The organism is Arthrobacter sp. ZGTC412, assembly GCF_002929215.1.
GTDB lineage: Bacteria > Actinomycetota > Actinomycetes > Actinomycetales > Micrococcaceae > Arthrobacter.
This window is the reverse complement of sequence record NZ_PJII01000001.1, coordinates 57,018-114,688: the sequence shown is the minus strand read 5'-3', so window position 1 is coordinate 114,688 and position 57,671 is coordinate 57,018. Positions and strand designations below refer to the sequence as shown.

Annotated in this window: 45 protein-coding genes and 3 tRNA genes; 31 read left to right on the top strand and 17 right to left on the bottom strand. The window is 65.4% G+C overall.

Annotated elements, in window-relative coordinates; all coding sequences use genetic code 11:
• Positions 1-94 precede the first annotated feature (94 nt).
• Entirely contained in the window at positions 95-1,108 is a 1,014-nt protein-coding gene (locus tag CXQ88_RS00520) for an exonuclease domain-containing protein (protein WP_104042239.1), read from the top strand.
• Between the two features lie 72 nt (positions 1,109-1,180).
• Positions 1,181-1,660: a DUF4395 domain-containing protein gene (locus CXQ88_RS00515; RefSeq protein ID WP_104042238.1), complete on the top strand. Its 480-nt coding sequence runs from the start codon at positions 1,181-1,183 to the stop codon at positions 1,658-1,660.
• Here the strand turns inward: CXQ88_RS00515 and CXQ88_RS00510 are convergent.
• Complete coding sequence (locus CXQ88_RS00510) at positions 1,641-2,741, bottom strand: ADP-ribosylglycohydrolase family protein (RefSeq protein WP_104042237.1); 1,101 nt, start codon at positions 2,739-2,741, stop codon at positions 1,641-1,643. The genes CXQ88_RS00515 and CXQ88_RS00510 overlap by 20 nt on opposite strands.
• A gap of 160 nt (positions 2,742-2,901) precedes the next feature.
• Between CXQ88_RS00510 and CXQ88_RS00505 the strand changes: the two genes are divergently transcribed.
• From CXQ88_RS00505 to CXQ88_RS00490, 4 genes are all read left to right on the top strand, one after another.
• Complete coding sequence (locus CXQ88_RS00505) at positions 2,902-3,888, top strand: aquaporin (RefSeq protein WP_104042236.1); 987 nt, start codon at positions 2,902-2,904, stop codon at positions 3,886-3,888.
• 56 nt (positions 3,889-3,944) lie between these two features.
• Complete coding sequence (locus CXQ88_RS00500; protein WP_104042235.1) at positions 3,945-5,135, top strand: exonuclease SbcCD subunit D; 1,191 nt, start codon at positions 3,945-3,947, stop codon at positions 5,133-5,135.
• Complete coding sequence (locus CXQ88_RS00495) at positions 5,132-8,206, top strand: AAA family ATPase (protein ID WP_104042234.1); 3,075 nt, start codon at positions 5,132-5,134, stop codon at positions 8,204-8,206. The genes CXQ88_RS00500 and CXQ88_RS00495 overlap by 4 nt, the downstream gene beginning before the upstream one ends.
• A gap of 90 nt (positions 8,207-8,296) precedes the next feature.
• Positions 8,297-9,634: an MFS transporter gene (locus CXQ88_RS00490; RefSeq protein WP_104042233.1), complete on the top strand. Its 1,338-nt coding sequence runs from the start codon at positions 8,297-8,299 to the stop codon at positions 9,632-9,634.
• Between the two features lie 25 nt (positions 9,635-9,659).
• Here the strand turns inward: CXQ88_RS00490 and CXQ88_RS00485 are convergent, their stop codons facing one another.
• Complete coding sequence (locus CXQ88_RS00485; protein ID WP_104042232.1) at positions 9,660-10,394, bottom strand: IclR family transcriptional regulator; 735 nt, start codon at positions 10,392-10,394, stop codon at positions 9,660-9,662.
• Between the two features lie 283 nt (positions 10,395-10,677).
• Here CXQ88_RS00485 and CXQ88_RS00480 point away from each other — a divergent pair, with 283 nt between their 5' ends.
• Positions 10,678-12,009 (top strand): MFS transporter, encoded by a 1,332-nt coding sequence (locus CXQ88_RS00480; RefSeq protein ID WP_104042231.1) that lies wholly within the window; start codon positions 10,678-10,680, stop codon positions 12,007-12,009.
• Between the two features lie 80 nt (positions 12,010-12,089).
• Here CXQ88_RS00480 and CXQ88_RS00475 read toward each other — a convergent pair whose 3' ends face one another.
• From CXQ88_RS00475 to CXQ88_RS00465, 3 genes are all read right to left on the bottom strand, one after another.
• Complete coding sequence (locus tag CXQ88_RS00475; protein WP_104042229.1) at positions 12,090-12,737, bottom strand: phosphoribosyltransferase; 648 nt, start codon at positions 12,735-12,737, stop codon at positions 12,090-12,092.
• A gap of 86 nt (positions 12,738-12,823) precedes the next feature.
• Entirely contained in the window at positions 12,824-13,651 is an 828-nt protein-coding gene (locus CXQ88_RS00470) for an alpha/beta fold hydrolase (RefSeq protein ID WP_104042228.1), read from the bottom strand.
• Positions 13,652-13,830: 179 nt separating this feature from the next.
• Complete coding sequence (locus tag CXQ88_RS00465) at positions 13,831-15,207, bottom strand: amino acid permease (RefSeq protein ID WP_104042226.1); 1,377 nt, start codon at positions 15,205-15,207, stop codon at positions 13,831-13,833.
• Positions 15,208-15,443: 236 nt separating this feature from the next.
• On the opposite strand from CXQ88_RS00465, the gene CXQ88_RS00460 reads away from it, so the two are divergent.
• The 5 genes from CXQ88_RS00460 to CXQ88_RS00440 are packed head-to-tail and all read left to right on the top strand — an operon-like array spanning position 15,444 to position 21,282.
• A complete protein-coding gene (locus tag CXQ88_RS00460; RefSeq protein ID WP_104042225.1) occupies positions 15,444-16,154 on the top strand; it encodes an NUDIX hydrolase in 711 nt (236 codons plus the stop codon).
• Entirely contained in the window at positions 16,151-17,455 is a 1,305-nt protein-coding gene (gene nadA / locus CXQ88_RS00455) for a quinolinate synthase NadA (RefSeq protein WP_104042223.1), read from the top strand. Before CXQ88_RS00460 ends, nadA begins: the two co-directional genes overlap by 4 nt.
• A complete protein-coding gene (nadB, locus tag CXQ88_RS00450) occupies positions 17,455-19,194 on the top strand; it encodes an L-aspartate oxidase (RefSeq protein WP_104042222.1) in 1,740 nt (579 codons plus the stop codon). Before nadA ends, nadB begins: the two co-directional genes overlap by 1 nt.
• The gene (gene nadC / locus CXQ88_RS00445; protein ID WP_104042220.1) at positions 19,187-20,104 is read left to right on the top strand and encodes a carboxylating nicotinate-nucleotide diphosphorylase; all 918 of its coding nucleotides are present in this window, start codon (positions 19,187-19,189) and stop codon (positions 20,102-20,104) included. The genes nadB and nadC overlap by 8 nt, the downstream gene beginning before the upstream one ends.
• Before the next feature lie 5 nt (positions 20,105-20,109).
• Positions 20,110-21,282, top strand: coding sequence for a cysteine desulfurase family protein (locus CXQ88_RS00440; protein WP_104042218.1), 1,173 nt, complete (start codon positions 20,110-20,112; stop codon positions 21,280-21,282).
• Between the two features lie 9 nt (positions 21,283-21,291).
• Here the strand turns inward: CXQ88_RS00440 and CXQ88_RS00435 are convergent, their stop codons facing one another.
• The gene (locus tag CXQ88_RS00435; RefSeq protein WP_104042217.1) at positions 21,292-21,951 is read right to left on the bottom strand and encodes a DUF1684 domain-containing protein; all 660 of its coding nucleotides are present in this window, start codon (positions 21,949-21,951) and stop codon (positions 21,292-21,294) included.
• A gap of 133 nt (positions 21,952-22,084) precedes the next feature.
• On the opposite strand from CXQ88_RS00435, the gene CXQ88_RS00430 reads away from it, so the two are divergent.
• Both CXQ88_RS00430 and CXQ88_RS00425 read left to right on the top strand, forming a co-directional pair.
• On the top strand, positions 22,085-22,891 hold the full coding sequence (locus CXQ88_RS00430; RefSeq protein ID WP_104042215.1) for a hypothetical protein: 807 nt from the start codon (positions 22,085-22,087) through the stop codon (positions 22,889-22,891).
• A gap of 74 nt (positions 22,892-22,965) precedes the next feature.
• Positions 22,966-23,772 carry a transglutaminase-like domain-containing protein gene (locus CXQ88_RS00425; protein ID WP_104042214.1) on the top strand — a complete coding sequence of 269 codons (807 nt, stop codon included), beginning with the start codon at positions 22,966-22,968 and terminating at the stop codon, positions 23,770-23,772.
• A gap of 75 nt (positions 23,773-23,847) precedes the next feature.
• Here CXQ88_RS00425 and CXQ88_RS00420 read toward each other — a convergent pair whose 3' ends face one another.
• From CXQ88_RS00420 to bcp, 8 genes are all read right to left on the bottom strand, one after another.
• Positions 23,848-24,318: a MarR family winged helix-turn-helix transcriptional regulator gene (locus CXQ88_RS00420; RefSeq protein ID WP_104042212.1), complete on the bottom strand. Its 471-nt coding sequence runs from the start codon at positions 24,316-24,318 to the stop codon at positions 23,848-23,850.
• On the bottom strand, positions 24,318-25,427 hold the full coding sequence (locus CXQ88_RS00415) for an LLM class flavin-dependent oxidoreductase (RefSeq protein WP_104042211.1): 1,110 nt from the start codon (positions 25,425-25,427) through the stop codon (positions 24,318-24,320). Before CXQ88_RS00415 ends, CXQ88_RS00420 begins: the two co-directional genes overlap by 1 nt.
• Positions 25,428-25,544: 117 nt before the next feature.
• Positions 25,545-28,763, bottom strand: a complete 3,219-nt coding sequence (locus CXQ88_RS00410; protein WP_104042209.1) for an efflux RND transporter permease subunit — start codon at positions 28,761-28,763, stop codon at positions 25,545-25,547.
• Between the two features lie 71 nt (positions 28,764-28,834).
• On the bottom strand, positions 28,835-30,337 hold the full coding sequence (locus CXQ88_RS00405; RefSeq protein WP_104042207.1) for a malate:quinone oxidoreductase: 1,503 nt from the start codon (positions 30,335-30,337) through the stop codon (positions 28,835-28,837).
• A 79-nt stretch (positions 30,338-30,416) separates the two neighbouring features.
• Positions 30,417-32,087: an ABC transporter substrate-binding protein gene (locus tag CXQ88_RS00400; RefSeq protein ID WP_181037363.1), complete on the bottom strand. Its 1,671-nt coding sequence runs from the start codon at positions 32,085-32,087 to the stop codon at positions 30,417-30,419.
• Between the two features lie 163 nt (positions 32,088-32,250).
• On the bottom strand, positions 32,251-32,925 hold the full coding sequence (locus tag CXQ88_RS00395) for a fasciclin domain-containing protein (protein WP_104042206.1): 675 nt from the start codon (positions 32,923-32,925) through the stop codon (positions 32,251-32,253).
• Positions 32,926-33,180: 255 nt separating this feature from the next.
• A tRNA-Leu gene (locus CXQ88_RS00390) sits at positions 33,181-33,262 on the bottom strand.
• A 116-nt stretch (positions 33,263-33,378) separates the two neighbouring features.
• Positions 33,379-33,852, bottom strand: coding sequence for a thioredoxin-dependent thiol peroxidase (bcp, locus tag CXQ88_RS00385; RefSeq protein ID WP_104042204.1), 474 nt, complete (start codon positions 33,850-33,852; stop codon positions 33,379-33,381).
• Positions 33,853-33,948: 96 nt separating this feature from the next.
• Between bcp and CXQ88_RS00380 the strand changes: the two genes are divergently transcribed.
• Positions 33,949-34,407 carry a MarR family winged helix-turn-helix transcriptional regulator gene (locus CXQ88_RS00380; RefSeq protein ID WP_104042687.1) on the top strand — a complete coding sequence of 153 codons (459 nt, stop codon included), beginning with the start codon at positions 33,949-33,951 and terminating at the stop codon, positions 34,405-34,407.
• 165 nt (positions 34,408-34,572) lie between these two features.
• Here the strand turns inward: CXQ88_RS00380 and CXQ88_RS00375 are convergent.
• Positions 34,573-34,648, bottom strand: a tRNA-Lys gene (locus CXQ88_RS00375).
• A 284-nt stretch (positions 34,649-34,932) separates the two neighbouring features.
• A complete protein-coding gene (locus CXQ88_RS00365; RefSeq protein WP_104042203.1) occupies positions 34,933-36,006 on the bottom strand; it encodes a sunset domain-containing protein in 1,074 nt (357 codons plus the stop codon).
• Positions 36,007-36,332: 326 nt separating this feature from the next.
• Between CXQ88_RS00365 and ilvD the strand changes: the two genes are divergently transcribed.
• The 11 genes from ilvD to CXQ88_RS00310 all read left to right on the top strand — a co-directional run bounded on the left by ilvD (position 36,333) and on the right by CXQ88_RS00310 (position 52,624).
• On the top strand, positions 36,333-38,054 hold the full coding sequence (gene ilvD, locus CXQ88_RS00360; protein WP_104042201.1) for a dihydroxy-acid dehydratase: 1,722 nt from the start codon (positions 36,333-36,335) through the stop codon (positions 38,052-38,054).
• A gap of 412 nt (positions 38,055-38,466) precedes the next feature.
• Positions 38,467-40,374: an acetolactate synthase large subunit gene (locus CXQ88_RS00355; RefSeq protein WP_104042199.1), complete on the top strand. Its 1,908-nt coding sequence runs from the start codon at positions 38,467-38,469 to the stop codon at positions 40,372-40,374.
• A 2-nt stretch (positions 40,375-40,376) separates the two neighbouring features.
• A complete protein-coding gene (gene ilvN / locus CXQ88_RS00350; protein ID WP_079597732.1) occupies positions 40,377-40,889 on the top strand; it encodes an acetolactate synthase small subunit in 513 nt (170 codons plus the stop codon).
• A gap of 94 nt (positions 40,890-40,983) precedes the next feature.
• Positions 40,984-42,009: a ketol-acid reductoisomerase gene (gene ilvC, locus CXQ88_RS00345; protein ID WP_104042198.1), complete on the top strand. Its 1,026-nt coding sequence runs from the start codon at positions 40,984-40,986 to the stop codon at positions 42,007-42,009.
• A gap of 128 nt (positions 42,010-42,137) precedes the next feature.
• Entirely contained in the window at positions 42,138-43,727 is a 1,590-nt protein-coding gene (gene serA / locus CXQ88_RS00340) for a phosphoglycerate dehydrogenase (RefSeq protein WP_104042196.1), read from the top strand.
• Between the two features lie 215 nt (positions 43,728-43,942).
• Positions 43,943-46,741: an ABC transporter permease gene (locus CXQ88_RS00335; RefSeq protein ID WP_104042194.1), complete on the top strand. Its 2,799-nt coding sequence runs from the start codon at positions 43,943-43,945 to the stop codon at positions 46,739-46,741.
• Complete coding sequence (locus CXQ88_RS00330) at positions 46,738-47,493, top strand: ABC transporter ATP-binding protein (protein WP_104042192.1); 756 nt, start codon at positions 46,738-46,740, stop codon at positions 47,491-47,493. Before CXQ88_RS00335 ends, CXQ88_RS00330 begins: the two co-directional genes overlap by 4 nt.
• 33 nt (positions 47,494-47,526) lie before the next feature.
• Positions 47,527-49,089, top strand: coding sequence for a methionine--tRNA ligase (gene metG / locus CXQ88_RS00325; protein ID WP_104042190.1), 1,563 nt, complete (start codon positions 47,527-47,529; stop codon positions 49,087-49,089).
• Positions 49,090-49,296: 207 nt separating this feature from the next.
• On the top strand, positions 49,297-50,157 hold the full coding sequence (locus tag CXQ88_RS21680; RefSeq protein ID WP_181037362.1) for a hypothetical protein: 861 nt from the start codon (positions 49,297-49,299) through the stop codon (positions 50,155-50,157).
• A 197-nt stretch (positions 50,158-50,354) separates the two neighbouring features.
• Positions 50,355-51,407, top strand: a complete 1,053-nt coding sequence (locus CXQ88_RS00315; RefSeq protein WP_104042186.1) for a 3-isopropylmalate dehydrogenase — start codon at positions 50,355-50,357, stop codon at positions 51,405-51,407.
• Between the two features lie 104 nt (positions 51,408-51,511).
• Complete coding sequence (locus tag CXQ88_RS00310) at positions 51,512-52,624, top strand: branched-chain amino acid aminotransferase (RefSeq protein WP_104042184.1); 1,113 nt, start codon at positions 51,512-51,514, stop codon at positions 52,622-52,624.
• 175 nt (positions 52,625-52,799) lie between these two features.
• On the opposite strand, the gene CXQ88_RS00305 is transcribed toward CXQ88_RS00310, so the two are convergent.
• Entirely contained in the window at positions 52,800-53,393 is a 594-nt protein-coding gene (locus CXQ88_RS00305; protein WP_104042182.1) for a hypothetical protein, read from the bottom strand.
• Positions 53,394-53,516: 123 nt separating this feature from the next.
• On the opposite strand from CXQ88_RS00305, the gene CXQ88_RS00300 reads away from it, so the two are divergent.
• The 5 genes from CXQ88_RS00300 (at position 53,517) to CXQ88_RS00280 (ending at position 57,667) form a co-directional block, all read left to right on the top strand.
• The gene (locus CXQ88_RS00300; protein ID WP_104042180.1) at positions 53,517-54,320 is read left to right on the top strand and encodes an MBL fold metallo-hydrolase; all 804 of its coding nucleotides are present in this window, start codon (positions 53,517-53,519) and stop codon (positions 54,318-54,320) included.
• 42 nt (positions 54,321-54,362) lie between these two features.
• Positions 54,363-55,139, top strand: a complete 777-nt coding sequence (locus tag CXQ88_RS00295; RefSeq protein WP_104042178.1) for a fumarylacetoacetate hydrolase family protein — start codon at positions 54,363-54,365, stop codon at positions 55,137-55,139.
• A 48-nt stretch (positions 55,140-55,187) separates the two neighbouring features.
• Positions 55,188-56,702, top strand: coding sequence for a glutamate--tRNA ligase (gltX, locus tag CXQ88_RS00290; RefSeq protein ID WP_104042176.1), 1,515 nt, complete (start codon positions 55,188-55,190; stop codon positions 56,700-56,702).
• Positions 56,702-57,436 (top strand): HAD family hydrolase, encoded by a 735-nt coding sequence (locus CXQ88_RS00285; RefSeq protein WP_104042174.1) that lies wholly within the window; start codon positions 56,702-56,704, stop codon positions 57,434-57,436. Before gltX ends, CXQ88_RS00285 begins: the two co-directional genes overlap by 1 nt.
• A 159-nt stretch (positions 57,437-57,595) precedes the next feature.
• Positions 57,596-57,667, top strand: a tRNA-Gln gene (locus CXQ88_RS00280).
• Positions 57,668-57,671: the final 4 nt, after the last annotated feature.

The following is a 57,671-nucleotide window of genomic DNA, read 5'->3' as shown; positions in this document are numbered from 1 at the left end:
AACTGGATACTCCCGAAAGGCCGTACTGGTGATATCCGTGACAGGGCCGCACGGCTGACGCGGGAAGATCAGCCGCCGGAGGTATTGTTGGCCCGTGGGTTTGGACTTTACGGCGATCGACTTCGAGACTGCGAACGGATTCCGGGGCTCGCCCTGTGCCGTAGGACTGACGAAAGTCCGGGGCGGACGGATCGTCGAGGAAGCGTCGTGGCTGATGCGCCCGCCAGCCAGTTACGACCATTTTGATTACCACAACGTCCGCATCCACGGCATCACCGCCCGGGACGTGGCGGGAATGCCGCGCTTTGGGGAGCTCTTCCCCGAAATCGGCGCCTTCATCGGCGATGACATCCTTGCCGCCCACAATGCTGCCTTTGACCTCGGAGTCATCCGGTCCGGCCTTGAGGTCTCCGGCCTCGCGGGCCCGGGATACGACTACGTCTGCACCGTGATGCTGTCCCGGCGGTGCTACTCACTGGTGTCCAACTCCCTGCCGTTCGCCGCCGAGGAAGCCGGCGTGCCCCTGGTTAATCACCACGACGCCGCCGAGGACGCGCGGGCGTGCGCAGGCATCCTCGTCGACATCGCCGGCCGCAACGGAGCCAACAGCATCGCCGAGCTCTACCTTTCCCTGGGGCTCGTGATGCCGCGCCAGGAGGCCTTCGACCCGGCCCGTGACGGGTTGTCGAAGCCGAGCCTGGCCGCGGTCTCCAGTGCAGCCGGCAGCGGAGCGGCGCTCGTCCGGCCGTTCCAGTCGGGCTGGCCTGAGGAGGGGGCCAACCCGGACCCCAACCCCGATGCCCACCCCGGCCATCCGCTCTACGGCCAGACGGTTGTTTTCACCGGACAGCTTTCCATGGGCCGGCCGGAAGCGAAGGTGCGCTCGGCAGAGCTTGGTGCCCGGCCCGAAAGCCGCGTCACAGGACGGACCACGGTCCTGGTGGTGGGGGACGGCTTTGTGGCTTCGGACCTCCGCTCCGGCAGGCTCACGGGCAAAGCCCGGCGCGTACTGGAGCTCCACGGGCGCGGTCAGGCCATCGAGGTCCTCTCCGAGGGGGAGTTCCTGCAGATGGTGGGCAGCTTCGCTGCCGCAGGCGTCAGCGCCTGAGGTCCAGGCCGTCCAGGTTCATGGGGCGCAACAAAGCTTCCACCCGGCGTCGGCCGCCCCTAGCCTTGGCTCATGCGCTCCCTGTTTGCCTTCCCCAATCCTGTCAACGAGTATGCCGCGCGCGTGACGGCCGGCCTTGTTGTGCTGCTGGCACTGGTGACCGCAGCCGCCGGGTCGGGATGGGGACTGCTGGCCATCGCCGTCGGATTCTGGCTGCGGCTGCTCTTCGGCCCCCGCATCTCGCCGCTGGCACTGCTCTCTGTCAAGGTCATCACGCCCCGGCTGGGCCGGGTCAAGCTGGTTCCGGGGCCACCCAAACGCTTCGCCCAAGGCATGGGAGCTGTCGTTTCCACCGTGGCGCTCCTCCTGTTCGCCGCCGGCGCCGCACCTGCGGCCTGGACGGTGCTGGGGATCCTTATCGTCGCGGCGTCGCTTGAGGCGTTCGCCGGATTTTGCCTTGGCTGCGTGATCTTCGGGTTCCTGCAGCGGCGCGGCCTGATTCCGGAAGACGTCTGCGAAGCCTGCAACAACGTCAGCCTTCGCCGGTTGTGACCTTCACCAGCTGGTTTGCCATGCCGCGGATGACGTCCGGCGCCTCCAGGGCATCCAGCCAGTCGCGGGGCAGGCAATCCTCGCCGTAAAAGGCGCCAAGGATGTTTCCGGCAATTGAACCGGTTGAATCGCTGTCGCCGCTGTGGTTGACGGCCAGGGCTACCGCGCTGCGGAAGTGCTGCGCCTGGTCCGCGGTTGCGCCGGGTGCCGCCCCGCCGTCGTCAGGGAGGGTGGCCAGGACGGCGTAAAGTGCAACGGCGAATGCTTCCTCAGCCACCCAGCCCTCGCCGAGTGCCTGGACCATTTCCTCCGGCGTCACGATTCCCTTGCCGGCCAGCCGGAGTGCGCCCTCCAGCCGGTCAGGCAGCTCGGGGGCCACACCTTCAAATCCGGCGGCGTGCGCAACTGCTGCCGCCGCAGCTTCCCGCAGCCCGTCACCGGCCACGAGGCGGTGGATGAGAAGGCTGAACGTTCCGGCGCTCTGGCGCGCTGACGGGTGGCCGTGCGTCAGGGAGGCGGCATCGGAACTCAACTTATAGACGGCGTCGGGCGTTATGTGCGGGATCAGTCCGAACGGGGCGGACCGCATCACTGTCCCGCAACCCTTGGACTCGCGGTTGACGGGCCTGATGGAGGTGCCCATTTCACCCGTTGCGAGGCCGGAGATGCAGGCCTTGCCGGGGTGCCGCCGCTGATGCAGCACCCGCTGTTCGTCGATCCAGCGGGACGGGGCCACGGGAGCCGATGCCGGGGCCGCTTCCCCCTGCGTTGTGAGCCAGCGCAGGTAGGCGAGCCACAGGCAGGCGTTAACGTCCGCGCCCACCCCGGAGTTCGCCCATTCCAGCGCCTCCACCAGGCCGTCCACGGTGTAGAGCGTCATTTGGGTGTCGTCGGAGAAGTGGCTGCTTCCCGCGAGGGCTTCGAAGCCCGTCAGCCCGGAGGTGCCAAAGCGGCCCCGAATCTGGTCAATCGAGTCGAACTCCACTGCGTAGCCCAAGGAGTCGCCCAGTGCACCGCCCAGGAGACAGCCATGGATGCGGGACTTGAGGGAGGGCGTGGACGTGTCCGGCTCGATGCTCATGCAGTAAATTTACCGTGGTGCGCCGTGGCTGCCCGACGCGTGCCGACGCCGGCCGGCACCGCGCCGGCCGCTCCCTGCCCAGCGAACGCACAGCCGTCGCTGGAATAATGCCGGGGTTGCCCGAAGGCAAACCCCGTCCGCCTACCTGAAGGTCGCCACCATGAGTACGCCTGTCCCGGCCCGTCACGACGCACTGCAGCCGTCCCGATCTGAAGCTGCCCGGCCAGGGCTTCTGCCACGGTTGACCGCCGAGGCGTTCGGCAGCTTCTTCCTGGTCCTCGCGGGACTCGGCGTACCGCTGTTCAGCCTTCCGCAATCCAGCCCCTTGCCTGCCGCCCTTGCCGCAGGCCTTGCCGTTACTGCCGCCATGCTGGCCTTTGGGCACATTTCGGGCGGTCACTTCAACCCTGCCATCACGGCCGGCCACCTCCTCGCCGGCCAAATCCGTGCCGGCGCAGCCGCAGCATATGCCGGCGCGCAGCTGGCCGGAGGAATGGTGGCGACACTGGCCCTTTACGGGATCCTGCGCACGCTGCCCGGCATCGCGGACACCCGGACAGCCTTTGATACCGTCACGGCCGGCTTCGGTGAGCACTCCATCATCCAGGCGCCGCTGGCGGCAGTGCTGCTTCTGGAAATGATCGGAGCCGCAATCATCGTGGCCGTTTTCCTCGGGACGGCCGGCCGGGACAACAGCGGCAGATCGGCGGCACCGGTCGCTGTAGGCCTGTCCTTCGCCGTCCTCCTGCAGCTGGGCCTGTCCGTTGGAAACCTGCCGTTCAATCCCGCCCGGGCCGTTGCCTCGGCCGTGTTCAGCTCGGGCTGGGCTGTAGAACAGGTCTGGGTGTTTGTTGCAGCTCCGCTCGTGGGCGCTGCCGTGGCCGGGCTGGCGTTTAGGAGTTTCGGCAGTGCTCACACGTCCGGTCCCGCCGGGCAATCTCCGCTGGCCGCAGGGGGAGTGGACAACACAGCCGGTGGGCTTGAGGCCGACAGGCTCGAAACCGACGGCTTTGAGGCGGTTGACGCGCGCCAGGCCGGCAGCGGGAACGAGGCGGGGAAAGCGGCCGGGACGGACGCAACCACCGGGAAGGACACAAGCAGCGAGGCCAGCGAAGCCCAGAAGTTCTTTGACGGCAAGCAGGGCTGATTGTGGCACCTGCGGCGGTTGCCGGAACTGTCAGTGGCAGCCGATAGCTTAGGAACATGAGGTTACTTCACACATCGGACTGGCATTTGGGCCGGTCCTTCCACGGCGTCGGCATGCTGGATGCGCAGCGGGCGTTTGTCGACCAACTGGTGGACACCGTCAACCGGCATGCCGTGGACGTTGTGTTGATCGCCGGGGACGTCTACGACCGCGCCCTCCCGGGCGTGGATGTGGTCCACCTGCTGGACGACGCTCTGGTCAGGCTGACCTCGGCGGGGGCCCAGGTGGTTCTCACCAGCGGCAACCATGACTCCGCCATCAGGCTGGGGTTCGCCTCCCGTTTGCTGGAGCGCGGCGGAGTGCACCTGCGGACCAGGCTGGAGAGCCTGGACCAGCCACTGCTGCTGCCTGCAGGTGCAGCTGCCGAAGAGGGAGCGTCTGCTGGCGAAGCCCTGGTGGCCATCTACGGAATACCCTGGCTCGAACCTCGGCTTGTGGCCGAACAATTGGGTGTCGAGACTGCCAGCCACTTCGAGGTCACCCGCGCGGCAGCAGAACTGATCCGGCAGGACATCAAACGCCGCTCAGCGTCGGCAACAGTGCACTCGGTGGTTCTCGCCCATACGTTTGCCAGCGGGGGAATAAGCTCTGACAGCGAACGTGACCTCAGCATCGGCGGGGTAGGTGCGGTCCCGCTCGACCTCTTTGACGGCTTCAGCTACACCGCCCTGGGCCACCTGCATGGGCGGCAGTCCCTCTCGCCCCAGGTCCGGTACTCAGGCTCCCCGCTTGCATACTCCTTTTCCGAGGCCTCCCACCGCAAGGGCGCCTGGCTGATAGACATTGATGCCAACGGGGTCACCGGTGTCGAGGAACTCCTGTGGGATGCCCCGCGTACCCTGGCCGTGCTGCGCGGTCCTCTGGCCGATCTGCTCGAGTCGCCCGAACACACATGGGCTGAAACCGCCTACTGCCAGGTGACCCTGACAGACGCCCAGCGTCCTGCCCGGGCCATGGACCGCCTTCGCGCGCGCTTCCCTGACACCCTGGTGCTCGGGTTTGACCCCGAGGGTGGACCGGCCACCGCCGCCTCGACGTACAGCAGCAGGCTTGCCGAAGCACCTGATGACCTTGCCGTATGCTGCGGTTTCCTGGAGCACGTGCGCGGCCGCATCCCGGACGATGCAGAGAAGGCCGCGCTCGCCGGCGCGCTGGAGAACGTCCGCCTCCACGAGGTTTCCCGATGAGGATCCACCACCTCCGCATCTCCGCATTCGGCCCCTTTGCCGGCACCGAGGACATCGATTTCGACCGGCTCAGCGCGCATGGCCTTTTCCTGCTCAATGGCCCCACCGGCGCGGGAAAAACGAGTGTGCTGGACGCCATCTGCTTCGCCTTGTACGGCTCGGTTCCCGGAGCACGCCAGGATGGCAAACGCCTGCGCAGCGACCACGCCGGGCCGGGCCAGGAACCCGCTGTCAGCTGTGAATTTTCCGCCCAGGGCCGCCGCTTCGAGGTCACACGTTCGCCTGCCTGGGAAAAGCCCAGCGCCAGGGGAAGGAACGGGTTCACCACCCAGCAGGCCAAGACTCTCCTGCGGGAACGCGTGGACGGGGCATGGGTTGAAAAGTCGGCCCGCAATGATGAGGCCGGCGCGGAAATACTCGCCCTGCTCGGAATGGACCGTGAGCAATTTACCCGGGTGGTGATGCTGCCGCAGGGTGATTTTGCAGCCTTCCTGCGGTCGAAGGCCACCGACCGGCTTGAGCTTTTGCAGAAACTTTTTGGCACGCAACGGTTCGAAGCAGTTGAACAGGAGCTGTCCCGCCAGGCGCAGGAAGCGAAAGAAGAAGTGTCGGTCCTTGCCGGCCAGCTTGAGCTTTTGGCGGCCCGGGCTGAGTCGGAATCCGCAACCCTGCAGCTTGACGAGGCCGGCGGCCCGTCCCTGGACAACACTGCTGCACGGCTCGATTGGCTGAAGGATGCTGCCGGCGAACGCCTGCGCGAATTGGCGGACCAGGCGAAGACCGCGGAAGCGGCAAGCCGGGAACGTGCCAACCGCGTCGAAGCGGAGACCGCACGCCGGGACCGGCACCGCAGGCTGGAGGAAGCCACCATGAGGCAGGCCGCCGCGCAGGAAGCCCTGCCGCGGCTGGAAGGTGTCACCCTCCGGCTTGGCCGGCACCGCCAGGCAGAGGTACTCGCCGGACAACTGCGGAGTGTCGATGCCGGAGCGGTTAAAGTCCGGCGCGCAGCTGCCGCGATGGAATCGGCTTTCACCTTGCTTCGCCTCGCTGCCGATGAAGACCCCGAACTGGCCCAGCTGGACCTCGGCTTCCCGGCAGACGACGCGCTGGACCTGGCCGGGCCCGCGGCAGTTCCCGGTGCAGCGGACGAGCTGAACCGGATTCGGTCGCTGCTGGCCGTGGTGGAAGCGAGGCTTCCTGACGAAGACCGTTTCAAGGCGCTCCGGGCAAAGCACAAGCAGCTGCTGACCAAACAGGAGGACCTCACAGGGGCCGGTGCCGCGCTGGCCAGCCGTGTGGAGAGCCTCCTCAATGAACGGTCGCGCCTCACCGACGGCCTGGGGCGGTTGGAGGTGCGTGCTGGAGCGGCCGCCCTGCGCGGGAAGGAAGCAACGGCGGCGGAGGAGCTGCTGGACGTGGTCCGGCGGTACGCTGCGGCAGTGTCGGCCCGTGATGCCGTGAAACTGGAACACGACGTGGCCCGGGAGAACCAGCTGGAGACCAAACGGCACTGGCTTGACGTGAGGGAGCAGCGGCTGGCTAACGCCGCCGCCGAACTCGCGGCCAAGCTGGTGCACGGGGAACAGTGCCCGGTGTGCGGAAGCTCCGACCACCCCCTGCCGGCGGCGGGGGATGGGGGCGGCCCGGGACTTGCCCAGGACGAGGAAGCAGCCCACCAGCTGTATGAAGCCGCTGACGCCGGGTCCTTGGCGGCGGGCAACAAGCTGGCCGAGGCAAACCAGCTGGTAGCCGTCCTCGCCGGCCAAGGCGGGGAAACTGCCAAGGAGGAGGCCGTCAGCGCGGCCGAAGAAGCCCGCCGGGCTGCCGCCGACGCCGAACAGGCAGTTGGCGAGCTCTCGGCAGCCCGGTCCAGGCTTGAAGCGCTCGAAGTGGGCATCGCAGCTGCACAGGCTTCACGTGCCGGCACCGAGGCCGACCTGGCCCAGGTGCTGTCCTCCATTGCGGACGTGGCCGAACAGGCGTCCTCGCTCGACCAGGCATTGGCAGGACTGAGGGCCGGTCACCGTAGCCTTGCCCACCGGTTGCGTGCCCTGGAAAACGCGGCTGCAATGCTGGGTAAAGCCGTTGACGCCCAGGCTGAGCTCGGCTCTGCCAAAGTCCAGGCTGCCGAAGCCTTGGAACAGCTGGAGCAGGCGTTGCCGGAAGCCGGGTTCGCCACCGCTGACGAGGCGCGCGAACACTTGCTGGCCGGCAGTGAAGCTGCTGCCCTGGAAGCCGAAATGCGTTCTGCGCAGGACGAGGCGGCAAGGGTGGCGGAGCTGTTCGCTTCGGAGGACATCGTGCTCGCCATTGAGGAAGCGGCTGCCGGACTTGCACCGGATGAGCAGCAGCTCGCCGTCCTGCAGGCTGAGGCTGCAGCCTTCCTGAGGGAAGCGCGTGATGCGGACCTGGCAGCAGGCATGGCCAAGCGCTGCCTCGAGTCGCTGGCCACCATCCGTGTCAGCTATGAGGAGCTGGCCGGGTCCGCCCGGGGGCCCGCAGACCGGGCCCGCATGCTTACCGGCCTGGCGGACGCAGCGGCCGGCCGGGGAGACAACACCTACCGGATGAGCCTGAACAGCTACGTGCTGGCAGCGCGGCTGGAGCAGGTTGCCCTCGCCGCGTCTGAACGCCTGGTGGCCATGAGTGACGGCCGGTACCTCCTGCAGCACACTGACGCGAAGGCTGCGCGCGGTGCAAAGTCCGGGCTGGGCCTGGAAGTGGTGGATCAATGGACCGGGCACCGCCGGGACACGTCCACCCTGTCCGGCGGCGAATCCTTTATGGCCTCACTCTCCCTGGCACTCGGGCTGGCAGACGTAGTCCAGCAGGAGTCCGGCGGAGTGGAAATCGAGACGCTTTTCGTGGATGAGGGATTCGGCAGCCTCGATGAGCAATCCCTGGAACAGGTGATGGACGCCCTGGAGGGCCTGCGGGACGGCGGCAGGGTAGTAGGCCTCGTCAGCCATGTGGGGGAGATGAAGCAAAGGATCGGCACGCAGTTGCAGGTACTGAAGACCAGGAATGGATCCACGCTGCGGATCGCCGAAGCCCTGGACGTCCCGGTCTGAGGGGGCACGGAAGGGCCGATATACTAGGAGAGTTACCGGGTTTCGCGCATCGGGAGGAGGGACGATGCGCATGACTGAACGAGCCCGGAATTGAAATCATCCACATCCCTTTCACCTGGCCAGCCCCCTGCTTCGGGGCACGCCGTCCTTCCCGCCACACCGGAACCTGCCACGCAGGCTCCCGCGCAGCCGGCTTCCGGCGGCCGCTTCGCCAGGCTTCCCCATCTCGCCGGCCGAGGCTTCATTCCCCTGGGCCTTTTTGCCCGGCTTCCCTTGGCCATGCTCACCGTGGGCACCCTGACCCTGGTCACCTCCAACAGCGGTTCCTATGCGCTGGGCGGCACCGCGGCAGGTGCCGTGGGCCTTGGCTCCGCCCTCGGCGCTCCGGTCCTGGGAGCCCTGGCAGACAGGCGGGGCCAACGCCCCATGCTGCTGTGGGCTGCCGTCCTTAATACCGTGGCCGTGGTGGCGTTGATCCTTGCGGCCTCTGCCATGGGAACGTCCGGAAGTTTTCCCGCTGCCGTGTTGGCCGCCGCGTTCCTCTCGGGGGCCAGCTGCCCGCAGGTCGGTCCGCTGGCCCGCGTCCGGTGGATGGCGCTGACGTCGCGGGGCAAAGCGCCGGATAACAGACGGGACCTGGACACGGCGCTCTCGTACGAAAGCACGGCCGACGAAGTGACTTTTGTGCTGGGACCTGCGCTCGTGGGAATCCTTGCCAGCCTCCTGGCACCCTGGCTTCCGCTCGCATTGGCGGCAGCCATGACCATCACACTGGTGCCCGCCTTTGCCGCACACCGCACCCACCTCGCGGTGCCGGCGGCCCGCCACGCGGTTCCGGCAGCAGAACGCCTCTCCCGGGCCAAGATGCCTGCCGCCGTTGCCCTGCCAGTGGTTGCCATGGTGTGCATGGGTACGTTCTTCGGCTCGACGCAGGCGGCATTGAGCTCATTCTCCGCCAGCTACGCCACCTCCGAAATCGCCGGATTGCTGTATGCAGTGATGGGGCTCAGCTCCGCTGCTGCGGCCCTTTCAGTTGCCTACTGGCCGCAGCGTTTCAACCTTTCCTGGCGCTGGGTGGTGTCGGCTGCGCTGATGGCCGGACTGGCCGTTCTCCTGCTGGTGCCATCGTCCCTGGGTGCGATGGTGGCAGTGCTGCTGATCCTGGGTGTCCCCGTAGGCCCGGTGATGGTTACCGTCTTCGCTGTCGGCGGGGTGCTGGCCCCGGAGGGGCGGCTGGGCACGGTTATGACCGCCCTCGCCAGCGGCATCGTGGCCGGCACCGCGATTGGCTCATCCCTTGGCGGCCGGCTGGCGCAGGACCACGGCTACGCGGCGGCCTTCCTCGTTCCCGCCTGCGCGGCAGCCGCGCTGGCCCTCCTCGGCGCCACAGCCGCCGTCGTACTTCAACGCCGCAGCGCCCGCCGCTGACGGGGCTCAGGCAACTGACGCACGCCTAGGCCAGCTGCCGTTCAATCCTGGTAGCGCTCTCGGCGAGCGCCGCGCCCACCACTGAAGGGTCGTGGGCAGAGCGGATGTAGACGACGGCGAGTGCTGCCGGGCGGCCGCCCGGCACACGGACGGGTGCGGCCAGGGAGGAGACTCCGGCAATGACCTCGTCATGGCTGGCAGAATACCCGGCGCGCCTGGCAACGGCTGCTTCGGGCCGGTAGGGAACGCCTGTCTCCAGCCGGTCCCATTCAGTTTCAGTGAGCGCAGACTGGATGGCTATGCCGGGCGCACCGGCATTGATGGGGTGCCTGGTGCCGGGATGCTGGGCCACCGTCGCGCCCGAATGCCGCGGTTCCACTGTGACCAGGGTGATGCAGTCGTGGTGATCCCATAAAGCTACGAACGCTGTCATGTCCAGTGTGTTGGCCAGGTGGGTCAGTTCGGGAAGGGCGGCACTCTGGAGGTCCCGCGAAACGCTCCGGGCCAGCACGGCGAGGCCGGGCCCGGGCTGGACCCGGCCGCCGTCGTCACGGACCAGGAGCGAATGGTCCTCGAGGGTGCGCAGGATGCGGTAAGCCACGGAACGGTGCACACCCATGGCGTCGGCGAGCTCGGCGATAGTCATGGGGCCCGGCGCGGCGGCCAGGATCTCAAGGGCGCGGATGCCGCGGGAAAGAGTCTGGGAGGGCGAAGCCTGTGCCGGCGCTGCTCCGGCCGGGGCTGCGGCGGTGGGGCTCATGCTGTCCATCCTAGGTTGCTCTTTTGGTGGTGCCGCCGCTCACATACCGGGTTTCGGCTGCGCGTTGCGTCCGCAATACGAAACGGCGGTTCAAATATAGAACTTGTGGGCATGGCAGTCCACTTGCCACCAATTGCCGGCCGGCAAAACGCGGTGAAGCGGGATTTAGCCAAGGCGTGTCCCGCCTCACACTTTCGTAGTACCCTTCTTACTAACTGACCGTTCTGTCGGTAATCCTGAAGGCGTCCCTGCAGCGTAGCTGCCGAAAAACAATGGAGTTTCAATGACCACACCTTCCAAGGTGGATACGCTTGCTGGTCCCAGCACCCGGCGTGAGGAGCGTAAAGTCCTCGCCGGCACCCTGGTCGGCACCACCATCGAATGGTACGACTTCTTCATCTTCGCCCAGTTGACCGCAACGCTGCTATCACCCCTGTTCCTGGCGCCGTTGAACGAGTCCAACCCTGGCCTGGCGCAAATCCTCTCCTTTGCACTGATCGGCATCAGCTTCCTTTTCCGCCCGCTGGGCGCAGTGGTGGCCGGCCACCTGGGCGACCGCCTGGGCCGCAAGGCAATGCTTGTCTTCACATTGGTGATGATGGGCGCAGCCACCGCACTCATTGGCATGCTGCCCACCTACGCGCAGATCGGTGCCTGGGCGCCCATCCTCCTGATCACCCTGCGCATCATCCAGGGCTTCTCGGCGGGAGGCGAGTGGGGCGGTGCAGCACTGATGGCAGTAGAACATGCGCCGCTGAACAAGCGCGGCCTGTTTGGCGCCTATCCCCAGATCGGTGTGCCGATCGGCATGATCCTGGCAACCGGCCTCCTCTTCTTCCTGAACACCGGCATGTCCAGGGAGGACTTTGCCGCGTGGGGCTGGCGGGTTCCGTTCCTGCTTTCCATCGTCCTTATCGTGGTGGGCTACCTGATCCGCCGCGCTGTTGCGGAAAGCCCGGTTTTCCAGGAAATGGCCGCGCGGAAGCAGGAAAGCAAGGCGCCGCTGGGAGTGCTGGTCCGCAGCCACAAGAGGCCGGTCCTGTACTCCACCCTGATCTTCATCGGCAATAACGCTGCCGGCTACCTGCTGATCGCCTTTTTCATCGCCTACGCCACCAGGACGCTGCAGATGCCGACACCCCAGGTCCTGCTGGCCACCACCCTGGCGTCCTTCGGCTGGCTGATCTTCACCCTGGCGGGCGGCTGGCTCTCCGACCGCATCGGCCGGGTCAAGACATTCCTCATCGGTTACGCCATCATCTTCGCCTGGATGCTTCCCATGTTCGCCCTGATCGACACCAGGAACATCTGGCTCTACGGCGTGGCGCTGTTTGTCCTCACCATCGGCCTCGGCCTGTCCTACGGGCCCATGTCTGCCATGTACGCCGAGATGTTCCCGGCCAACGTCAGGTACTCCGGCATCTCCATCGGGTACGCGTTCGGCGCCATCCTGGGCGGAGCCTTCGCCGCAACCATCGCCGAAACACTGCTGCAGACCACCAAGTGGGCCGGATCCATCGGTATCTACATCATGGTCCTCTGCGTCATCTCGGCCATCGGCGTGCTGCTGGCCAAGGAGACCAAGGGCCGCCCGCTGGGCGTCAGCCACCACTGACCCCACCGGAACTCGCACGGGCCCGGACCGCACTGGTCCGGGCCCGCTGCCGTATCAGCGGTACGGACCAGAAAATGCTGTTATTGCTTCAGGAAACTGATGGCGTCATCGTCCGTGAGCTGTTCGAAGTGACGGTAGAAGCTGCCCACGGCCCGGAACTTGCCCGGCAGATGCAGGCACAGAACGGCGTCGCACACCCGCTCCACGGAGGCTTCCGCTTCGATGGAACCGACAGGGGCGGCGGCCACTACAATTTTCGCTCCACCCTCGCGGACGGCTTCCACGGCGGCGCGCATGGTGGCGCCGGTGGCGAGGCCGTCGTCAACCAGCAGGACTGTCTTGCCGGCGAGGTCGTGGTCTATCCCCGGATATACGTGCACGCGGCGGAGCAGTTCGGCGCGCTCGCGGTGCTCCACCTCATCCAGCAGCTCCTGGCGTACTCCGTGCTCCAGGACCCGGTCCATCAGCGGCTTGTTGAGCAGGCGGACCGTTCGGCCGCGGGTCCATGCCAGGGCGCCGTAGGCAGTTTCCTGGTGCCCCGGAATGCCGAGCTTTCGTACCAGGACAGCTCCCAGCGGGAGATAAAGGGCCTTGGCGGCCGAAGCCGCTACCGGGATGCCGCCCCGGGCCAGGCCAAGGACTACGGTGCCGGGCCGCTCACGGAACTGCGCGAGTACCGCGGCCAGCCTCTCGCCGGCCTCAGTGCGGTCTTCAAAGCGCGTCAGCATATTTCCCTCCCGGCTTCCAGCCCTCACTTCAGCCTACCGCCGGGAAAGGGGCGGCAGGAGACAGCCGGCAGGCGGACCGGAATTTGTTAGACCGAGAGGAAAGTGATGGCTGCCTGTTTGAAGGCCCGGCTGGTGATGGCGTTGGTGTGGTTCCGGCCCGGCAGCATCACCTGTTCAACCATCCCCCCGGCCTTGCCCGCCAGGTCAGCCAGCTGCGGCAGGCTGGCGGCGCGTTCGTCCTTGTCGCCGGCCACCAGGAGCATCGGCACATGAGGCACGGCCTCTGCCGGGTCGTAAGGCTCGGCTTTGATGGCTTCGACCAGGGAGAGCAGCGCAAAGATGTTGTTGCTGGGCAGCAGCAGCGCCATTTTCAGCAGCCGGGCGGTGGATTCGTCAGCGATCGGGGTCCCGTCAGCGAGGTAATCCTGGGCAGCGACGAGGTCGAAGGCCGCGAGCGGGTCCGCGACGTTTGGCCCGCCCAGCACCAGCCGGTGCACAATCTCCGGCTGCGTGGCTCCAAACTCCCAGGCGAGCCGGGAACCAAGGGAGTAACCCACTATGTCCAGCCCGCTGGAGGCGTCACCGTCCTGCACGGGCCGCACGCCGGCGTCGAACGCTACCTGGAGCAGGTCCGCCCGGATCCTGCTGGGGGAGTAGGAATCCCGGTCCTCAGGCGCCCCGCTGCGGCCGTGTCCTGGCAGGTCCACGGTGATGACGCGGCGGCCGGCGTCGAGCAGCGCCGCCACCCAGCCGGTGTCCTCCCAGTTGAGCTTGCTGGAGGAAGAGAAGCCATGCAGCAACAGGACGGGCCGGAGCCCGGCATCCACGGCGGGATCATGCACCCCCACGTACAACTGGGGATCTGTGCCCTCTACTGTGTGCGAATGCTGCTCGCCGGTGTGCCTGCCGCTCATGGTGTCAGTCCTCATCAACTACGGCGCCCGGGCGGACCCGGCGCTTCGGAACCTCGTACTCCGGGACTACTCTACCTGCCTGCAGGCGCAGGAATCCCAAGGGTGTACGGGCCGGCCATCACCTCCGACCGGGTAGCACTAAGTGTCGTTCTGAACCGTAGAAACGAACTTAACGCGACCTAGTTGGGCCGGGACCTCGTGGTGAACCGGGCGGCCACAGCGCAGGCTACAGCGATCCCCGCAATCAGGGCGATAGTGCTGAAGAGCTGGATGCGGCTGCTCTCGGCGCTGAAGCCCACCGCGAAGATCAGGCCCAGCAGGACGAGCCCCAGGATGGTAAGGGCCGGGAAGCCCTTCATCCGCAGGGGCAGCGGCGTGCCCTCGCGGTCTGCCCGGCGCCGCAGGATCAGCTGCGAGACCAGCGCGCTGCCCCACACCACCAGGCAGGTGGATCCCACCAGCTGGAACAGTGCCGGAAGGATCCGCTCCGGGAACAGCAGTTCCAGGACCGTGGCGACGAAACCGAATGCCACTGACACCCCGACAGCCAGCATGGGCACGCTGGCGCGACTCAGCCGCGTGAGGAACCGCGGTGCTTCGGCCCGCTCAGCAAGGGAATAGACCATCCGTGAGGCCCCGTAGAGGTTGGCGTTCAACGCGGAAAGGAGCGCGACGACGGCCACCAGGGTAATCGCCGTTGCGGCACCCGGGATCCGGGCCGCGTCCAGAACACCGGCAAACGGTGATGCCAGGCTCTCCGACGTTGCCGGCAGGACCGTGGCGATCACAAAAACGGAGCCGATGTAGAAAACCAGGATGCGCCAGACGACAGTCCTGATGGCCTTGCCCACGCTGTGTTCAGGGTCTTCGGTCTCTGCCGCCGCCACGGACACGATCTCGGTGCCGCCGAAGGCGAAGATCACCACAAAGAGGGCGGAGGCGATACCGGCAAGTCCGGCGGGGGCAAAGTCTGCCGTCAGGTTAGCCAGGCCGGGGGACGCCACATCGGGCAGCAGCCCCAGCAGCAGGGCGGCGCCCACCGCCAGGAACAGGACGATCGCGGCAACCTTGAGGATGGCGAACCAGAACTCGAACTCACCGAAGTTCCGGACGCCTGTGAGGTTGATGGCGGTGAAGACGACCATAAAGATCAGTGCCAGCGCCCACACCGGAATCACCGGCCACACCGTGAACAGAAGCCCGGCAGCTCCCAGCGCCTCGGCAGCGATCACCACTACCAGCTGCAGCCACCAGAGCCAGCCGATGGTGGCGCCGGCTGTCTTTCCAAGGGCCCGCTCGGCATACACGGAGAAAGCGCCGCTGTTCGGGTTCGCGGCAGCCATTTCGCCCAGCGCCCACATCACCAGGATGATCAGCGTGCCTGCCACCAGGTAGGAGATGAGCACGGCCGGGCCGGCCGCCTGCACACCGGCACCGGATCCCAGGAACAGCCCGGCGCCTATGGCGCTGCCCAGGCCCATCATGGTGAGCTGGCGGGGTTTCATGGTGTGGCCAAGATGGCCTTGTGCGTGCACTTCGGTGGACTTCATCGTCATTTTGCTGCTGAACCTTCTTGGGGTGTGGTGGGTGGCTCCTCGTGGGACCTATCGAATTTACCGCCTCCCGTCCTGCAGCGCGTAGTCGGCACCACAACCCCGCAAGGGCAGAACATCCGGAGACCGCTGAAACATTTGGCGAAAGAGTGGCGGCAGGCCGTAGAATTAGTTCTGGTCAAGATGACCATAACTAGCGGGGCGCGTCAGGTGTCCTCCAACCTGGAAGGCGGTGGCACGTGTACTCAAGCTCAGCCAACGTCTCCGAGCGCCAGGCGGCGCCGCCGTCGCTGGCTATCTCCACCGTCATCTTTGCGCTGCGCCCCAGCGAAAGTTCGGGCCGGCCCACGCTGTGGCTGCCCCTGGTCCGCCGGATCCGGGAGCCGTACAAGGGCTTGTGGGCGCTGCCGGGCGGCCCCCTAAGCCACTCCGAGTCCCTGCAGGACGCGGCATCGCGGAACCTGGTGGAGACCACGGGCCTCGCGCCCCGCTACCTGGAGCAGCTTTATGCCTTTGGTGGGCTGCACCGCTCACCCACCCAGCGGGTGGTCTCGATCGTCTACTGGGCCCTGGTCCAACCCACGGAAGCCGCGCTCGCGGACGAGTCGGAAAACGTCCGGTGGTTCCGGGCGGACCGGCTGGGGGAACTCGCCTTCGACCACAACGCAATTGTGGACTACGCACTCTGGCGGCTGCGCAACAAGCTGGCCTATGGCTCCGTGGCGTACCACCTGCTGGGGGAGTACTTCACCCTGGCCCAGGTCCGGGAAGTCTACGAGGCAGTACTGGACAGGCAACTGGACCCCGCAAACTTCCGGCGGCAGCTCAAATCCACCCCTGACATCGAGGAAACCGGCGAGTACCTCCAAGGCGGCAAACACCGCCCGCCCCGCCTCTACCGCTTTACCGGCCGGCCCGGCCTGGACCCAGACAACAGGAGCACACCATGAGCAGTGTCAACACAGCAATCCAGCTGATCACACGCGAACAGGCCGAAAAAGGCGCGGCCGAAAAGGGCGGCACGTGCAGCCCCGCGCTGGCCAAGGGGCCGTGGGACTACGACCTTGCAGAGGCGCTCGCCGGTATCCCCGCGTACGGCCCCGGCGCCTCCAGCGCAGACGTTGCACCGCCGGCAACCCCGCGCCAGGGGCAGTTGCCGGAGGAGTACAAGCTCGCCAGCGATGCGGAGCTGGGCGAGAGGATCCTGGCTGCCAAGGCTGCACTGGGGGACAAAGCCGTCATTCTGGGGCACTTCTACCAGCGCGATGAAGTGATCCAGTACGCCGACTTCGTGGGTGATTCCTTCCAGCTGGCCAACGCGGCCCTCACCCGGCCGGACGCAGAGGCCATCGTCTTTTGCGGTGTCCACTTCATGGCCGAAACCGCTGACATCCTTTCCGCGCCGGAACAGGCTGTCATCCTGCCCAACCTGGCCGCAGGCTGCTCCATGGCGGACATGGCTGATGCGGACTCCGTGGCCGAGTGCTGGGAGCAGCTCGAGGAGATCTTCGGCAGCGAGCCCGACGCCGAAGGGCGGGTTCCGGTCATACCGGTCACCTACATGAACTCCTCCGCAGCCCTGAAGGCCTTCTGCGGTGAGCGCGGCGGCATCGTCTGCACCTCCTCCAACGCCAAGACCGTCCTCGAATGGGCGTTCCAGCGGGCACAGCGGGTGCTGTTCTTCCCCGACCAGCACCTGGGCCGCAACACCGCAAAAGCCCTGGGCGTGCCACTGGAGCAGATGCCCATGTGGAACCCGCGCAAGGACCTGGGCGGCAACGACGAACAGGCCCTGCTCGATTCCAGGGTCATCCTGTGGCACGGGTTCTGCTCGGTGCACAAGCGCTTTAACGTAGCCCAGATCGAAAAGGCCCGGGCAGACTTTCCCGGCGTTCAGGTGATCGTCCACCCCGAGTGCCCCATGGAAGTGGTGGACGCAGCCGACTCCGCAGGTTCCACCGACTTCATCAAGAAGGCCATCGCCGCTGCCACGGAGCCCACCACCTTCGCTATCGGCACCGAAATCAACATGGTGAACCGGCTCGCGGCAGAGTACCCCCAGCACACAATTTTCTGCCTGGACCCCGTCATCTGCCCCTGCTCCACCATGTACCGCATCCACCCCGGCTACCTGGCCTGGGTCCTCGAGGAACTGGTTGCCGGGCGCGTCGTCAACCGGATCACCGTCGCGGACTCAGTGCAGGACCACGCCCGGACAGCCCTCGAGCGCATGCTCGCAGCCAGGCCGTAATGACAACGCCTCCCACCCCGGCTCCTCTTGAGCGCCGCCGGGCGCCCGGACCCGGCGCGGTGCCCGGCGGCCGCAGCACTGCGGCGCCTGCCCGGCTGATCGTTGTCGGCAGTGGCATCACGGGGCTCTATGCTGCCCTGCTGGCAGCGGATTCCGGTGCCGAGGTGGTGCTCCTGAGTAAGGGCCGGCTTCGCGAAAGCAACACCTGGTACGCCCAGGGCGGGATTTCTGCTGTCCTGGATGGGCCAGCTCCGGGTGACACCGTGGCAGCCCACATTGCCGATACACTCCGGGCCGGGGCGGGGCATTGCAATGAAGAGGCCGTCCGGCTGATGTGCACCGAGGGGCGCCGGGACATCGTAGGGCTGCAGCGCTTCGGCGTGCACTTTGATGCGGCCGACGGCGGCCCGGCCTTGGGGCTGGAAGCAGCCCATTCAGCGCCGCGCATCCTGCACGCCGGCGGCGACGCCACCGGAGCGAAGGTCGCCGCGGCGCTGATCCGGTCGGTGCTCGACCGGCAGTCCGATGGGATCCTGACGGTCCGGACTTTTGCCCACGCAACATCCCTCCTGCAGCACAACGGCAGAGTCACCGGAGTGGAGTTCCTTCAGGACGGCAACAGGGCCACGGTGCACGGGGACGCCGTCCTGCTGGCAACGGGAGGAGCAGGCCAACTGTTCGCCCAAACCACCAATCCCACAGTGGCCACCGCCGACGGCCTTGCGCTCGCAGTCCGCGCCGGAGCGGCGCCAACCGACCTGGAATTCTTCCAGTTCCATCCCACCTGCCTGGTTTCCACCCCGCCGTCAGGCCGGGCGGCGGCACCTGGCCTTGACCAGGCTCCGTTGCTCATTTCCGAAGCCGTCCGTGGCGAGGGAGCTGTTCTCGTTGATGGCAACGGGAAGCGCTTCATGCGGGCGTACCATCCGGACGCGGAGCTCGCCCCGCGCGATGTGGTGTCCCGCAGCATTGCCCTGCACCTTGCCAAGCTCGGCGACCCCAACGGCCACGTCTACCTTGATGCGCGCGTGATTGAGTCCATTAAGGGTCCCGGTTTCCTGGCAAGGCGTTTCCCCACCCTCACGCAGCGGACACTCGGTGCCGGCATCGACTGGACTCGCGAACTGGTACCGGTCGCGCCCGCAGCGCACTACTGGATGGGCGGCGTCGCCACCGACCTTCACGGCCGAACCACGGTGCCCGGGCTCTACGCAGCAGGTGAAGTCGCCTGCACCGGCGCCCAAGGCGCAAACCGGTTGGCCAGCAACTCCCTCCTTGAAGGACTTGTTTTCGGCCGACGCGCTGTTGAGGACTTCCTGGCCGGCAGCCCCACAGGTCCCTCGGCGCCTGATGCGTGGGAAACCGATACAGTTCCTGAACCCTTCGAGCGTTCCGTCACTGAACCTGCGCCGTTTTCGCGGGATGGCCTTCGGCAGTTGATGACCGCCAAGGCCGGGGTGCTTCGTGATGGGGTGCTGCTCTCCGAGGCGGGGGAAACCCTTGACCGGTGGGCCGCCGTCGTCCGTCCTGAACGTGTTCCCGCTGGTGGGGACGTCCGGGAACACGAGGACCGCAACCTGCTGCTCGCCGCGCAGTTGTTGGTGGCAGCGGCGCAGGAGCGCATCGAGTCCCTGGGTGCGCACTACCGGAGCGATAGTCCGGCTGATGCTGCCGGCATCTCCGACGGATTTGAAGAAACTTCTCGAATGCGCCTGAAAGCGAGCCTTGTTCATGACTGAGAACGATGTGATTAAACCGCTGACCGTCAACGGCCCGCGCCTGGACTTGAACCTGCCGTCGGCGCCAGTGCGGGAGATCCTGGAGCGTGCCTTCGCCGAGGACGCCCCTGCAGGTGACATCACCTCCCAACTGCTGATCCCCGCCGAGGCCCGTGCCACGGCGGTGTTGAACGCGCGCGTGCCTGGCGTCCTCAGCGGTGCCACAGTGTTCCGGGATGCCATGCTGCTGGTGGATCCGGACACCGAAGTGGAGCTGCTGCTGGCGGACGGGGAGGAGTTCGACGCCGGGACGCCCCTCGCGCGGGTCAGCGGACGTGCCAGGTCGGTCCTGCTCGCAGAGCGCGTGGCCCTCAACCTGGTCCAGCGGATGTCCGCTATCGCCACCAAGACCGCAGAGTTTGTGCGGCTGGCCGAAGGTACGTCCGCCCGGATCACCGACACCCGCAAGACCACCCCCGGACTGCGGATCCTGGAGCGGTTCGCCGTGCGGTGCGGGGGCGGCGCCAACCACAGGTACAGCCTCTCCGACGCCGTGCTGGCCAAGGACAACCACCTCGCTGTCATGACGGGCGGCGACCCCACGCGGCTCACCGGGCTCCTCGCCGCCGCCAAAGCACAGCTGGGCCACACCACCCACTTCGAGGTGGAAGTGGACCGCATGGACCAGATCGAGCCGGTCCTGGCAGCCGGCGTGGACACCATCATGCTGGACAACTTCACAGTCGCGGAGTTGAGGGCCGGTGTGGCACTGGTGGCCGGCCGGGCACGGGTGGAGGCCAGCGGAAATGTGAACCTCGGGACGGTGGCCGGAATCGCAGCCACGGGAGTCGACGTCATTTCCGTCGGCGCCCTCACCCACACGGTGGCGGCCCTGGACCTCGGGCTCGACGTCGAACTGACTGTCAGGTGACCCCCATGATCTTCCTTGACGCAGCCGCCACCACCCCCGTCCGCCGTGAGGTGCTCGATGCCATGTGGCCTTACCTCACCGGTGAGTTCGGCAACCCGTCGAGTCATCACTCCCTGGGCGAGGCTGCTGCTGATGCGCTCGCGGGTGCCCGGCGGTCGGTCGCAGCCGTCCTGGGCTGCCGGCCCGGAGAAGTGACCTTCACTGCCGGCGGAACGGAAGCGGACAACCTCGCCGTCAAGGGGATCGCCCTGGCCCGGCAGGCGGCGGATCCACAGCTCAACCGGGTGGTGATCAGCGCCGTCGAGCATCCCGCCGTGGAGGAGTCCGCCCGGTACCTGGAGCGCTTTCACGGCTTCGCGGTTGATGTGGTTCCGGTTGACGGGACAGGGCTCGTGACGCCGGAAGCGTTCCGGGCCGTGCTTCGGCCGGAAACCGCCCTGGCCAGCATCATGTACGCCAACAACGAAGTGGGAACGGTGCAGCCCATCGCCGAACTTGCCGGCCTGGCACGCGGGCTGGGCATCCCGTTCCACACTGATGCCGTCCAGGCGGCCGGATGGCTGCCGCTGGACACCAAGGCGCTGGGTGTTGATGCGATGAGCATTTCGGGGCATAAACTTGGGGCGCCCAAAGGCTGCGGCGTGCTGTATGCCCGCGGCCGCACGAAGGTGGAGCCGTTGATTCATGGCGGCGGGCAGGAACGCGGCCGGAGATCAGGAACGGAAAACGTGGCGGGAGCCGTGGGCCTTGCCACCGCGCTCACCCTGGCCCAATCCCGCCAGTCGGAGGAACGACGGCGGGTGGCGGCCTTGCGGGACACCTTCATCAACGCTGTACTTGCCGGTGTCCCGGGGGCCATCCTCACCGGACATCCCATTGAGCGGCTGCCTTCCGTGGCGTCCTTCTGCTTTCCCGGAACCAGCGGTGAATCGCTGCTGCTTGAATTGGAGCGCCAGGGCGTTGTGTGCTCCAGCGGTTCAGCCTGCGCGGCTGGTTCTGATGCGCCGTCGCCGGTGCTCACCGCATTGGGAATTTCCCCGGAAGTAGCCCAGACTGCCGTCCGGTTCAGCTTCGGTGGAGCGGTGACAAATGCGGACCTGGAAGCGGCTACTGCGGCGGTGCTTGATGCCGTCGGACGGGTCAGGGCACTGGGCGCCCGGCGCCTTGCTCGGGGATGAGCAGTTCCGTCAGTAAAGCTCGCCCACCGGGATCTCTACGGCCAACCGGTTGGACGGCCCCGGCAGCGGGCAGGCCCAGGCCTCGTTGTAGGCGCACGACGGGTTGTACGCAAAGTTGAAGTCCAGGACGAACATGGCATCAGGGCCGGCCCCATGGACGCCGTGGAACGCGCCCTTGATGGTGTCCAGCAGATACCGTCCGGCCCCGTAGCTGCCGCCGGGCTGGCCGGCGGTGGCGTCCCGGAACGGCACAAAGATACCGCCGCCGTACCCCTGCAGCTTCCATACCGCCAGCTGGCCCACTTCCGGAAGGTCAAAGGTGCCCAGCCGGACGAAGCGGACAGCGCCGTCGGTGCCCGTCTCTACGCTGATCTGCCTGCCCGCGCCCTGCTGGGTCAGCGGCACGTGGAACCGGTAGATGGGATCATAGTCCGCGGTTTTGAGTCCGGAGAAGTGCGCCTTGTCTGCCGTGGTTAATGCGGAGGCCGGGTGCGTGGCGAACATCAGGTCACGCTGATGGCGCCAGTAGGAATGCGCCTCCGCCGGGCTTTCGAGCGAAAGCTTGCGGACGTTGTGGTACAGGGCAAACGTGCGCAGCCGCCAGTCAGCGATGTCGACGGCGGGAATGTCCGTCCGGTCTTCTTCGGCTGCGCCCTGATGCTCTTCCATAGCCACCAGCCTAGTCCCCGGGACCCGCAGAACACGTCCGACGCCGACACGCGCCGGCGTGCCTGTGTTTTGGTGGGAGGAAACGCCCTCCCAGTCACCACCGGCTCCCTGCCCGCCGCACTAGGCTGGCTGCATGAGAGGCAAGGCAATAACGACCGTCCTGTCCGGTGCGCTGCTGGTGGCGGGCGCCCTCCTTGCAGGCTGCTCCACAGCAGGGTCCAAGGCGGCGCCAGGCTGGACAGCACAGCCGGACCCGTCAGCCGCAGGAACCACCGCTCCTGCATCAGCGGGAACCACGGCATCAGCAACGGCGACGGCCGATGCCGGCGCGACGTCCACCACTGGGCCCGTGGCTGTTGCCACGGCGGCGGCCTGGAAGACCTTCTCGGACCCCGGCAGGACCGCTAGCTTCGAGCTTCCCGAGGACTGGATCGCGCAGTCCGTCACGCCGGACAAAGGCACCCTGCCCGCCGCGCTGAAAATCGAACTGAAAATGCCGGACGGCACTTTCCTCGCAGCGCTGCGGACAGGACTGCCGCCGTCGTCCGCCGACTGCGCTAACGCCTCGAAGCGGCCTTATACGGTTATCAGCAGCGTTCCCGTCGAACTGTCGGCCGCCGGCGGGGAAGGAACCATACCGCCGAGGATGGTTTTCCGGGTGATCCAGGGGTACCGCTACTTCGGCTCCTACGGCATCACCAACGTGGTGGGTGGCGGTGGCGGACAGGCGTGCGAGCTCCGCAACATTGTGCGCGGACCTGCGGGGAAGGGCGATTATTCCTTTGGCGATGTGGTCTCCGTCAAGGCCTTTGCCCCGGATGAAAAAGTGGCTCCCGCCAAGGCGTTCGACACCCTGGACCAGGCCGCCCGCTACGCCTCGGAAGGCACGGAATTCGCCAACGTCCAGCGGATGCTAATGTCTCTGGAGATCAAAAACTAGTCCCGTTCCCGGCCCCCACCATGCGCCGGTCAGAGTGGCGACTTTCCTTCCACCGCCGACACCCCCGGAGAGCCATGGAACGCAGTGTTTCCGCACGACTGGTCTTCAAGACCGTAGCCAACACCAAGGTGGCCATGGCCATCGCCGTAGCGCGGAACAGCGGCTACTCCTCCTTCGAGGAGTCCCTTTCCGTGACAGCCGGGGGAGGCCCGGTTCCCCTGACCGAGGTATCGGACCACCACGGGGGCAGGTTCCACTACATGGAGTTCGCCGAGCCGGCAGAGGTGACCGTGGAATACTCCGCGACCGTGGGCGGGAGGGGTGAGCCCGAGGAAGCGGAGCTCGCCGACCGGATCCGCTATGTCCGGCCCAGCCGCTACGCGGAATCCGACCGGCTTCTGCCCACCGCCTACGCGGAGTTCGAGGGCGTCCACGGCGGCGGGCTGCTGCACGCCGTCAGGAACTGGGTAAACGGGGAGCTTCGCTATCTCAGCGGATCCTCCCGTGGCACGGACGGTGCAGTGGAGACCCTTCTCAGCCGGCGTGGGGTGTGCCGGGACTTTGCGCACCTTGCCATCGCGCTGCTGAGGTCAAAGGACATTCCAGCCCGGCTGGCCGCGGTGTACGCCCCGGGGCTGAGCCCGATGGATTTCCACGCCGTGGCTGAGGCTTACGTGGAAGGGGCCTGGTACATCATCGATCCCACAGGCCTTGCCCCGCGGGAATCGATGCTGCGCATCACGGCCGGCCGCGACTCGGCTGACACAGCCTTCCTCTCCACCGTGGGCGGCAGCCTCATCCTCAACCAGCTCCAGGTCACCGCTGTTGTCAACGGCGCCCTGCCCGTGGAGGACCCTGCCCGGCTGGTGGAGCTGGGCTAGGCGGTTTCGGCCGGCCAGCGCCGGCGATATCCGGCGCTGGCTTACGCGGGTTCTCCAGCGGAGCAGGCAGGCGCCCTAGCGGACCGGGCGTGGCCCCAGCGAGCTCCGAAGCTTCTCGGTGAGCCTTCGCAGCTCCTTCTGCTCAGCCGGAGTCAGGGCCGGACCCATCAGGGTGGAGATGTCGCGGACATGCTCGCGCCCGATCTCCTTCTGAAGTTCCCGGCCGGTGTCCGTCAGCTGCAGGAGCACGCCCCGGCCGTCCTCCGGCGCGGGCATCCTGGCCACGAGCCCGCGTTTCTCCAGCCGCTCCACCAGCCTGCTGAGGCTGGACTGGCTCAGCAGGACGTTGTCGTTGAGCTCGTTGAGACGCAGCCATCCGGTGGGACAGCGGGAGAGCGTGAACAGGACGTCATACTCGTTCACCGCAAGCTTCCGGAAGGCCGGGCCGGACTGCAGCTTGCGCATCACAGCCACCTGGGCACGGAACAGCGACTCCCAGGTTTCCGCCGCGAGGCGGACCGGCGACTCGGTAGTCTTGCCTGCCATCACGCCTCCGCAGCGGTCTTTTCGGCGTCCTGGGCTGCCAGCAGCGCGGCCACCCGGCCGGCGTGGGTGGGCGGCTCGGGAACGTGGGCCGGCTTGCGGGCCGCGTATTCCTTGCGCAGGACGGGCAGGACTTCCTCGCCGAACAGGTCCAGCTGCTCAAGGACGGTTTTCAGCGGCAGGCCCGCGTGGTCGATCAGGAACAGCTGCCGCTGGTAGTCGCCGAAGTACTCCCGGAACGTCAGGGTCTTCTCGATGACTTCCTGCGGGCTGCCCACGGTCAGCGGTGTCTGCGAAGTGAAGTCTTCCAGGGACGGCCCGTGGCCGTACACCGGGGCGTTGTCGAAGTAGGGGCGGAACTCCTTGACGGCGTCCTGCGAGTTCTTCCGCATAAAGAACTGGCCGCCCAAGCCCACGATCGCCTGGTCTGCCTTGCCATGGCCATAGTGCTCATAACGCTCACGGTAGAGGCCAATCAGCTGCTGGTAGTGCTCCTTGGGCCAGAAGATGTTGTTGGCAAAGAAGCCGTCCCCGAAGTAGGCGGCCACTTCGGCGATCTGCGGAGTGCGGATTGAACCGTGCCACACGAAGGGGGCGACGCCGTCGAGCGGGCGGGGCGTGGACGTGAAGTTCTGCAGCGGCGTGCGGAACTTGCCGGACCAGTTCACTGTGTCCTCGTCCCACAGCTTGCGCAGCAGGCTGTAGTTTTCGATCGCAAGCTCCACGCCGTCCTGGATGTTCTTGCCGAACCACGGGTACACGGGAGCCGTATTGCCGCGGCCCAGGACCAGGTCCACCCGGCCGTCGGACAGGTGCTGAAGCATCGCAAAGTCTTCGGCGATCTTCACCGGATCGTTGGTGGTGATCAGGGTGGTGGCGGTGGACAGCGTGATGCGTTCAGTCTGCGCGGCGATGTAGGCAAGGGTGGTGGTAGGGGAAGAAGAGAAGAAGGGCCGGTTGTGGTGCTCGCCCAGGGCATAGACATCCATGCCGATCTCCTCGACCTTTTTGGCGATGGCGACGGATGCCTTGATGCGTTCGTTCTCGGTGGGGGTCCGGCCCGTGGTGGGGTCCGGGGTGATGTCGCTGACGCTGAAAACACCGATCTGCATGTTGTGCCTTTCCGTTGCTTGGACTTGCTGGCCTGGCTTCCAGTATAGGCCAATTTAGATGCATTTGCATCTATCGGGGGGTACAACGCTGCCGGCCGGAAAATATTCCGCTTTTGTTTACTCGGGGCCTCCGGGGGCGGCGCGGCGGCCGCTGACTTTGGGGACCACGCCGGTGGTCCAGTCCCGGAACTCGTCATCCACGTCCGCGCCAGGGCCGAACTCCGGGCGTTCCTGCAGTTCCCGGAGCAGCGCCTTCCGTTCGCGGCGGCCCTCCACCAGGCGGTACAGCACAGGCACCAGCACCAGGGTCAGGGCCGTGGAGGAAATGAGCCCGCCGATCACCACCACGGCCAACGGCTGCGAGATGAAGCCGCCGCCGCCGGTGAGGCCCAGCGCCATGGGGGTGAGGGCAAAGACGGTGGCCAATGCGGTCATCAGGATCGGGCGGAGCCGCTGGCGCGCGCCATGCGTGATGGCATCTGCCACGCTCATTCCCGGCCGCCCGTCACGCGGCTGCCGGTACTGGTTGATGAGGTCGATCAACACAATGGCGTTGGTGACCACGATTCCCACCAGCATGAGCATGCCGATCAATGACGGCAGTCCCAGCGGAACCCCTGTCACCAGGAGCAGGGCCACGGCGCCGGTGGCCGCGAACGGCACCGAGACCAGCAGGATCAACGGCTGGATGAGGGACTTGAAGGTGGCCACCATGATCACGTAAACGATGGCGATCGCGGCCAGCAGGGCGAGGCCGAGCTGCTGGAATGACTCCTGCTGCTGGGTGGTGGCACCGCCGAGTTCGGCGGTGACACCCGCCGGCAGCTGCACCGATTCGAGGCGTTTTTGGACCTCCGCGTTGACCGCGCCAAGGTTGGATTCCGACGGCGTCACGGACACACGTGCGGTGCGCTGGCCGTTGCTGGCGGTAATGGACACCGGCACGTCCACCTGTTCCACCGAGGCGATGCTGCCCAGCGTCACAGGGCTACCGGCGGCGGGAAGGGGGATTCTGCGGACGGCATCAATGCTTGTGAATTTAGTGCCCTGGCCGATCTGGACCGGGAAAACGTCGGTGTCGATCCTGACGGTTCCGGCAGGGATGGGGCTGATGGTCGAAGCGAGGACCCCGGCCACCTGTTCTTCGTTGAGCCCGGCGGCCACAGCTTTCGCCCTGTCCACCTTCACCTGGACCACCGGCTGGTTGGCTGCAAGGTTGGTGGCCACTTCACTGGTGCCCGGAACACCGGTCATGGCCTGCACCATGGTGTCGCTTGCCGCCTGCAGGTCCGCCGTGGTGGCGGCCTTGATGGTGATGTCCACCGTTGATGAGTTGCCGAAGCCGCCCTGCTGGGTGCCCACGGAAACCTTCCCCGTATCGGGCACCTTTGTCAGTTCGCTCCGCACGGTCTCCTGCAGTTGCTCCTGGTCCGCCTTTTCGTCCGTCACGACGGTAAACGTGGAGTTGGACGAGCCGGTGGAGGTGAGGGCGGCAAAGCCGGCCTGGGCATTGCCGGACGTCAGCTGGACGTCACGGACGCCGTCGATCCCGCGCAGGACCTCCTCGAGGCGGATGGCCGCGGCGCTCGTGTCCGCGAGGCTGGTGCCGGCTGGCAGCACCTGCCGGACCGTCAGGCTGTTCTGGCCGGAATTGCCCAGCAGGTTAGTGGCCAGCAGGGGTGTCATCGCGGCGGTGGCGCCCAGGACCAGGGCGGCGGCCACCAGGGTGATGACCGGATGCTTCTGGGTTTTCGAGAGGATGGGCAGGTATCCCCGCTGCAGTCTGCTGCGCTGTTCCGCTTCCAGGGCCTTGGCCCGTGCCTGGGCTGCGTCCTGACCGGCCGCGTCGCTGCCGGGCGTGATCCCGGGATTGCGCAGGAACCAGTACGCGAGCACCGGAACAATGGTCAGCGAGACCAGGAGGGAGGCCAGCAGGGCCATGGTGACAGTGAGGGCGAAGGGCCTGAACAGCTCGCCGGCCAGTTCGCCCACGAAAGCGATGGGGAGGAAGACCGCCACGGTGGTGAGGGTGGACGCCGTGATGGCGCCCGCCACTTCCCTGATGGCTGTCAGGATGGCGGTGACTTTGTCTTCCCCGTAGCTGAGGTGCCGTTTGATGTTTTCGATGACCACGATCGAATCGTCAACCACCCGGCCGATGGCAATCGTGAGCGCGCCGAGGGTGAGGATGTTCAGCGAGTATCCTGTGGCGGACAGGCCGATGAAGGTGATCAGGAGCGAGAGCGGGATCGACACAGCTGTCACCAGCGTCGAGCGGGCAGACATCAGGAAGACCAGGATCACCGCAACGGCGAAGCCGAGTCCCAGCAGGCCCTCGGTGGTGAGGTCCTTGATGGATTTCTCGATGAAGGGGGCCTGGTCGAACACCGGCGTGAACTTCGCATTCGATCCCAGTTCGGCCTCAAGCTCGTCCAGTGTGTCCCGCACGGCGTGCGAGATGCCCACAGTGTCGCCTTCGGGCTTCTTGGTGACGGAGACGGCAAGCGTTTCTTCGCCGTTGGTCCGCGTGATGGACGTGCGTTCATCGTCCTTGAGGGACACATCGGACACGGTGCCCACGGTGGCGGCGTTCTTTGCCCCGGCGAGGGGGAGTGCCTTGATGGCATCCAGCGAGTCCACCGGGCTGCCGATCTGCAGGGACAGCGTCTTGCCCTTCTCCTCAAGGGTGCCCGCCGGAACCAGGGTGCCGTTGTTGCCCAGCGCGTCGCGGATAGAGGTGATGGTCGCGCCGGCGGCGGCCATGGCTTCGGGGCGGGGGAGGATTTCGATGTGCTGGGTGGCGCCGCCCGTCACGTCGGCGCCCCGGACGCCGTCGATCTTCTGCAGCCGGGGCACGCTCAGCCGCTGGAGGTCGGCGTTCAGCTCGCTGAGCGACTTGTCTGAGGACACCGCCAGGAACACGATGGGGAAGTCATTGATGCTGCCGGCAAAGGCCTGGGGCTGTACGTCCTCGGGCAGGGAACGCTTGGCGTTGGAGATGGCCCGGTCAATCTGGTTCCGGGCCCGGTCCAGGTTGGACCCGTACGTAAAGACCATGGTGATCTGCGAGACGCCGTTGCGCGACGTGGAGGAGGTGGATTCCAGCCCCTCCACGCCGTTCAGCGCAGTCTCCAGCGGCCCGCTTACCTGCTTGTCCACCACCTCCGGGGAGGCGCCCGGCATGGCGGTCAGCACCGTGATCTGCGGGAACTCGATCGACGGGATGAGCTCCTGCTTCAGCGATGACATGGTGATCACGCCGAAAACGGAAGCGAAAACGGTGATCAGTGCGATCAGTGCCCGGTTTGCAAGTGAGAGTTGTGCCAGCCGGAACATCTAATCGGTCTCCTGTGGGGTTTTAGCGAAACTGTTGTGTGCCGGAAGCCGGCCACTCACCCCGGCAGGGGTCAATGGCCGGCGGAAACGCTCTCCAGCTGGAGGGACCTGGCCGTTGCCCTTTCGAGCTCCACGGCAAGTTCCGGGTTGTCATCGAGCTTGACGCCGTAACCGGGCATCATGTCCTTCAGCTTGGACTGCCAGCCCTTGAAGTCCTTCGGGAAAGCCTTCCGCAGCAGTTCGATCATGATGGGCACCGCGGTGGAGGCGCCGGGGGAAGCACCGAGGAGTGCGCCGATGGAGCCGTCACGGCCGGCGATAACTTCAGTGCCGAACTGAAGGACGCCGCCCTTTTGCGGGTCTTTCTTGATGATCTGTACACGCTGGCCGGCGGTGATCAGTTCCCAGTCGCCCGCCTTGGCCTCCGGGTAGTACTCCCGCAGGGCCTCCACCTTGTCGGCATGCTTCTTGGCCACTTCCTTCACCAGGTACGCAGTGAGGTCCATGTTGTCCTTGGCAACGGCCAGCATGGGGATGATGTTGCCGGGCCGGATGGACAGCGGCAGGTCCAGGTAGGAGCCGCTCTTCAGGAAGTTGGTGGAGAAGCCGGCGTAGGGGCCAAAGAGCAGGGAACGCTTGCCGTTGACGTACCGGGTGTCCAGGTGCGGCACGGACATGGGGGGAGCCCCCACGGACGCCTGGCCGTAGACTTTGGCGCTGTGCTGCGCCGCCAGCGTTTCGTCCGTGCAGCGGAAGAACTGCCCGGAGACGGGGAACCCGCCGTAGCCCTTGCTTTCCGGAATCCCGGAAGCCTGGAGCAGGTGAAGCGCGCCGCCGCCGGCGCCGACGAAGACGAACTTGGCGTGAATTTTGCCGTGTTCCCCGGACTTGGGGTACTTCAGCGAAAGGTTCCAGCCGCCGTCGGACGCCTTGGAAATGCCCGTGACATCGTGGCCGTAGTTGATTTCGACGCCGTTGTTCCCGAGGTAGGTGGTCAGCTCCCGGGTCAGTGCCCCAAAGTCCACGTCCGTGCCCTCAGCAGCGCGGGTAGCCGCGATCCGCTCCTTGGGGTCCCGCCCCTTGACGATCAGCGGAGCCCACTTGCCGATCTGGCCGTGGTCCTCGGAGTATTCCATGCTGCGGAACAGGGCGTGCGGCTTAAGCGCCTCGTAGCGGGTCTTGAGGAACTTGGTGTTCGCCTCGCCGATCACAAAGCTCATGTGCGGCACGGTGTTGATGAAGCCCTTGGGCGACCCGATCAGGGACTGGTCCACCAGGTGGGACCAGAATTGGCGGGAAAGCTGGTACTGCTCGTTGATGAGCAGTGCCTTGGTGGGGTCCACCGAGCCGTCTTTGGCTGCGGGGGAGTAATTGAGCTCGCAGAGGGCGGCGTGGCCGGTTCCTGCGTTGTTCCATGGACCCGAGCTTTCCAGCCCGGGCTCGTCCAGCCGCTCGAACATGGAGATGGTCCAGTTCGGCTCCAGCTGCTTGATGAATGCCCCCAGCGTGGCGCTCATGATGCCGCCGCCAATCAGGACGACGTCGGCATGAGGGGTCTTGGAAATGAAGGTCACGATCAGTCTCCGATTGCAGCGGCTCTGGCTGTCACAGAATATCCCCGGGCAGCCCTACTACTGAAATTGGACTGGCCCGTCAAGGCTTCAGTTGCACTTTAGTGAAAACTTCATTTAAGACAGGCGACGCCGGATAACTCACCACACGGTCCGAGAGGGCCAGTGCGGAGATAGGGAAGGCAATGGGCACCGCGGGAACGGATGCCGCTATTTGGGCATTAATGGTGTGATATTGCTCATCGCGTTCCTCTCCCTCCGGCAACCCGCGCGCGCGGTTGATCTTCGAAAAGACCTGCGGATCCTGGTAGCCGAACTCGCCGTTCTTTTCCCCGAAGAGGGGGGCAACAAAGTTGTCGGCGTCGGAGTAGGAGCCGTTCCAGCCCAGCAGGTGGAGTGCATGGTCGCCCGGGGACTGGACCTTCTGGAGGTAGCCCTCGGACCAGTCAACGGGCACGGGCTGGATGTTGAACCCTGCCGCCGTGAGCTGCCGGCTGATTTCGGCGTAAACCTTTTCGGGTGTGGGAAGGTACGGCCGGGTGACGTTCAGTGGATAGTAGAACCTCAGCGCTTCGCCAGCGTATCCGGCCTCCTTGAGGTACTCCTTGGCTTTGGCCGGATCATGGCCCAGGGCAGGGGCGTCGTTGTTGAACCCGCTGATCTTGGGCGGAACAAACTGCGTGGCCGCGGCGGTGTTATCGATGAAGAACTTACGGATCAACGTTTCTTTGTCGATCGCCAGCTCGATGGCCTGCCGGACTTTCTGGTTCTGCAGGACAGGAATTTCCTGGTTGATGCCCAGGTACATCACCGAGAACGGATCGCGCTGCACAATCTGCTTGCCGCGCTTGACGAGTTGGTCGAAGTTGCCCACCGTCACGGCGTCGTAGCCGTCGATCTTGCCGTCCAGCAGCGCCTGAAGGCGCGCCTGGGGGTGGTTGTAGGCCACAAAGTTGATGGTGGCGATCTGCCCCCGGTCCCCCCAGTAGGACGGATTGCTGACCAGTGTGACGCTGCCTTCGTCCCAGGACTTCAGGCGGAACGGACCTGTCCCCACCGGGTGGGCGCCGTAGGCCGACATAGCCTGGCCGCCGCGGTTCCGGTCCAACACATCCGCGTTGCCTGCGGCCAATGCTGCGGGGGAGGCAATGGCGAAGGCAGGCAGGGTCAGAGCCTGCAGGAATGCCGTGAAGCGCTGCGTGAGGTTGATCTGCACGGTATCGGCGGACAACGCCCTGCAGCTCTTGAAGATGGATAGTGCGGCCTCGTCCGAGTGCGCCTTGAACACGCCCTTGAACGAGCTGCCCGGGGCCTGCCGTCGCAGTTCTGCGGAGAAGGCAAACCACCGCTTGAAGTTCGTACACACAGCGTCCGCGTTGAACGGCGTTCCGTCCTGGAAGGTGACGCCGCTGCGCAGCTTAAAAGTGTAGGTGCGGCCTTCGTTGGATTCGCTCCACTCGGTGGCCAGCAGCGGAGTGGGTTGTCCGGTGGTCTGGTCCACGCCCACCAGCCCCTCCAGGATCTGCCGGGTGATGCGCTGGGACTCAACGTCGCTGGACAGCGCCGGGTCCAGGCCCAGCGGCTGCACTGCGGTGCCGAAGTTGAAGGTGGCCGTGGGCTCGGCGGAGGCGCTCGGAGCTGGCGCGGTGGACGACGGCGAGGGGGCCGGAACGCCCGTGCATGAGGTGACGCTCAACGCCAGGAGGACGGCTCCGGTCGTGATGACCGTCCGCCGCGATGGACTGCTGGGCACTCGTTTATCACCTCTGGATCTTGCCGGCGCCGCCGACTGCGGGCCGGGACCCAGTCTAGTTGACCCAGTACTCCCGTTTCCCGTCAGTCCCGCGCGGAGAAACGACCATAAACGTAGGCGGGCACGGTCCAGTGGGACCGGGCCCGCCTGCGTGCTGACGAAATTACTTGGGCATCAGCACCGAGTCGATGAGGTAGACCGTTGCGTTTTTGGTCTGGACGCCGCCGCAGATCACATTTGCGCCATCCGCCTTGAGAGTGTCACCGCTGCCGGTAACCGTAACGGACCCGCCCTGGACGGTGGCGTGGGTGCCGGCGATCTTATCAGGAGTGATCTGGCCGGGAACCACGTGGTAGGTGAGGATCTTGCTCAGGAGGGCATCGTCCGTCTTCAGCGTTTTGAGGGTGGCGGCATCGATCTTTGCGAAGGCGTCATCAACCGGTGCGAAGACTGTGAACTCGCCGCCGTTGAGGGTGTCCACGAGGTCCACCTTCGGGTTCAGCTTGCCGGACACGGCGGAAGTCAGGGTGGTGAGGATGGGATTGTTCGATGCAGCGACGGCCACCGGATCCAGTGCCATGCCTTCAACGGAGCCTGCGCCGGTAGGAACCTTCTCGGCGTAACCTGCGCAGCCCGGGCCAACCAGGTTCGCGGCCGGATCCATGGTGGCGGCAGAGGAGCTGGCTGATGGGGAAGGGGCCATGCTGGAAGCTGAGGGTGCGGCGGCAGGGGCGGAGGAACTTGCGGTGCCGGCCGAGCCGCCGCACGCCGTGAGGCTCAGCAGAGCGGCAGCTGCGACGCCTGCGACCGTGAAAGTTGTGCGCTTGATTGTCTGCATTTCGGTTCTCCTTGGGTTTAGCGTTTCGCAGGCCGCGGACCGGGTGTCCTGGGCCTTGTTCGCGTCTGGCTGGCGGGCACCTGCCCTTGGCTGGTGTCTCAATGGGTATTCGGGAGTTGCACGAATACGGATGGGTCGAACGTCAAGGAGATTTGTGCGGGCTGGGAAATGTGCAGCTCTTTGGGCACCACCGCCCGGCGCGCACGGGAAAAAAGAAGAGATCCCCCGGCCGAAGCCGAAGGATCTCTCGTTGTGTGCGCAAGGGGGGACTTGAACCCCCACGCCCGAAGGCACAGGAACCTAAATCCTGCGTGTCTGCCAATTTCACCACTCGCGCTTGGCCCCGGCAGCGTGTTCCAGACCTTTGATAACAGGGCTGGTAAACGTACGACGCCGGATGCCAGTTTTTATTGTAGCGTCGCGCAGGCGGGACCTGCGTCAGCAGCGGTCAGGTCAGGCGTCCAGCTTCAGGTCCCGGCGCAGCTTTGCCACGTGTCCCGTGGCACGGACGTTGTACTGGGCAACCGCGACCTTGCCGTCCGGATCAACCACGATGGTGGAGCGGATCAGGCCCTGGTAGGTCTTGCCATAGTTTTTCTTTTCACCCCAGGCCCCGTAAGCCTCCGCGACCGCATGGTCCTCGTCCGAGAGCAAAGGGAAACTGAGGGCTTCCTGGGCGGCGAATTTTGCGAGTTTCTCCACCGGGTCGGGGGAGATGCCCAGGACGTCATATCCCGCTGACTGCAGGGACGCCAGGTTGTCCCGGAAATCGCAAGCTTCCTTGGTGCACCCGGGTGTTGCAGCTGCAGGGTAGAAGTAGACAATTGTGTGGCGGCCCGGGCGCGGTGCCAGGCCGGTGTCTTTCCCGGCCGAATCCTTGAGCGTGAATAGGGGCGCTTCGTCACCAGTTACGAGTTTGTCAGACAATGTTTTTCTCCTTGTTGCGGGCGGGACACACCACCCTAGTAAGCCGTCCGGAGCAGGGCCAATCGACACTTGGCTATACTTGCTGCTATGCCTGATATGGATCAATGGCCCACAGGGCGCCTCTTGTCCACTGCTGCGCGCCTCGTCGAACACTCATGGAATGAGAAACTTGGGGCCATCGGCCTTACCCATGCTGGTGTTATAGCCATCGAGGTTCTCAACGCACAAGGTCCCATGACGCAGGCACAGCTTGCCCAGTACGTGCGGGTCCAGGCCCAGACGATGGGTAAAACCCTCAGCCGGCTGGAGTCCCACGGACACATCGTCAGGGTCCGCAGCACGTCCGACCGCAGAAGCCACGTAGTGTCGCTTACGGAACAGGGCCGGCAGGCTGTTGCTGCTGCCGTGGAGATGGAGCGCACCGTGCTTGCAGCCGCCACCATCGACCCCGATGTCCTCCGGCAGGAACTTAAAGCTGTTGTCCGGGAGCTGGCAAGCCAGTTCGGAACGCAGGCAACTGGAGAGTTCCTGGAGAATCCCTCCATGACCCCATAAGCGCCGCGGCCACTACCGCGGTGCTCCCGCGTCCAGGCGTGATCCCAGTTTCTTTTGAAGCTGAGGTCACGCCTTTTCTTTATTCGGTGCTGGGCGCAACAACCCGCGGGTAAAACAAAACAGCCCCTGGCCTGCGTTTCCGCAAGCCAGAGGCTGTTTTCCCAGTGGTGCACCCCCCGGGACTTGAACCCGGAACCCATTGATTAAGAGTCAATTGCTCTGCCAATTGAGCTAGAGGTGCATCTTTTGTTTCGATCGTTTGGGGCTTTTTGTTTCCCCGTTGATCTCCGCAACGACATGAAACTCTACACGAACTTCTGGTGCATGTGAAATCGACGCCCGCCGGCACTCACCGCCTGGCCGGAGGGGGGCAGAACCAGCATAAAGTCAGGGTTTTCGTTGTTGGTGAGCGGCCAAAAACCGCCGCCGGGCGCCCGGACTGCCTTCCGGATCCGCCCGTACCCGCATGTGAAATGGGCCACAGGCATGCCGAGCCGGCGGGACCCTTCCGTCAGGCCGGTCCTGCTAGATCCGCCTGCGCCTCGGCGCCCTGAAACCTGCGGCCTCGGCGTGGGCTGCCGACTCAAACCACACTTCAGCCCTGGCCTGCTCAAATTCGGGATGTCCCTCTTCGTAGTAGACCATGGCGCCGGCGTCACCCTTAACGGTGTAGTCCGCTGGCCCGCTACCGTCCGCCGCGGCCGACGCCGAGCCCACGCCATAGGGTTCCGCCGCTGCCAGGTGCCCTGCCGGCTCCTGCGCCGATGGCTGCTGTACTGCCGCGGGAGCACCCCCCGCCGGGCCCTGGGTGTGGTCCGCCCCCGTTTCCACCAGCGCTGAGGACTGCGCCCGGTCCCGGGTCTCTGTTTCTGCAGCATCGCTGGGGAGGCCCATGGCGGCAGCAGCGCCATTCCCACCGCCTTCGTGGGGGCGGGACGTGCTTGCAGCGGGGACCGGGAAGGACCCTCCGGTGCCGGCGTCGTCCGCTTCCTCAACGGCCGCAGTCTCGGCACCGGGCAGGGTGGGGGCGTGGGGTTCCGTGTACTCCGGGTGGTGAACCGGTGTTTGTTCGGTTGGCTGCGCTTGCTCGGGGGAGAGGGGCGACGCCGGTGCGGCACCTTCCCGGCGGCCGGCTCCCTCGTGGACATGGGCAGGCCCTGACGCCTCCGACCACTGCGTTTCCCATTCAGCGTCATCCTGGACACGGCGTTCGTCCTGGGCGGTTCCTTCTGCCCGGTCCGTAACGGCTCCGGCGCCGACAGCACTTGCGCTTGTCCCGCTGTAGCCCTGAGGTGTTTCCGGGCTGGTTTCCGCCGTCGACTTTGTTTCTACCGGCTCCTCTGCAGCCGTCGGCGCCACGGGTTCGGCCGGGGCGCCGAACCCTGCGGCACCGGGAATGCCAGTGGTGCCGGCAGCTTCGGCAGATGCTGCTGTACCGCCGCCTGAAAGAGCACCGTCAGCGCGTGTGCCGCCGTCGGCGTGGGTTCTTTCGGTCGTTCCCGCGCCCCCGGAAGCGGCTGCGGACTTTTTGGCGTTCAACCTCCACCACACCACACCCGCCAGCACAACGAGCAGGATGATCAAGAAGACAAATTCCATGGCAGGTCCTTCAGTCGGATGGCAAGGTGCACTTTCCCCGACGCTACGTCGGCGCAACAGCGCTGTCTAGCTCTTTGACCTGCCGGGACTCTTAGGCGGGCCAGTCAGCCGGTGGCGGATTCCCCGATGAAAAACCAGGGCACGGTGCCTGGGTCAGTGGTTACGAAAAAGGCGCGTGATCAACACCACAGAGCGGGAGGGGAACACCCTCATGGTCTCAATATGCGAGATGACAGTCCACTATCTGATCGAAATATTCCCGATTTTGCGCTTAACCGGCATCAGTCTGTCGCTGCGGCGTCACGCAGAGCCATAGACTTTCCCCTATGAGTGAGGACACCCTGATCGCGACCGACAACAAGCCTGACATCAAGCCCCGCAGCCGGGTAGTAACTGACGGCATCCACGCCGCCCCTGCTCGCGGTATGTTCCGCGCCGTGGGCATGGGCGATGACGACTTCGCCAAACCCCAGGTCGGCGTCGCGAGTTCTTGGAACGAAATCACCCCCTGCAACCTTTCCCTCAACCGCCTGGCCCAGGGCGCCAAGGAAGGCGTCCACGCCGGCGGCGGTTTCCCCATGCAGTTCGGCACCATCTCCGTCTCGGACGGAATCTCCATGGGCCACGAGGGCATGCACTTTTCGCTGGTTTCGCGCGAAGTCATTGCCGACTCCGTTGAAACCGTGATGCAGGCCGAGCGCATCGACGGCTCGGTCCTGCTGGCCGGCTGCGACAAGTCCCTCCCGGGCATGCTGATGGCAGCAGCCCGCCTGGACCTGTCCAGCGTCTTCCTCTACGCCGGTTCCATCATGCCCGGCTGGGTGAAGCTTGAGGACGGCTCCGAAAAGGAAGTCACGCTTATCGACGCCTTCGAAGCTGTCGGCGCGTGCGCCGCCGGCAAGATGAGCATGGAAGACCTGACCCGCATCGAAAAGGCCATCTGCCCGGGTGAAGGCGCCTGCGGCGGCATGTACACGGCCAACACCATGGCCTGCATCGGCGAGGCCCTGGGCATGTCCCTGCCCGGCTCCGCCGCCCCGCCTTCGGCAGACCGCCGGCGTGATGAATTCGCCCGCAAGTCCGGCGAAGCAGTGGTCAACCTGCTCCGCCTGGGCATCACGGCCCGCGACATCATGACCAAGAAGGCCTTCGAAAACGCCATCGCCGTCACCATGGCGTTCGGCGGCTCCACCAACGCCGTCCTGCACCTGCTGGCCATCGCCCGCGAGGCCGAGGTCGAGCTGACCCTCGACGACTTCAACCGCATCGGTGACAAGATCCCGCACCTGGGCGACCTCAAGCCCTTCGGCCGCTACGTCATGACGGACGTGGACAAGATCGGCGGCGTGCCGGTGATCATGAAGGCACTGCTCGACGCCGGCCTGCTGCACGGTGACTGCCTCACCGTCACCGGCAAGACCGTTGCCGAAAACCTTGACGCCATCAACCCGCCGGACGTTGACGGTAAAATCCTGCGCGCACTGGACAACCCCATCCACAAGACCGGCGGCATCACCATCCTGCACGGCTCCATGGCGCCTGAGGGTGCAGTGGTGAAGAGTGCCGGCTTCGACGCCGACGTCTTTGAAGGCACTGCCCGCGTCTTCGAACGCGAACAGGGCGCCCTGGATGCGCTGGACAACGGCCAGATTCACGCCGGTGACGTCGTGGTTATCCGCTACGAAGGCCCCAAGGGGGGCCCGGGCATGCGCGAGATGCTTGCCATCACCGGCGCCATCAAGGGCGCAGGCCTCGGCAAGGACGTCCTGCTCCTCACCGACGGCCGCTTCTCCGGCGGCACCACGGGCCTGTGCATCGGCCACGTTGCCCCCGAAGCAGTCGACGGCGGCCCCATCGCCTTCGTCAAGGACGGCGACCGGATCCGCGTAGACATCGCGGCCCGCAGCTTTGACCTCCTGGTGGACGAGGCAGAACTCGAAGCCCGCAAGGTGGGCTGGGAGCCGTTGCCGGCCAGGTACACCAAGGGAGTTTTGGCCAAGTACGCCAAGCTGGTGCACAGCGCCAGCACGGGTGCCTACTGCGGGTGATACTTTCCCAACTGGCTCGCGATAACGTCGCGAAAGGCTGTTTTGAGCGCGTTATCTGCCAGTCAGTGGGGATCGCGGCGGCTGGACCCAACTAGGTAGCACTAAGTGTCGTTATAAGCACTAAAACGACACTTGCTGCTACTTAGTTGGTAAGGCTGCCACAGAGTGGACAATGGGGTCCACATGGTGAGATCAGGGAACGCCTCGTTGACACGTATCTCACCCAGAGGGAAAACTGAACGCATGACTTTCGTTACCGTCGGCACCGTCGTCGTCCTTATCCAGCGCGTGGCACATTAGCCCCCCGGTAACGAACCGTCACGCGCAACCCCTCGAAGAGCCGCCAGGCTGAGGGGTTTTTTTATTTCCTGCAGTTTCCATGAACCACAGATGATCCACAAGGAAGAGTCCGATGAGCAAAGGATCGCCGATCAGCCCCTCGCTGATGGCTACTAAGTCCGCTGGAGCCCCCAAGGCTCCGGAACGCGCCGACCGCACGGCGGACCACGCCGTCGTCGTCGCCGACCTTGCTGCCGTCTCTCCTGTCCTTGGGCCGAACAACGTTGTACCCCCAACGGTGATGACCGGCTCGCAAGCTATTGTCCGCTCGCTCGAAGAACTCGGCGTCGACGATATTTTCGGTTTGCCCGGTGGCGCGATCCTGCCCACCTATGACCCCTTGATGGCCTCCAGCATGAACCACGTCCTGGTCCGTCACGAACAGGGAGCCGGCCACGCCGCGCAAGGCTACGCCATGGTCACCGGGCGGGTGGGAGTTTGTATCGCCACCTCCGGCCCGGGCGCCACCAACCTCGTTACCGCCATCATGGATGCCCACATGGACTCCGTGCCGCTGGTGGCCATCACCGGCCAGGTATCCAGCGGTGTGATCGGCACCGATGCCTTCCAGGAAGCTGACATCGTGGGCATCACCATGCCCATCACCAAGCACTCCTTCCTGGTGACTGACCCCAACGACATTCCCCACGTCATGGCGGAGGCGTTCCATCTCGCCTCCACCGGCCGCCCGGGTCCTGTCCTGGTGGACGTGGCCAAGGACGCCCAGGTGGGCCAGATGACCTTCTCCTGGCCGCCACGGGTTGACTTGCCCGGCTACCGTCCGGTCACACGCGGGCACAACAAGCAGGTACGCGAAGCAGCAAAGCTGATCGCCGCAGCCCGCAAGCCCGTGCTGTACGTGGGCGGCGGCGTTGTGAAGGCGCACGCCTCCGCGGAGCTGCTGGCCCTGGCCGAAGCAACCGGCGCTCCCGTTGTCACCACGCTGATGGCGAAGGGCGCCTTCCCGGACTCCCACCCGCAGCACATGGGAATGCCTGGCATGCACGGTACAGTTTCTGCCGTGACTGCCCTGCAGCAGTCCGACCTCCTGATCACCCTCGGCGCACGCTTCGATGACCGCGTTACCGGCGTGCTGAAGACGTTCGCGCCCATGGCGAAGGTCATTCACGCTGACATCGACCCCGCGGAAATCTCCAAGAACCGCACGGCCGATGTGCCCATCGTTGGCTCCGTGAAGGAAATCATTCCGGAGCTCACCGACGCCGTACGCACCCAGTTCGAGGCGGCGGGCACTCCGGACCTCACCACCTGGTGGGCTTTCCTGAACAACCTCAAGGGCACGTACCCCCTGGGCTGGACCGAGCCGGATGATGGGCTGACCGCGCCGCAGAAGGTCATCGAGCGCATCGGTGCTCTGACCGGGCCCGAAGGCATCTACGTTGCGGGCGTCGGCCAGCACCAGATGTGGGCGGCACAGTTCATCAAGTACGAGCGCCCGCACGCTTGGCTGAACTCCGGCGGTGCCGGCACCATGGGCTATGCGGTCCCAGCCGCCATGGGCGCCAAGGTGGGGGAGCCGGACCGCGTGGTCTGGGCCATCGACGGCGACGGCTGCTTCCAGATGACCAACCAGGAACTGGCCACGTGCGCCATCAACAACATCCCCATCAAGGTTGCCGTCATCAACAACTCCTCGCTGGGAATGGTTCGGCAGTGGCAGACCCTCTTCTATGAGGGCCGCTACTCCAACACCGACCTCAACACCGGCCACGACACCGTCCGCATCCCGGACTTCGTCAAGCTGGGGGAGGCCTACGGCTGCGCGTCGTTCCGCTGCGAACGCGACGAGGACATCGACGCCACAATCCAGAAGGCACTTGAGATCAATGACCGCCCCGTGGTCATCGACTTTGTGGTGAGCCCCAATTCGATGGTGTGGCCGATGGTGCCCGCCGGCGTGAGCAACGACCAGATCCAAGTTGCCCGCAACATGACCCCGGAATGGGAAGAAGAGGACTGACCATGAGCCGCCACACACTTTCCGTCCTGGTTGAAGACAAGCCGGGCGTCCTGACCCGCGTCGCAAGCCTCTTCGCCCGCCGCGCCTTCAACATCAACTCCCTGGCCGTCGGCCCCACAGAAGTCCCGGGCATCTCCCGGATGACAGTGGTGGTCGACGCCGACGGCGACCTTATCGAACAGGTCACCAAGCAGCTCAACAAACTGATCAACGTCATCAAGATCGTTGAGCTGACCCCTGAATCTTCCGTACAACGTGACCACATCCTGGTCAAAGTACGTGCGGATGCCGCAACACGTCTGCAGGTGACCCAGGCTGCAGACCTGTTCCGCGCCTCAGTGGTCGACGTCTCCACCGATTCCGTCGTCATTGAAGCAACCGGCCACCCCGAAAAGCTCACCGCACTGCTCTCCGTGCTCGAGCCCTTCGGCATCCGCGAAATCGTGCAGTCCGGCACCCTGGCCGTTGGACGGGGATCCCGCTCCATGAGTGACAGGGCGCTGCGTTCCGCGTAGGACCCCGCCAAGGGGCCCGCCCCGGCGTTGCGCAACGCCCGTAACCGCACCACCGAACACCTATCTGCAAATCCACTCAAGAGGAGTTACGCAAGTGACTGAAATGTTTTACGACGACGACGCCGACCTGTCGATCATCCAGGGCCGCAAGGTTGCCATTGTTGGCTACGGTTCCCAGGGCCACGCCCACGCGCTGAACCTGCGCGATTCCGGCGTCGAGGTTGTTATTGCACTGAAGGACGGCTCCAAGTCCGCTGCCAAGGCCGAGGACGCTGGCTTCACGGTCAAGAATGTTGCCGACGCCGCCGAATGGGCCGACGTCATCATGATCCTTGCGCCGGACCAGCACCAGCGCTCGATCTACAACGACTCCATCAAGGACAAGCTGACTCCCGGCAAGGCCCTGGCCTTCGCGCACGGCTTCAACATCCGCTTTGGCTACATCCAGGCACCGGAAGGCGTTGACGTCATCCTGATCGCCCCGAAGGCTCCCGGCCACACCGTGCGCCGCGAGTTCGAAGCCGGCCGCGGCATCCCCGACATCATCGCCGTCGAACAGGATGCCTCCGGCTCCGCCTGGGACCTGGCCAAGTCCTACGCCAAGGCAATCGGCGGCACCCGCGCCGGCGTCATTAAGACCACCTTCACCGAAGAGACCGAGACCGACCTCTTCGGCGAGCAGGCTGTCCTCTGCGGCGGCGTGTCCCAGCTGGTCCAGTACGGCTTCGAAACCTTGACCGAAGCCGGCTACCAGCCGCAGATCGCCTACTTCGAGGTACTCCACGAGCTCAAGCTCATCGTGGACCTCATGTGGGAAGGCGGCATCGCCAAGCAGCGCTGGAGTGTCTCCGACACCGCCGAGTACGGCGACTACGTCTCCGGCCCGCGCGTCATCACCCCCGCGGTCAAGGAGAACATGCAGGCTGTCCTCGCCGACATCCAGTCCGGTGCTTTCGCCAAGCGCTTCATTGAAGACCAGGACAACGGTGGCGCCGAGTTCAAGGAACTGCGTGCCAAGGCCGAGCAGCACCCCATCGAGGCTGTTGGCCGCGAGTTGCGTTCCCTGTTCTCCTGGCAGCAGCAGGACGTGGACTACGTTGAAGGTTCTGCTGCCCGCTAAAGGCCGCCTCTGAGGCGCCGCTATAAAAGCCAGCTGTGAGGCCGGGTTCACACTTAACAATGTGAGCCCGGCCTTTCCGTCGGCCTAGACTTGTTTCATCCCCAGGACTGCAACGCAGAGGATCAGCCGTGTCAAAACCCGTAGTACTGCTCGCCGAAGAACTTTCCCCCGCAACTGTCGAGGCCCTGGGCCCGGACTTCGAGATCCGCCAGACCGACGGCGCTGACCGCTCCCAGCTGCTCTCTGCCATCAACGATGTTGACGCCATCCTGGTCCGCTCGGCCACTCAGGTGGACGCTGAAGCGATCGCGGCAGCCAAAAACCTCAAGGTCATCGCCCGTGCAGGCGTGGGCCTGGACAACGTGGACATCAAAGCCGCCACCCAGGCGGGCGTGATGGTGGTCAACGCACCCACGTCCAACATCGTCTCCGCGGCCGAGCTCACCGTGGGCCACATCCTCAGCCTGGCCCGCCACATCCCGCAGGCCAGTGCAGCCCTCAAGGACGGCGAGTGGAAGCGTTCCAAGTACACGGGCACCGAGCTGTTCGAAAAGAAGATCGGCATCATCGGCCTGGGCCGGATCGGTGCCCTCGTCGCGGCCCGCCTGAAGGGCTTCGACACCAAAATCCTTGCGTACGACCCCTACATCACCTCCGCGCGGGCAGCCCAGCTCGGCGTGCAGCTGGTGACCCTGGACGAGCTCCTGGCCCAGTCCGACTTCGTCACCATCCACATGCCCAAGACCCCGGAAACGGTGGGCATGCTCGGCGCGGACGCCTTCAAGAAGATGAAGACCACCGCCTATGTCGTCAACGTTGCCCGCGGCGGACTGGTGGATGAGGAAGCCCTGTTCACCGCCCTGCAGGACGGTGAAATTGCCGGTGCCGGCGTGGACGTGTTCTCCAAGGAGCCCAGCACCGACCTGCCGTTCTTCAAGCTGGACAACGTAGTGGTCACCCCCCACCTCGGCGCCTCCACCGACGAAGCCCAGGAAAAGGCCGGCGTTTCAGTGGCCAGGTCCGTCCGCCTGGCCTTGGCCGGCGAGCTCGTCCCGGACGCCGTCAACGTCGCCGGCGGCGTCATTGCCCCGGATGTCCGCCCGGGCATCCCACTGATCGAGAAGCTGGGTCGGATCTTTACAGCCCTGACGCACGCGTCCCTGACCCAGTTTGACGTCGAGGTGGCCGGCGAGATCTCGTCCCTGGACGTCAAGGTCCTGGAGCTGGCGGCACTCAAGGGCATCTTCGCTGACGTGGTGACCGAGCAGGTCTCCTACGTCAACGCGCCGGTGATCGCTGAGCAGCGCGGCATTAACGTCCGCCTGATCACCACCCCGGAGACAGAGTCGTACCGCAACGTCCTGACACTCCGCGGTGCCCTCAGCGACGGCAGCCAGATTTCCGTGGCCGGCACCCTGACCGGGCCCAAGCAGATCGAAAAGCTGGTGGGTATCAACGGGTTCGAAGTTGAAATCCCCATCAGTGAGCACCTCGTGGTGGTTGCCTACACCGACCGTCCCGGCGTGGTCGGTACCATCGGCCACATCCTGGGCATGAACAACATCAACATCGCCGGCATGCAGGTGGCCCGCCACGACCAGGGCGGGCAGGTGCTCGCGCTGCTGACCATTGACAGCTCCGTGCCGCAGCAGGTCCTGGACGCCATCAAGGCCGGCATCGGCGCCGAGATGGTCCGCGAAGTGGACTTGGAGGACTAACCTCCGGTCCGCCGAAACGCCGCACTTCCGCCCTCCGCTCGGCGCGTCCCGGCGGGGCCACGTATGATTGGCCGGTCTGCTTACAATGGCTGGGTCCTGGTTCAGGACCGTGCCGGCAGGCCGGCCAATACCTTTTGCACATCCGTCCGTAATCGTCCACGCCCGCCCGGCGCGGTCTCGGATGTGCGCACGCAATCCAGGTTTCAGGGAGTTCCATGAACGCCGTCCAGAGGTTCATCAGAAGCAGAGTGCTGCTGTTGACCGCGGCCATCTTGATCGCAGCCATGTGCTTGTCGGTCCTCGTCCAAAGCCAGTCGCAGGCCGCGCTCAGTCGGACAGTGGATGAGAATTCGCGGGGGCTCTACGATGTCCTGGTCCAGGCAAAGGCGCCCTCCGGTGCGCTGCTGCAGCCGGAAATCGCCAACGGCACCGGCGGCATCAGCTTTGAGCAGCTGGAGGCCATCCGGAAGCTGTCCGGAACCTCGGTGGCAGCGCCCATCAGCCTCGTGTCCCGGGTGACCCAGAACCTTGAGGCGCCGCGGCTGGACGCTATGGACTACCTCGGCTACAACGCCGGACTTGCAGGCACGGCGTCGGCTGACCAGGCGGCGGGTGCCACCGCGCCGGCAGACTGGCCCGCGGCCGAGTCGGTTCTCAGCGATGAGGCAAAAAAATACCGCCTGACCGCCAGTGCCGTGAGCTCCGACGGCGTCTCAGAGCAGACGCTCTTCAAGTCCACGGCGGAAGGCACCCTGGGCAAGGCCAAGCTTGTGGAGGAGCAGGCCGCCGGGGGGAGCAGTATCCGCATCGCCGCTCCTGAGGATGAAACGGGCATCAAGTTCGCTGCCCCGGCTGGCGGTTCCGAACACAACCTCTTCAACCTGTCCGTGTCGCTGCCCCTCGCGCCGGAGGTCACGGAATCCGTGGTCGCCGTGGATCCCGCCGCCGAGCGCGCCCTCCTGGGTTCTGCCGGTGAATTCCTGGCCCCGCTGGAAAAAGCCCCGCCTGCTGACGCGCGGGATGCCGGCGCCATCGGCCGCTACTTTGAAGGCCTGTTCACCAACGGCATTGGCTTGGACGAGCTGGAAGAAGGCCCGGACTTCCTGGGCGTGAAGCTCAAATACTGGGCACCCCTGATGACGCAGTACCAGCAGGCCAAGCGCAACGGCCAGCTGACCGCCGATTCCCAGGCCATTCCCCTCATTGTGCGCTCGGGCACCTCCCTGGACCTGAAGTACAACGTCAAGATCGAGGAAATCGACGACGCCGGCAAGGTAGTCAAGGACGTTGGAACTGCCTCCCAGTCATTGGGCCAGGACTACCTCCCGTTTGTCTCGAAGGACCCCTTCGTTCTCTCCTGGCCTGGCTCCACGGACCACTCCTCAGTCCTCGGCGCTACGGGCAACTTTAACCAGGGGCTTTACACCCCCGCCGAGTGGAGCACGGACTTCGCGGCTGCCCCGAAATACGCCGACGGCGAGACGGCGGCAAACGGCGCGGTCGACAAGACCGCGGTACCGGGCGAGTGGGTCACGGTTAACAGGCTGCCCGAAAAGGGCGCCAACGGCACCCCCGTTGACCAGACCCAGCGCGAGCCTGTGGACGAACGCTCCTACCGGGAAAACCTGGAGACGGGGGAGCAGAAGGCGACAGCCCCACTTGCCATGGTCTACGGAACCTTTGATCCATCCGCAGTGGCAGAGGCCGCCGGTGACGTCAACAAGCTTCCGTTGGGCGGCTACGACCCCGCTCCCTTCACTCTGGTCAAGGACGCCGAGGGCAAGGACGTTCCGGCCACCGCGCTCGAACCGTCGCTGAGCGCCACGGGCCTTGCGAGCCAGTCTGCCGGCGCGATCACCGACTACTACGGCCTGGCTGCTGCCCGCGGCTACAAGGAAAACGCCGCAGTCATCGACGCCGTCCGTGTGCGCGCCGGTGCACCCGGCAGCTGGAAAGAAGCCCAGCCGGAGGTGGAGAAGCTGGCAACCGAGATCCGCGGGATGGGATTGGAAGCCACCATCGTGGCCGGGTCGGCCCGGGAGGACGCCAGCATCTTCGTTCCCGGCTACTCCAAGGACGACGCCGGCAAGGAATCCGACCTTGGCACGGTCCGGCAGTCATGGGTCAGGCAGAACGCCGCCGACGCCGTGACGGGTTCGCTGTCCGGAACGAACATCACGCTGCTCTTCCTGACGCTTTGCGGAGCTGCCCTCCTCACCGGCGCTTCCACAGTGAGCTACGTCCGCAAACGACGGAGCGAAGCAGGAACACTGCGCGCCATGGGGTGGACCCAGCGCCGCATCCGCAGCTGGGTGCTCGAGGAGTTCGGTGTGGGTGCGGTACTGCTTGCCGTGGCCGGCATCGTTCTGAGCCTCGTCAGCTTGAGCCTCACGACTGCCCTCGTCTGCGTTTCCGTCCTGGTCCTTTACGCCGGTGCTGCGTTCTTCGCAGCTCAGCAACTGCGCCACCGCGACGTCATCGACCAGGAACCGCAGCATGACGAGCGCCTCATTCCGGTGGATTCGCCGCTGACCTTCGCGAACCGCCAGTTGGGCACCAACAAGTTCAACACCCTGGCCCTGGCCGTTGCCGTCGGCGTCTTCGGCGCTGCCGTGGGCGGACTCATCGCGCTGCTGATCGACATTCCCCGCGCAGCCGGCGCCAGTGCCCTGAGCGGACTCGCCGCTGCGAGCGTGGCACTGCCGAGCATTCTCCTGGCTCTTGCGGGCGTGATCGTGGGATTGGTCCTGACCCTGGTCACCGGACGCTTTGAGCTCATCGCCAAGCGTCAATACCTGGGCATCCTCGAAGCCATGGGCTGGAACCCGGACATGCTCCGCCAGGTCCGGCTGTTCGAGAACGCGCTGGTGGGGAGCGTGGCACTGCCGCTGGGCGTGCTGGGCGCCCTGGGCATCGGGCTGCTGTTGGCCCCCTATGCCGCGCTGTGGGCAGGCGTGGCCGGCCTCGTGGCTGTACTTTGCTGGATACCGATTGCAACGAAAGTGGTCCAATGACAAACCAGACCAATGTCCAGCGGAGCCGCAGGAGCGGCTCCGGCGACGTCCCCCTCCAGACGCGCGCCAACACCATCGTCAAAGCCGCTGACCACGAGACACCGCTGGAACTGAGCGACATCACCATCCGCTACGGCGGCGGCAAGGGCGGCGCGGAGGCAGTCAGCGTGGTGGAAGGCTTCGACCTTACGCTGCACGCGGGTGAGATGCACTGCGTCGCCGGCCGAAGCGGATCCGGCAAGACCAGCATCCTGACAGTCGGCGCGGGGCTGACCCTGCCAACGTCGGGCCGTGTCTTTTGGGAGGGTGACTCCCTGGAGAGCATGGGCGACGATGAAATCGCCGACCGCCGTCGTGCCCTGATTGGTTACGTTGACCAGGGCGGTGCCCTCATCGATGGAATGAGTGCACTCGAGAACGTGCTCCTGCCGGCCGTTCCGGACGGGGAAGTGGACCAGCGCCGGGACATGGCCAAGGACCTGCTGGACCTCGTGGGCCTGGGCCGCCGCATGCGGCACCGCCCTGCCCAGCTGTCCGGCGGCGAACGCCAGCGCGTAGCCATCGCCCGTGCCCTGATCCTGGGCACCAGGGTCCTGGTGGTGGACGAACCCACAGCGAGCCTGGACCGTGCCTCGGCGAACCGCATCATCAGCATTCTGAAAGACACCACGTCGGACGGCATCGCAGTCCTGGTGGCCTCGCACGACCACGAACTCGTCCGGCTCAGCGATTCCCTGACCGAACTGATTTAGCCTGTCCCTCCGCACCGAAGGTAACGTCCGCCCGTGACTGCTTCACAGAAAACGCCGTTCTACATCACCACGGCTATCACCTACCCCAACGGCGTGCCCCACATCGGCCACGCCTACGAGTACATTGCCACCGACGCCATGGCGCGGTTCAAGCGGCTTGACGGGTATGACGTGATGTTCCTGACCGGCACGGACGAGCACGGGATGAAGATCGCCCAGACCGCCGAAAAGGAAGGCATCACGCCGAAGGAGCTGGTGGACCGGAACGTCGAGGTCTTCAAGGGGGCACACTCTGCCCTGGGCATCTCGTACGACCGCTTCATCCGGACCACGGACGAGGACCACTACGCTGCCTCGCAGGCCATCTGGAAGAAGATGGAAGCCAACGGGGACATCTACCTGTCCAAGTACGAGGGCTGGTACTCCGTCCGGGACGAGGCGTTCTACGTGGAGGACGACACGGTCGTCAAGGATGACGGCGTGCGCTACTCCAAGGAGACGGACACCGAGGTGACCTGGACGGCGGAGGAGAGCTACTTCTTCCGGCTTTCCGCCTACCAGGACAAGCTCCTGGCCCTCTACGAGGCCCAGCCGGAGTTTGGCGCGCCGCAGTACCGCTTCAATGAAGTCATCAGCTTCGTCAAGCGCGGCCTGGAGGACCTCTCGATCAGCCGCACCACATTTGACTGGGGCGTCCCGGTTCCCGGCAACGAAAAGCACGTGATGTATGTCTGGGTGGACGCCCTGACCAACTACCTCACCGGAGTGGGCTACCCCGACGTCGATTCGGAAAAGTTCCGGAGGTTTTGGCCAGCCGATGTCCACGTCATTGGCAAGGACATCTCCCGGTTCCACGCCATCTACTGGCCCGCCTTCCTGATGAGCGCCGGCATTGATCTCCCCAAGCGGGTCATGATCCATGGGTTCCTGCACAACAACGGAGTCAAGATGTCCAAGTCGCTGGGAAATGTGGTGGCCCCTGCCGACTTCGTGGAGCAGTACGGCCTTGACCAGGTGCGTTTCTTCTTCCTGCGGGAAGTGCCCTTCGGCGCGGACGGCAGCTACAACCACGACGCAATCGTTGGCCGCATGAACGCCGATCTCGCGAACAACTTCGGTAACCTTGCCCAGCGCTCCCTGTCCATGGTGGCCAAGAACTGCGAGGGCAAAGTGCCCGTTCCAGGCGCGTTCACGGTGGAGGACAACGCCATCCTGGCGCAGGCCGGCGGACTCCTCGAAGCTGCGCGGGCAGCGTTTGAGAAGCAGGAATTCAGCCGCGCCCTCGAAGCGATCTGGGGCGTCCTGGGTGACACCAACGCCTACTTCGCCGAGCAGGCGCCGTGGGTGCTGCGGAAAACCGACGTCGAACGCATGAACACCGTGCTGTACGTGACCCTGGAAGTCCTGCGGATCGTGGCCATCCTCGCCCAGCCGGTCATGCCGACGGCAACAGCGGCCCTCCTTGCCACCCTCGGCCAGCCGGAAGGGGAGGCCCGCCAGTTCTCCGCCATCGGAACGCCGATTGCCGCGGGGACTGAACTGCCGGCTCCCTCGCCGGTGTTCCCCAAGTACGAGGAGCCTGCTGAGGCCAAGTAATGCCGTGTTCCGGATATGAGTACGTCCTACTGGGGAATCCGTATGCGTAAGTCCCTAGCCTGATCCTGTTAGCAAACTGACAGTTCGCATCTGGGAGAACCGTCGCCCCGATGCTGTCTGTTTGCCTTTGTTGACCCGTCAGTGCGGGGCGGTCGTGTTCTCCTTCGCGTCTGCGCAGTTTGAAGCAGACTATGGACGGAGACGGAAATGAAACGGATCCTTGCCGTGCTGGGGGTTACTAGCCTCGCACTACTGGGTGCCTCACCAACGGCGCTTGCCACGGACGAATCGTCCGGCGGCGGCGAAAAAATCACCATCTGCCACGCCACGGGCTCGGAAACGAACCCTTACGTGCCAATCACCATCAGTCTCAACGCGCTCAAGGCCCATATGGGCCACCAGCACGAAGAGGACATCATCCCGGCCAATAGCGGGAAGGCGCTGCCCGGCGGGCGGAACCTGGACAAAGCGGACTGGTGGAATGCCGGTTGTGCCAAGCCGGGTGGATCGCCGCATGAGGACAAAGATAAGAAGATCACGATTTGCCATGCGACGGGTTCGGAATCAAACCCCTACGTGGTCATCACCATTGCACTGCAGGGCCTTAACGGCCACGCCGGTGACCATCACCAGCACAGCGCGGACATCATCCCGCCGAACAAGGTGATCTACGACGGCCAGAACTGGACCGATGAGGGCAAGGCCACGTACAACAACGGCTGTGTCCCGGTGAAGGTGTCACCGGTGGTTCCTCCGGTGAACCCTCCAGCGGTTCCGCCCGCCGTAGTGCCTCCTGCCGTGGTGCCTCCTGCCGTGGTTCCGCCTGTCGTAACGCGGGTGGTTCCCGTCGCATCCGCTCCAGGCGCGGCGGCTGCCGGTGGCGGGGCAGGCGCTGTTGTTGCCCCGAACGAGGGCTTCAACGTGCAGACTGCCGTTCCGGAATCAGCGGGGCGGGCACTGGATCCCTGGATTGGAGGCGTGGCAGCTGTGCTGCTGGCGGGCGCGGCGATAACGGCGCGGCGGACCCAGACCGGCGGTGGACGCGACCGGCGCGTGCACCGAGGGTAGAAGGTTGGGAGCCCGCTGAAGGGCAACCGACTGAATGATGCGCAGGCGCCGTGACCGGAAACGTGCACGGCGCTTTTCGCACTCTTAGTATTGTTCGATGGTGATGGTCGCACACTGCAAGGTGACCCTGCCCGTCCGGCTGTTCGGATAATGAGACAGCTTGACCAGCATATGGATATCTTGGCTACCCTGAAAGCATGAGCGCATCCTCCATCGATCTGGCAGTTATTCCCGGCGACGGCATTGGCCCTGAGGTCATTGCGGAAGCACTAAAGGTGCTGGAAAAGGCCGTCGCCTCGGAGGGCGTTGAGCTTAAGCAGACGCACTACAAGCTCGGCGCGGAGCACTGGCTGGCCACGGGCGAAACCCTGCCGGACCATGTCCTAACCGACCTTCGTACCAGGGACGCCATCCTGTTCGGTGCTGTTGGTGCAGCCCCCGGCGACACCCGCATTCCTTCCGGCATCATCGAGCGCGAGATGCTGCTCAAGCTCCGTTTCAGCCTGGACCACTATGTCAACCTGCGGCCGTCCCGGCTCTACGGAACCGTGGGCAGCCCCTTGGCCAACCCCGGCGTCATTGACTTCATCGTGGTCCGCGAAGGCACCGAAGGTCCCTACGTCGGCAACGGCGGCACCCTTCGCGCGGGAACCCCCCATGAGGTGGCCACAGAGGTCTCGCTGAACACCGCCCACGGTGTTGAGCGTGTTGTCCGGGATGCCTTCCGCCGCGCCAGCGCCAGGGAGCGCAAGCATGTCACCCTGGTCCACAAGCACAACGTCCTGGTCTACGCGGGGCACCTCTGGAAGCGCACGGTGGAGGCCGTGGCGCAGGAGTTCCCGGAGGTCACCCACGACTACCTGCATGTGGACGCCGCGACGATCTTTATGGTCACCGACCCGTCACGCTTCGATGTGATCGTCACCGACAACCTCTTCGGTGACATCCTCACGGACCTTGCCGCAGCCATCACCGGCGGCATCGGACTGGCAGCTTCCGGGAACATCAACATGGACCGCACAGCGCCGTCCATGTTTGAGCCCGTCCATGGCTCCGCTCCGGACATCGCCGGCCAGGGCAAGGCCGACCCCACCGCTGCCATCCTGTCGGCGGCACTCCTGCTGGACCACCTCGGTTACACCCGTGCGGCCCGCAGGATCGAAGCGGCAGTGGTTGCCGACGTCGAGAAGCGCGACGGCGGTGCACGCACCACAAGTGCGGTGGGCGACGCCATCGCCGCCGGCCTCTAACCCCGCGCCAGGGCCTCCGGCATCGGGCGTAAGCTTGTCTCGAATCACCAAATGCCGCCTCGCCGTTCAACGCTGAATGCAGGGCGGCCGATCGTGGAGGAACCATGACCCAGACCGCCCATGGCGTCGATTTCAGCCAGCAGCCCTCGGCCAACCCGAAGTCTGCTGAAGAGCGTGCAGCAATCCTGGCCAACCCGGGATTCGGCAACCACTTCACCGACCACACGGCCATTGTCGACTACAGCGTGGACGCGAACGGCAATGGCGGGTGGCACAACGCCCGGGTGGAAGCGTACGGGCCGATCGCCCTGGATCCGTCGGCTGCGGTGCTGCACTACGGCCAAGAGATCTTCGAAGGCCTTAAAGCCTACCGTCACGCCGACGGCTCCGTTTGGTCCTTCCGCCCCGAAGCCAACGCTGCGCGCCTGAACAAGTCGGCCCGCCGGCTTGCGCTTCCTGAACTGCCGGCAGAGTACTTCCTGGGAGCCATCCGCGAGCTCGTTTCCGCCGATAAGGAATGGGTTCCGGCCGGCGACGGCGAAGCGCTGTACCTCCGGCCGTTCATGATTGCCACCGAGGCATTCCTGGGTGTCCGCGCGGCCCGCGAGGTTTCCTTCCGGGTGATCGCCTCACCGGCAGGCAACTACTTCGGCGGTGAGCTCAAGCCCGTGTCCATCTGGATCTCACGGGAATACGCCCGCGCCGGCCGCGGCGGAACCGGCGATGCCAAATGCGGCGGCAACTACGCGGCTTCGCTGATTGCCCAGCAGGAGGCTGAAGCCAACGGCTGCAAGCAGGTCCTTTTCCTGGACCAGTTCAACGACAATGCGGTTGAAGAACTGGGCGGCATGAACGTCTTCTTCGTGATGAAGGACGGCTCGCTGGTTACGCCTGCGCTCACCGGCACCATCCTCGAAGGCATCACCCGGATGTCCGTCATCCAGGTGGCCAAGGACATGGGCCGCGAAGTCAGCGAGCGAAAGATCACCCTGGACGAGTGGCGTAACGGCGTTGGCTCCGGCGAGATCGCGGAGGTCTTCGCCTGCGGCACGGCCGCGGTCATCACCCCGATCGGAGTCCTCAAGGATGCCACCGAGTTCATCGGTTCCGAGGACGCCAAGGCGGGGGAGACCACTATGGCCATCCGCGAGAAGCTGCTCGGCATACAGACCGGAACCGTTCCTGACACGCACGGCTGGCTGACCCGGCTCGCCTAAGGACCAAGGGTACGGAACAACGACGGCGCCTGCCGGGCTCAAGCCCGGCAGGCGCCGTCGTGCGTGGCGCGGGGTCCTAAGCTTGTCCGCGAAACTGGCCTTCAAGGTTCGGTTTCGCGGACAAGCTTGGGAATGGCGATGCGGCGGCTTCCGAAAGGGCCGACGACGGTGGCCGTCAGCGCCGGGCGGCCTTCCGGGCGGCGTTCTTGAGGGCCTTGCGGGACACCGGCTTCAGTGCCTTCCGCTCCGCTTCTTCGGCCAGGGCTCGACTGCGCCGGGCATCGATGATGTCGTTCCACAAGGCCGTTGCGAAGACGCCGCCGTCCTGCGCGTAGACGTCGTAGGGGTAATCGGTAAATAGGGACGGCGTAGTGCTGCCGGTGGGCAGGGCCTTCCCTGTGACTTCGGCGACGGCATCGGCGACAGCCCAGGTCCGGGTCAGGTGGCGCGTGAGGTTGTCACCGGCGAACACGGCGGCATCAGTGGACGCGGCGGCGCGTTTCAGCAGTGCTTCGAGTTCTTCGGCCAGGAAGCTTGCGGCCCAACCCTCCACAGGGACCGAACTCGCAGCCAAGTCCTCGGCTACCCCCTCCACCGCGTCCCGCCAGTCGGATGTCTCGCGGAACTTCCTCCACGTGGGAAACCAGACGATGCTGCCCGTCGCGTGGTTGTGGATGTGCTGGAGTCCGCTGTTCTTCTCCGTCGCGGTATGGTCGTGGCCGGCGGCGTCGGCTTCGGCGAGGAGATCTGCAAGCGTGGTTGTACTCATGGCGTCTGGTTCCGGCTTCCTGGTGGAGATCAATTGGTCGTCATTGGGCTCAACCCGGTTCCCTGGCCGTTCTATTCCGTTGCCTGGAAAAGCCAAGAGGGCATTTGCCGATGCAAAGATGGGATGGTGACTTCAGCTTCCGGCCCCGTCCTCCAGCGCAGCTCGGCCCTGACGCAGTTCATATTGGCCCCCAATCCGGGACCCATGAGCCTGGAGGGGACCAACTCCTATGTGCTGCGGGCGGCCGGCCATCGTGGCGCCGTGGTGGTGGACCCCGGCCCGCTGGACGAGGAGCACCTCCGGGCCCTTGCCGGTGCCGGCCCTGTTGAACTCATCCTCATCACCCACCGGCACGCTGACCATACTGCCGGTTCCGCCCGGCTGCATCAGCTGACCGGCGCTCCTGTCCGTGCCGCCGTCCCCGCCCACTGCCACGGAGGCGGCGTACCACTGCAGGACGGGGAGGTACTTGGCGCCGCGGGCCTTGAGGCCAGGGTGGTGGCAACGCCTGGACACACCTCCGATTCGGTGTGCTTCCACCTCCCCGGCGACGGTCCACATGGTTCCGTACTGACCGGGGACACCATCCTTGGCCGCGGCACCACCCTGCTCGACTACCCGGATGGGACCCTTGGGGACTACCTTGGCTCCCTGGACAGGCTGGAATCCCTGGGGCCGGCGGCCGTCCTGCCGGCCCACGGTCCCGTGCGGCCGTCCCTGACGGACGTCGTCCGGGAGTACCGCACACATCGCCTCGAACGGCTGGTGCAGATCCGCGCGGCGCTGGACCGGCTGGGCCCGGATGCGACGGCCGGTGACGTCGCTGACGCCGTCTATGCCGACGTCGACCCTTCCGTGCGGCGCGCCGCTGAAACTTCTGTTGCCGCCCAGCTTCACTACCTGCGGGGCGGAACGGGCCGGTCGTAATCCCGACGGGTGCGGCCCTGGTGAGACGGTAGGGTAGGAGCCATGCGTATTGCCAGGTTTGTCGTCGATTCTGATCCCCTCTACGGCGTTGTCGAAGGTGACACGGGCAGTGAGGAAGTCACTGTCATCCACGGGGACCCCTTCTTCAACGGGGTGGAGCGAACCTCCGTCAGGCACAAGCTGGAAGATGTCCGGCTTCTCGCCCCCATCATTCCCCGCAGCAAGGTGATCGGCGTGGGCCGTAACTTCGTGGAGCACGCGCACGAACTCGGCAACGAGGTTCCTGCCCAGCCGCTCCTCTTCCTGAAGCCCAACACCGCCGTCGTTGGTCCCAACGATCCTGTGGTGCTGCCGGAGTTCTCCGAGGAAGTCTCCTTTGAGGCTGAGCTGTGCGTAGTGATCGGGCGCATCTGCAAGGACGTGCCCGAGGAGCGCGTGGACGACGTCATCTTCGGCTACACCTGCGGCAACGACCTCACGGCGCGGGATGTCCAGAAGAGCGACCTGCAATGGACCCGGGCCAAAGGCTTTGATACCTCGGCACCCTTGGGCCCATGGATCGAGACCGAGCTTGATCCGGAGGACGTGCAGATCCAGGCCCGGCTGAACGGAGAGCTGCGTCAGGACGGCAGCACCAGCCAGATGATCAGGGGAGTGCGGGAACTCGTTTCCGTTGTCTCCCAGGCATTCACCCTCCTGCCCGGTGACGTCATCATGACCGGGACGCCGGCCGGTGTTGGCCTGGTGAACCCGGGTGACCGCATTGAGGTGGAAATTGAGGGCATCGGCCGCCTGTCCAACCCGATAGTGCGCCGCTGACCTTTCCCGCCGGGACGCCTCACGGCAGACGGTAAAGTTGAAGCCACTATGACTACTGCTTCTGCGTCGAATGCTGCCTCCATCCCGCCCGTCACCGCGGACACCCCCGTCCGGGTACGCTTCTGCCCCTCGCCCACGGGGACTCCCCACGTAGGGTTGATCCGCACGGCCCTGTTCAACTGGGCCTACGCCCGCCACACCAAAGGCACCATGGTGTTCCGGATCGAGGACACAGACTCTGCGCGGGACAGCGAGGAAAGCTACCACCAGCTGCTGGACGCGCTGAAGTGGCTGGGCATCGACTGGGATGAGGGCGTGGAAGTAGGGGGCCCGCATGAGCCCTACCGGCAGTCGCAGCGCAGCGATATCTACCAGAACGTCATTCGCCGCCTCCGGGAGGGTGGCTTCATTTACGAGTCCTACTCCACCCCGGATGAAATCGAAGCGCGCCACCGTGCCGCGGGACGCGATCCGAAGCTTGGCTATGACGGCTTTGACCGCCACTTGACGGAGGAACAGCTCGCCCAGTTCAAGGCAGAAGGCCGCGAAGCCGTCCTGCGCCTTCGCATGCCGGACGAGGACATTACCTTCAACGACCTGGTCCGCGGCGAGATCACCTTCCGCGCGGGATCCATTCCCGACTTCGCAGTGGTCCGCGCCAACGGTGCGCCGCTGTACACGCTGGTGAACCCGGTGGACGATGCCCTGATGGGCATCACCCACATACTCCGCGGCGAGGACCTGCTCAGCTCCACTCCGCGCCAGATTGCCCTCTACCGTGCCCTTTATGCTGTGGGCGTCGCGAGCTACATGCCGGAGTTCGGCCACCTGCCGTACGTGATGGGGCAGGGCAACAAAAAGCTTTCCAAGCGCGATCCCGAATCCAGCCTGTTCCTGCACCGTGAGCGCGGCTTCATCCCCGAGGGCCTGTTGAACTACCTGTCGCTCCTGGGGTGGTCGCTGAGCGCCGACGAGGACATCTTCTCCGTGGAGCAGCTGGTGGAGCACTTCGACATCCACGACGTCCTGGGCAACCCTGCGCGCTTCGACCTCAAGAAGGCGGAAGCGATCAACGGCACCCACGTCCGGATGCTGCCGCCCGAGGTTTTTCGGGAGCGGTTGGTCCCGTACCTGCGTGCAGCAGACCTGGTGGGGGAGATCCTGACCGACCGGGAAGAGGAGATTCTCACCGAGGCAGCGCCGCTGGTCCAGGAGCGCATCACGCTGCTGGGGGAGGCTCCCGAAATGTTGGCGTTCCTCTTCAAGGACGACAACGCCATCGATGTTGCCGCCGATGCCCGGAAGGGGCTTCCGGAAAACCTTCCGGAAGTACTGGACGCAGCAATCGCAGCGCTCGAGCCCGTTGAAGACTGGACCCCGGACAACATCCAGACGGCGCTTAAGCAGGCACTCGTTGAGGACCTCGGAATCAAACCCCGCCTGGCTTTTGGGCCTGTGCGCACTGCGGTATCCGGACGCCGCATCTCACCTCCGCTGTTCGAATCCATGGTGATCCTCGGTAAGGAATCCTCCCTCCGCCGGCTCCAGGCGTTCCGCGGCTGATGGAAGCTCCGAGCCGGGCAGGCGGCGCAGTGCTGGCCACACCCTTTGGCACAGTCCGGGGAGTGCTCTTCGATATCGACGACACTCTGGTTGATCTCGAATACTCGATGACCACTGCACTGCGGGAGGTCAGCCAACACCTCCTGCCCGGCCTCGACCAGGCCGGATGGGAGCGGTTCGGGCGCATCTTCACGCACGAAACCACCCACTACTACGACCGGTACCTGGCAGGGGAACTAACGTTCAACGAGCAGCGCCTGCTGCGCGGCCGGGCAGCATTGGGCCACTTCGGGGTTGAGCTTGAGGGCGACCAATCGCACCAGTGGCTGACCGCGTATATGGAAAAACAGCCGGCCTACGTAAAGCCTTTTCCGGACGTGATGCCGCTGCTGGATCGGCTGGACAAGGCTGGCATCCCCTACGGTGCCGTCAGCAACAACGTCCATGATTACCAGCGTGCAAAACTGGACGGCGCAGGACTGGAGCGCATCAGGCGTCTGGTGGGAACGGACACCCTCGGCGTGGCCAAGCCGGATCCAGCCATCTATCTTGAGGGCGTCCGGCTCCTGGGAACCCACCCGGTTGACACCCTGTACGTAGGAGACAACCGCCTCCTTGATGCCGAGGGCTCGACGGCGGCCGGCCTCCTGGGTGTCTGGCTCAACCGGGCAGGGGAGCCGGCGGCCGGATTTGAGGGCAACTCCATATCTTCCCTCGACAGGTTGATCGCGTAGGAAGCACTTTGCGTGGGCCGTCCCGCCAGCGGCCCGCGTCCTTCCCCGCAGCGGGGGGTCACCGATTTGTGCAAGCCGGAAGTCTCGGGTAAAGTAATTTCTCGTGCTGAGGCGCACGGAGCAGGGTAAAAGCCCTGAAAACCGGCCCGAAAGTATCATTGGGATATGGTGTAATTGGCAACACTACGGTTTCTGGTACCGTCATTCTAGGTTCGAGTCCTGGTATCCCAGCTCT

Coding starts and splice junctions, on each gene's coding strand:
- CXQ88_RS00420 (WP_104042212.1), bottom strand. CDS start 24,318: ATGGCAGGCAAGACTACCGAGTCGCCGGTCCGCCTCGCGGCGGAAACC.
- CXQ88_RS00335 (WP_104042194.1), top strand. CDS start 43,943: ATGAACGCCGTCCAGAGGTTCATCAGAAGCAGAGTGCTGCTGTTGACC.
- nadC (WP_104042220.1), top strand. CDS start 19,187: ATGACTGAGAACGATGTGATTAAACCGCTGACCGTCAACGGCCCGCGC.
- CXQ88_RS21680 (WP_181037362.1), top strand. CDS start 49,297: ATGAAACGGATCCTTGCCGTGCTGGGGGTTACTAGCCTCGCACTACTG.
- CXQ88_RS00465 (WP_104042226.1), bottom strand. CDS start 15,207: ATGACGATGAAGTCCACCGAAGTGCACGCACAAGGCCATCTTGGCCAC.
- CXQ88_RS00480 (WP_104042231.1), top strand. CDS start 10,678: ATGACCACACCTTCCAAGGTGGATACGCTTGCTGGTCCCAGCACCCGG.
- CXQ88_RS00505 (WP_104042236.1), top strand. CDS start 2,902: ATGAGTACGCCTGTCCCGGCCCGTCACGACGCACTGCAGCCGTCCCGA.
- CXQ88_RS00500 (WP_104042235.1), top strand. CDS start 3,945: ATGAGGTTACTTCACACATCGGACTGGCATTTGGGCCGGTCCTTCCAC.
- CXQ88_RS00380 (WP_104042687.1), top strand. CDS start 33,949: ATGGATCAATGGCCCACAGGGCGCCTCTTGTCCACTGCTGCGCGCCTC.
- CXQ88_RS00365 (WP_104042203.1), bottom strand. CDS start 36,006: ATGGAATTTGTCTTCTTGATCATCCTGCTCGTTGTGCTGGCGGGTGTG.
- CXQ88_RS00395 (WP_104042206.1), bottom strand. CDS start 32,925: ATGCAGACAATCAAGCGCACAACTTTCACGGTCGCAGGCGTCGCAGCT.
- gltX (WP_104042176.1), top strand. CDS start 55,188: ATGACTACTGCTTCTGCGTCGAATGCTGCCTCCATCCCGCCCGTCACC.
- CXQ88_RS00440 (WP_104042218.1), top strand. CDS start 20,110: ATGATCTTCCTTGACGCAGCCGCCACCACCCCCGTCCGCCGTGAGGTG.
- CXQ88_RS00495 (WP_104042234.1), top strand. CDS start 5,132: ATGAGGATCCACCACCTCCGCATCTCCGCATTCGGCCCCTTTGCCGGC.
- CXQ88_RS00285 (WP_104042174.1), top strand. CDS start 56,702: ATGGAAGCTCCGAGCCGGGCAGGCGGCGCAGTGCTGGCCACACCCTTT.
- CXQ88_RS00330 (WP_104042192.1), top strand. CDS start 46,738: ATGACAAACCAGACCAATGTCCAGCGGAGCCGCAGGAGCGGCTCCGGC.
- nadA (WP_104042223.1), top strand. CDS start 16,151: ATGAGCAGTGTCAACACAGCAATCCAGCTGATCACACGCGAACAGGCC.
- CXQ88_RS00475 (WP_104042229.1), bottom strand. CDS start 12,737: ATGCTGACGCGCTTTGAAGACCGCACTGAGGCCGGCGAGAGGCTGGCC.
- CXQ88_RS00425 (WP_104042214.1), top strand. CDS start 22,966: ATGGAACGCAGTGTTTCCGCACGACTGGTCTTCAAGACCGTAGCCAAC.
- CXQ88_RS00310 (WP_104042184.1), top strand. CDS start 51,512: ATGACCCAGACCGCCCATGGCGTCGATTTCAGCCAGCAGCCCTCGGCC.
- CXQ88_RS00430 (WP_104042215.1), top strand. CDS start 22,085: ATGAGAGGCAAGGCAATAACGACCGTCCTGTCCGGTGCGCTGCTGGTG.
- CXQ88_RS00435 (WP_104042217.1), bottom strand. CDS start 21,951: ATGGAAGAGCATCAGGGCGCAGCCGAAGAAGACCGGACGGACATTCCC.
- CXQ88_RS00315 (WP_104042186.1), top strand. CDS start 50,355: ATGAGCGCATCCTCCATCGATCTGGCAGTTATTCCCGGCGACGGCATT.
- CXQ88_RS00515 (WP_104042238.1), top strand. CDS start 1,181: ATGCGCTCCCTGTTTGCCTTCCCCAATCCTGTCAACGAGTATGCCGCG.
- CXQ88_RS00470 (WP_104042228.1), bottom strand. CDS start 13,651: ATGAGCGGCAGGCACACCGGCGAGCAGCATTCGCACACAGTAGAGGGC.
- nadB (WP_104042222.1), top strand. CDS start 17,455: ATGACAACGCCTCCCACCCCGGCTCCTCTTGAGCGCCGCCGGGCGCCC.
- CXQ88_RS00510 (WP_104042237.1), bottom strand. CDS start 2,741: ATGAGCATCGAGCCGGACACGTCCACGCCCTCCCTCAAGTCCCGCATC.
- ilvN (WP_079597732.1), top strand. CDS start 40,377: ATGAGCCGCCACACACTTTCCGTCCTGGTTGAAGACAAGCCGGGCGTC.
- CXQ88_RS00305 (WP_104042182.1), bottom strand. CDS start 53,393: ATGAGTACAACCACGCTTGCAGATCTCCTCGCCGAAGCCGACGCCGCC.
- CXQ88_RS00415 (WP_104042211.1), bottom strand. CDS start 25,427: ATGCAGATCGGTGTTTTCAGCGTCAGCGACATCACCCCGGACCCCACC.
- CXQ88_RS00300 (WP_104042180.1), top strand. CDS start 53,517: ATGGTGACTTCAGCTTCCGGCCCCGTCCTCCAGCGCAGCTCGGCCCTG.
- CXQ88_RS00485 (WP_104042232.1), bottom strand. CDS start 10,394: ATGAGCCCCACCGCCGCAGCCCCGGCCGGAGCAGCGCCGGCACAGGCT.
- ilvD (WP_104042201.1), top strand. CDS start 36,333: ATGAGTGAGGACACCCTGATCGCGACCGACAACAAGCCTGACATCAAG.
- CXQ88_RS00410 (WP_104042209.1), bottom strand. CDS start 28,763: ATGTTCCGGCTGGCACAACTCTCACTTGCAAACCGGGCACTGATCGCA.
- CXQ88_RS00355 (WP_104042199.1), top strand. CDS start 38,467: ATGAGCAAAGGATCGCCGATCAGCCCCTCGCTGATGGCTACTAAGTCC.
- CXQ88_RS00295 (WP_104042178.1), top strand. CDS start 54,363: ATGCGTATTGCCAGGTTTGTCGTCGATTCTGATCCCCTCTACGGCGTT.